We start from the raw sequence: 57,671 nt of genomic DNA on the forward strand, positions 1-57,671 counted from the left end.
CGAGCAGTCCATGACGTTCGTGGACGGGTACCTGCACCCCGGTGACAAGCCGGGTATCGGCGTCGAATTCAACGAGGAAGCCGCCGCGGCCTACCCCTACCAGCAGGCCTACCTGCCCTACAACCGCCTGGTCGACGGCACCGTCCACGACTGGTAAGGAAGCACCCGCATGAACAAGATCCGAATCGTCGTGATGGGCGTCTCCGGCTGCGGCAAGACCACCATCGGCGACCTCGTCGCCCGCAAACTCGGCGTCCCGTTCCTGGACGGCGACTCCCTCCACCCTGTAGAGAACGTCGCCAAAATGGCCGCCGGGACGCCCTTAACGGACGAGGACCGCTGGCCCTGGCTGGCAACGGTGGGATCTGAACTGGCTGCTGCCGGGGACGGCGGACTGGTCCTGGCCTGCTCCGCGTTGCGCCGCAGCTACCGCGACGCCATCCGCGCCCAGGCGCCGGACACCATCTTCCTGCACCTGAACGGCAGCCGGGAGGTCCTCAAGGCACGAACCGAAGGCCGCACCGGCCACTTCATGCCACCAGCCCTGCTCGACTCCCAGCTCGCCACCCTCGAACCACTCCAGGAAGACGAGCGCGGCGTGGTGGTGGACATCGCCGCGCCCGTCGCCGACGTGGTGGCCCAGGCACTCAAGGGGATCGCCGGCGTCGTACCTCCAGCCAAGGATGCGTCCGGCACCCGGCCGCGGCAGTTCGACGTCGACCTCACGGCAGCGCCGTTCAACCTCGACGCCGGGGCGATCGCCTGGGTGGAAGGCACCCTCGGTGCCATGACGCTCGAGGAAAAGATCGGGCAGCTCTTCATCAACCACAACAACGACTACTCGCCCGGGTACCTCGACGGGGTGTTGGAGAACTACCACGTGGGCGGCATGCGGTACCGCCCGGGTCCATCCGCTGCCGTCCAGGAACACATCCGCTACGCACAGTCCAAAACGCGGATCCCGTTGCTGATTGCGTCCAACCCGGAAATGGGCGGAGCCGGCAGCTGCGATGACGGCACGTTCGTGTCCACGCACCTGCAGGCAGGCTCCCACCCGGACAAGACCATCGCCCGGCAGATGGGGCAGGTGGCCGGAGTGGAGACCGCGGCCCTGGGGTGCAACTGGGCGTTCGCGCCAATCGTGGACATCCACTACAACTGGCGGAACACCGTCATCTCCACGCGTTCCTTCGGGAACACCCCGGAAATCGTGGTGGAGCGTGCCAAGGAATACTTCGACGGCATCAGCGAATCGCCTACGGCCTGCGCCATGAAGCACTTCCCGGGCGACGGCATCGACGAGCGCGACTAGCACGTCGTCACGTCTTACAACACCCTCTCTTATGAGGAGTGGAACCGGACGTACGGGCATGTGTACCGGGAGATGATTGCGCACGGCGTGCAGTCCATTATGGTGGGGCACATCGGGGCGCCCGAGGTCTCCCGGCACTTCCGGCCCGGGATTGCCGACGCGGAGATCCTGCCGGCCACCCTGTCTCCGGAACTGCTGCAGGACCTGCTGCGCGGTGAGCTTGGCTTCAATGGGCTGGTGCTGACGGATGCCTCACAGATGGTGGGCCTGACCCAGGCGAAGAAGCGCAAGGACCTGGTGCCGGCTACGATCGCTGCTGGCTGCGACATGTTCCTGTTCTTCCGGAACCCCGCTGAGGACTTCCAGTACATGCTGGACGGCTACAAGTCCGGAGTCATCACCGAGCAACGGCTGCACGACGCCCTGCGGCGGATCCTCGGTTTGAAGGCGTCGCTGGGCCTGCACCTCAAGCCTGCTGACCAGCTGGTGCCTCCTCCCGGAGCACTTGCGGTCATTGGATCCGCCGAGCACCGGGCCATTGCCGCTGGGATTGCGGACAAGACCGTCACGCTGGTCAAGGACACCGCGGGAAACCTGCCCATCACTCCGGCCACGCATCCGCGGATCCGTTTGTACGGGATTTCCGGTGGCGCCGACTTCACCCGCGCCGACCCGCTGGCCTACCTGGACGTAGTCAAGGAGGAGCTGGAAGCCGCCGGTTTCGAGGTGCACCTGTTCCGGACTGCTGAGCAGCGTGAGGCAGCAGGGGAGGCCGGGATGAACTTCATGCGGGTCCTGGCCGAGGAAGCCACCGGGGACTACGCGGAGAAGTACGACGCCGCCTTCGTGTTCGCCAACGTCAAGGGCTTTGCGCAGGAGGCAGCCATCCGGATCAAGTGGTCATCACCCATGGCGGCCGAGGTTCCCTGGTACGCCACGGAGGTGCCCACGGTGTTTGTATCCCTTAACCAGCCGAACCATTTGATCGATGTGCCCATGGTCAGGACTGCCATCCACGCCCATGCCGGGACGCGCGAAGCCATCCGGGCTGCGGTGGAGAAGATCCAGGGTAAATCGGCATTCCAGGGCACGTTCAACGAGAACGTGTTTTGCGGGTCGTTCGACACCCGGCTCTAGGGACAGACCGAAGGAGGCGCCACCGCAACCGCGGTGGCGCCTCCCTCGTTGTGCCCGGATTCCTGAGGCTCTGCAGAGCCTTCGGGAAGGCTCAGGCGTCCTCGCGGTCCGGGTTTTCAAGCCGGAAGAAGTTGGACTGGGATCCGTCGGTCCGCTGTTCCTGGTAGATGAAATTCAGGCGGCGTTCATCAAAGGTCTTGAACCATTCCTCCCAGCTGACTTCGCGCAGGTTGGTGTCCTTGTCCCTGAAGTCGATGCGGAGGACGCCCAGATGGTCGCCATGTTCAGTGCCGTCAACTGTGGCCGGAACGCCACCGCGTTCTTCCGCCCACTGCCGGATGACTTCATGGTGGGTGGTTGCCAGGCTGCGGCCTTCGCGTTCGGGCTCCTCCTCGGTGGAGGTGATTTCCTGCGAGTACTTCAAAGATTTGGACGAGTCATCGCCGTACCGAATCTTGCCGCCGTCGGGGCCTGCGCCGAGGTCTTCGCCGTCTTCCCCATCGGAGCCTGCATCGTCACGGCCGCGGTCGCCGCCGTCCTGGCGGGCCTTGGCCACTTCTTTGACCAGCTCCTCCTTACGGAGGCCAGATGCGCCGCTGATGTGCTCCTCCCTGGCCTCCTGGCGGAGCTCGTCCACCTTCATGTTGCGCAGCTCAGTCTCACTGACGTCGGGCGTATTCGGTGTCTGGTTACCCGGCTTTTCACTCATGGCTTGTCCTCCTTTTGCAGAACGGTTCGGCCGAACCAACAAATAATAAGGCTACTTACTTTCTAGTCCGGGGACCGGCCTTGAGTCAAGGGCGGGCGGGTGGTGCGGTGCGCAGGTTTGCCGTGCTCCATGGGGCTTTGGACTCTGGGGCAGATGGCAGTCCGGTTTGTAGGCTCCCAGGAGACCGGACTTCAAGGAGGTGTGCCGTGGGCAGAATGATGCCGGAGGTGCCGGGGCTTGGTGCGCCTGGGCTGCGTTCCCCGGGCGCCGCCCGCCCTGGCCGACGGTTCGCGGGATTTCTGGGTCTTGCTGCCGCAGCCGGAATCCTTACCCATGCTGTGTTGCCGCGCATGCTGGGGGAGTGGGGTGCAACGGACGCCGAAAAGGTTATGCCCCTGCCCGGGGACGAACTGGTTCCCGACGCCGATGAAATCCAGACAATGGCCGTCACCGTCCCTGGCCGGCCGGAGGACGTGTGGCCATGGCTCGTGCAAATGGGCGTGGACCGCGCAGGCCTGTACTCCTACACGTGGGTGGAAAACGGGTTGCTCCATCTGGGAGTCACCAACGCGGACCGCATCCATCCCGAGTGGCAGGACCTGACGGTGGGCGACATTATTGCCTTTACCCCGGAGGGATATCCCGGTGGGCGGCAGGGACCGCGCGTAGTGGACCTGGAACCGGGCCGGCACCTGGTCCTGGACTCCAGCCCGGGCGCGCCGCCGGGGACGGTGACCGGGACCTGGCAGTTCGTCCTCCGTCCCGTCGACGGCTCAGCCACACGGCTGCTCCTGAGGACCCGCTATGGTTCCCGGCGCCCCACCAGTCTCCGCGTCACCGATTTCATTCTTCGGCCCGCTTACCTGGTCATGGACCGGGCCATGCTGCTGGGCATCAGGAAGCGAGCCGGTATGCAGGGGCCGGGCACGCCGTCGCCGGCCCCTTAGCGGGCCACGCTGCTACCCGCGTAGTCTGGCCCAGTGGACTTCTCCTGTGAACTTTCAGAGGGTATTTTCCTTCGTCCTGTCCAGAAGTCCGATGCAGCGCCACTGGCAGCGGCTTTCCAGGCCAACCGGTCCTACCTTGCTCCTTGGGAGCCCGTCCGTCCGGAGAGTTTTTATACGGTGCAGGGCCAGCGGGACGTGATCGGCAGGCGGCTGGCCGAGCTTCACGCCGGCACGGCACTGCCCCTGGTGCTGGCAGGAGATGCAGGCATTGTGGGGCTGCTGAACCTCAGCTCAATCGTGCGCGGCGCGTTCCAGAATGCCCATCTGGGCTACTGGATCGCCCACTCCTACCAAGGGAGAGGGCTGATGACGGCGGCCGTAGCTGCCGTCACGCAACTCGCGAAAGTCAATGTGGGGCTTCACCGGCTCGAGGCCGCAACCCTGGTGCACAACACCGCGTCCCAGCGGGTGCTGGAGAAGAACGGTTTCGAGGCGTACGGCACCGCCCGCGCCTACCTGAGGATAGCCGGCCAATGGCAGGACCACCGGATATACCAGCGGATCCTCTAGGGCCGGGGGGCCTGTGTCGGAAAAAGGCAGCCCTGGTGTTCTGATTCCCCAGCGGAGATGGCAAATAAAAGGCCCCCGTTCCTTTGAATTCAAAAGAACCGGGGCCTTTCTGCGTGGCGGTGACGGTGGGATTTGAACCCACGTTGGCTTTTACACCAAACAACATTTCGAGTGTTGCACCTTCGGCCGCTCGGACACGTCACCAACCTCAATAGGGTACCGGAGCATGGCCTGCATCCCCAAAACGGCCTGCGGCGAATGCTCGCGCCGCGTCCGATCCTCATTGTCGGACCCCCTTGTCATGATGGGTTTATGGGGACAGCGGCGGTGGTGAAGGCGTTTGGGGAGATCCGGGCGGCCCTTGCTGTGTTGAATGCTGAGCTGGATGGGGCGGGGTTGGTGCCGTTTTCTGCGGCCGATCCGCTGGCTGGGTTGGCGGATGGGTGCCTGGACATTTTGGCCGGGACCCGGGAGGTTGAAGCCGGGTTCGCGGCGTTGAAGGCGAAGGCTGCGGTGAAGTACACGGAGGCTGCTTGTGCTGTTGCGGGCCCGGATGTGCCGCTGGTGGCGCAGGAGATGGCGGTCGCGGCCGAGATCGGGTGCGTGCTGGCGCTGGGGCCGCGGGCGGCGTCCTCGTTCCTGGCGACCTCGCACGCCGTTGTTTCCTCATTGCCGCGGACCTTTGCGGGGCTGCAGGCCGGCTCCCTGTCGTGGCAGCACGCGGTGGTGATGGCGGACGAGACAGCGTGTCTTGATGCCGCGGGGGCGGCGGCGTTGGAAGCGCATTTCCTGGACCCCGATGTACCGGATGGTGCGCGGGGGTGCCCGGCGGGGGAGTTGCCGGCGCACCGGTTCCGGGTCAAGGCGCGGACGTGGCGGGAACGCCACCATGCGGAGTCGATTGAGAAGCGGCACGCCAAAGGGGTGGTGGAGCGGCGGGTGGAGTTCCGGCCGGACCGGGACGGAATGGCCTGGCTGTCTGCGTGCCTGCCCGCGGACCAGGCGCTTGCCGGGTGGAACCGGCTCACCGCCGTCGCCCGGTCCCTGCAGGGCCCGGACGAGCACCGGACCCTGACCCAGCTCCGCGCGGACCTGTTCGCGTCCGCTGTACTGGGCGGCTGCACACCAGACCGCACGGACGCCCACGGGACGGCAGGCGGCGCGAACGCCCACATGACGGCAGCCAGCACGGGCGTCAGCGGGGCTCCCGCCGGCAGGGATGCCAGGACGACTTCCACCGGCACGGATGCTTCCCCCGCCACGGCCTGTGGCGCCCGGGCCCGCCACAGCGACAGCAGCGGCGAGGGAGACTGCCTTACAGCTGCCGGAAGCGTTGAAGAAACAGATGTCCCGCCGACATCAATAAGGGCGCAGGTGCTGGTCACCGTTCCCGTGTTCTCGTTGCTGGGCCTGACCGATGAACCGGCGATGCTGGACGGGTACGGGCCCATCCCGCCGTCAATGGCCCGGGAACTGGTGGCTTCCGGTGCCGAGTCGTTCCACCGGGTGTTGGTGGACCCCCGGGACGGGGCGCCGCTGGAGATCGGCAGGACCAGCTACCGCCTCACGAAAGCCATGCGGGCCTGGCTAAGGATGCGGGACGCCAAATGCCCGTTCCCCGGCTGCAGCAACCACTCCCTCGACAACGAGGCCGACCACCTCCTCGCCTGGGCCAACGGCGGCACCACCGGGATCAGCAACCTGGGACAACCCTGCCCCAAACACCACAAACTACGCCACACCACCGGCTGGAAACCCACCCCCGCGACTAAGAACGAACCACCCGGCTGGACCTCACCCACAGGCCGGCACTACGCCAGCGAACACCAGGACTGGGAACCACCAAGCTGGCCTCCCGGACTGGCGCTTGAACCACGGCTGCCGGAATGGAGCGTGGCCGGCTGCGTCGACGTGGTCAGGCTGGGTTTCTCCCCGGGCGAGCAATGGCTTGGGAGGATCCTTCACCCGCCCTCTGCATGAAGGCCCCGGAAGGCCCCGGGCCAATCCGCCTCCGGGTTTCGCGCCCTGTGCCAAACGGGATTCAATCCCCAAGGCCCTTACAGCCCGTGCCCAGCCCCCAACCCGGATGCCCTCACGGATGCCCACCCACACCGAAGGGCCACCGCCACGCAAAAGTTCGCCACGCGCCGTCGGACTTTCGCCGTCCCCGCACGTCCGGCTAGATTCATCAGCAAGATGACAAATTCACAGAATCCGATCCACGCCACCGCATACTGGACCACTGCCAAGGAACACGGCGAGCTCAGGGCCGAGGAGGTCCCCGCACCAGGGCCGGGCGAGGCCCTGGTCCGTGCGTTGTACTCGGGGATCAGCAAGGGCACGGAGATGGTGGTCCACGCAGGGGCCGTGCCTCCCCGGGTAGCGGAGGCGATGCGGGCTCCGCATCAGGAAGGGCAGTTTCCCGGGCCCGTAAAGTTCGGTTACCTCTCGGTGGGAGTCGTGGAGGACGGACCCGCGGAATGGAAAGGCCAGCGCGTCTTTTGCCTGAACCCGCACCAGGACGTCTACGTGGTTCCCGTGGACTCCCTGACCAGGATCCCCGACGACGTCCCGTCGCGCCGTGCCGTCCTCACCGGCACCGTGGAAACCGCCGTCAACGCGCTCTGGGAAGCCGGGCCGCGGCTGGGGGACCGGGTCGCCGTCGTGGGCGCCGGCCTGGTGGGCGGCATGGTGGCTACCCTGCTGGCCAAATTCCCGCTGCAGCGGCTGCAGCTGGTGGACCTCGATCCTGGCAGGAAACAGCTCGCAGACACGCTGGGAGTGGACTTTGCGCACCCGGACAGCGCGCTGGCCGACTGCGACATCGTGTTCCACTGCTCTGCATCCCAGGAAGGCCTGGAACGCAGCCTGCAGCTCGTGGGCGATGAAGGCGACGTCATCGAGATGTCCTGGTACGCCAACCGCGAGGTCACCGTCCCGCTGGGAGAGGACTTCCACGCCAGGCGCCTCTCCATCCGGGCAAGCCAGGTGGGCACAGTGGCCCGGGCCCGCCGCCACCGCCGGACCACCGCGGACCGCCTCGACCTCGCCGTATCGCTGCTCAAGGACCCCGTCTTCGACGCGTTCCTGACCGGATCGTCCCGGTTCGAGGACCTGCCGGACGTGGTCCAACGCCTGGCGGACGGCAGCCTGGCCGCCCTTTGCCACGTGGTGGAGTACCCCGCCACCCGTCCCGCAGCCAGCCCAGCCACCCCTAACCCGGAAAACTTGAGGTAACCCATGTTCAGCCTGACCGTCCGCCGCCACTTCATGATCGCCCACAGCCTTCCCCGGGAAGCCTTTGGTCCAGCCCAGGGACTGCACGGGGCAACCTTTGTGGCCGAAGTGGCCTTCCGCCGTCGCGCACTGAACGACGACGCGATCGTCCTGGACATCGGCGCCGCCGGCACCATCATCGAGGAAGTGCTCGCCGGCCTGAACTACCGCAACCTGGACGAACACCCCGATTTCAAGGACAAGCTCAGCACCACCGAAGCCCTTGCCGAGTACGTCGCCCAGCAGGTGGCGGCCCGGATCAAGGACACCAACGACGGCCCCGAGCTCGCAGGAATCGAGGTCACCCTGCGCGAGAATCCGGACGCCTGGGCCACCTATTCCCTGGACCTCACCGCCTAGCCATGCGCTCCATCCGGCTGCTGGTCCCCGGCAACATCCACCACAGCTCCGGCGGGAATGTCTACAACGCGCGCCTGGTGGCCGGCCTCCAGGCGCATGGCGCCGAGGTTGAGGTCGTCGCCGTTGAGGGACGCTGGCCACAAGCCAGTGCCGGGGAACGACGACGGCTGGGCAGCCTTCTTGGCGCGTGGGAACCGGAGGCGGTTCCCGGGCAGGCAGTGGTCATCGTGGACGGGCTGGTGGCGGTGGGTGCCCCTGATGAACTGGAACTCGCGGCAAAAGCGGGCCAGGACATATGGGTCCTGGTGCATATGCCAGTGCCGGAAAGCTCCGGAACCGCAGCTCTGACCGGCGAAGCCCGCGCACTCCGGGCAGCAACCGGGGTGGTCTGCACCAGTACCTGGGCCGCTTCGAAGCTCACGGGCCGCGGACTTCCCCAGGCCGAAGTCGCCCTTCCCGGCGTTACTTCCGCGGCACAGGCGAAAGGTTCCGTTCCCCCGCACTTCATTGTTGTGGCGGCGCTGCTGCCGAACAAAGACCAGCTGCTCGCCGTCGGGGCCCTGGCCCAGGTGCAGGAGATCCCGTGGACTGCGTCCTTCGTGGGCTCGGACCAGGCGGACCCGGACTACGCGCAGGAGGTCCGTGCCGCCATCGCGGCCCACGGGCTGGAAGAGAGGGTCCAACTCACCGGGGAACTCACCGGCGACCCCCTGGAAGCCGAATGGGCGCGCGCAAACCTCAGCTTCCTCGTTTCCCGGCAGGAGGCCTTCGGCATGGCTGTTACCGAATCCCTGGCCCACGGTGTCCCGGTCCTGGTCCGCGAAGGGACAGGTGCGGTGGAGGCTCTTTCCTTGGCCAGCCTGGTGCCGGCCGACGGCGGACCGCGGCTTCCCGGCGCGGCACTGCCCCTTCCCGAAGGAGGGCCGGAGAGCCCGGGACGGCTGGCCGCCGTCCTCCGCCGCTGGCTTGAGGATCCAGGAATAAGGGAGGCGTGGCATGCAGCTGCCCTGAAGGCCCGGCCACGGCTGCCGGACTGGAACAGCACCGCGCAGCAGGTCCTGGCCATGCTGGGGGAGCGCGACTGACGGGAGCGCGGGAAACGCCGCCTGTCGGAGCCCCACAGGCGTCACCGCAACTTAGATCGCGCCGCGGTGCCCCGCGAAGAACTCGCGCAGCAACGCACCGCACTCCTCCCCGCGGACGCCCGGGTACACCTCAACCCAGTGATTGAGCCGCCGTTCGCGGAGGATATCGAACACGGAGCCGGCAGCGCCCGCCTTCTCGTCCCAGGCCCCGAAGACCACCCGCGGGATGCGGGCCAGCACAATCGCGCCGGCACACATGGCGCAGGGTTCCAGGGTGACCACCAACGTGCAGTCGGACAACCGCCAGCCGTCACCGGCGCCGCCCTCCCTCCGGGCCAATGCCTGCAACTGCCGCGCCGCCTCCCGGATGGCCACCACCTCGGCGTGGGCAGTGGGGTCGCCCAGCTCCTCGCGCTGGTTGCGGCCGGAACCCAGCACGCCGCCGTCGGGCCCGATTACCACAGCACCGATCGGCACGTCCTCCGTGGTCAGCGCCCGCCGGGCCTCCGCAAGGGCAAGGCCCATCCAGGCGTCGTGTTTCTTTTCCGGCAAGGGCATGGCTCAATGATAGTTTCGGGGGATATTCAGGTTACTTACCGACGCCGGGAGGCACCATGGACACTCTTCGGGACCGCATAAGTATTTGGTTCAAACCGTACGCGGCACTGGTCCTCACGATCCTGGTGGGCGGCGTCATCATTGTGTCGCTGGCGCTGCTCGGTGCGGAGGTCTACGACAATGTGGTGGACTCAGCCGGCCTCGCTAACCTGGACAAGCCCGCGCTGGCCTTCGCCGAAAGCCTGCGGAGCCCAGGCCTCGATGCCTTCGTCACCGGCTTCACCAATATCGGCGGCGGCGTCGGCATGCCCATCCTGGCCAGCATCCTCACCGCCTGGCTGACCTTCCTTAGCCGGAACTGGCGGCCGTTGGTCCTTATCGGCGGGGCAGCAGCGGCCTCGGTCACGGCCACCACGTTCGGCAAGAAGCTGGTGGGCCGCACCCGCCCGGACCACGCCGACGCCGTTCCCCCGTACGAGGACTCGCCGTCCTTCCCCAGCGGCCACACCCTGAACACCACCGTGGTCATCAGCCTGGTGGTGTACCTCATCTGCCTTCAGTTCCACACCATGCGGGTCCGCGTCGCTGCCATCACGGGCGGCACCATCTTCATCATTGCCATGGGATTGAGCCGCGTTTTCCTGGGGCACCACTGGCTGACCGATGTCATGGCAGGGTGGCTGCTGGGCCTTACCTGGGTTGGTGTGGTGATTATGGCCCACCGGCTGTTCCACCTGGTCCGCAGGCGGGAGCATGCCGGCGCCGCGCCGTCGTTCGACCGTCCGATCGTGCGCGATGTGGTCGCCGAGGAAGTGCACGAGCACGGAGGCTCCGGGCCCGGGAAGGGCAGCGCCGGATGATAGTTTTGGGGGATGCGTACTCTCGTTGTTGACCACCCCCTGGTCGCCCACAAGCTCACCGTCCTGCGGGACAAGAACACACCGTCCCCTGTCTTCCGGCAGCTGACGGAAGAGCTGGTGACCCTGCTGGCCTATGAGGCCACCCGGGAAGTCCGCACCGAGCCCGTCACCATCGAAACGCCCGTCAGCACAACCATCGGCACCGCGTTCACCAAACCCACCCCGCTGGTTGTCCCGATCCTCCGTGCCGGCCTGGGAATGCTGGAAGGCATGACCAAGCTGGTCCCCACCGCTGAGGTGGGCTTCCTGGGCATGGCCCGGGACGAGGAAACGCTGGACATCATAACCTATGCGGAGCGCCTCCCGGAGGACCTCACCGGCCGCCAGGTCTTCGTCCTGGACCCCATGCTGGCTACCGGCGGCACGCTGCGCGAGGCCATCAAGTTCCTGTTCAAGCGCGGCGCGTCGGACGTCACCTGCATCTGCCTGCTCGCGGCGCCGGAGGGCCTGGCCAGGCTGGAGGAGGAGCTGTCCGGGGCCAACGTGCACATTGTCCTGGCCTCCATCGACGAGAAGCTCAACGAGAAGTCCTACATCGTTCCGGGCCTGGGCGACGCCGGCGACCGCCTCTACGGCATCGCAGGGTAAGGTCCACCCTTTTTCAGCCGGCCTCCTGCCGCTAGCCTGAGCGGATGGACTGGAAACTCGAACTCGTTTTTGTCCCCGTATCCGACGTCGACCGGGCCAAGGACTTCTACGTCAATAAGGTCGGTTTCAACGCCGATTATGACGAGCGTCCCTCGGATTCAATCCGCTTCGTGCAGTTGACGCCGCCCGGTTCGGCCTGCTCCATCTGCATCGGCGAAGGACTCACGGACGCCCCGCCCGGCACCGGATCCAACCTCCAGATGGTGGTCAGCGACATCAAGGCCGCCCACGACTTCCTGAAGAACAACGGCGTGGACGTCAGCGACATCGACGTGCAGGACTGGGGCCACTTCGTCCATTTCGCCGATCCCGACGGCAACAGGTGGTCTGTCCAGTACATCCCATGGCGCAATGAGGGCCAGGCCAGCCCTTAAAGCAAACCGCGGGCCGCATCACGTGATGCGGCCCGCGTCTTGCGCCGGTTCCCCTCTGCGGGGTGCCGTGCCTAGTACCAGTTGTGAGCCAAGTGGAAGTTCAGGGCACCGCAGGGCGACTGGTAGCTCTTCTTGATGTAGTCCAGGCCCCAGTTGATCTGCGTGCGGTAATTGGTGAGGTAGTCCGCACCGGCGCTCGCCATCTTCTCCGCGGGAAGGGACTGGACGATCCCGTAGGCGCCGCTGCTGGCGTTGGTGGCGGTGGTGGTCCAGTCCGATTCCTTGGTCCAGAGCGTCTGCAGGCACTGCATCTGGTCCGGGCCCCAGCCAAAGGAGGCCAGCTGGCCGGCGGCGTACGCCTGGGCGCCGGCCGGGTCGTTAATTGCGACGGCGGGAGCCGGCTCGGGTGCCTTGGCGGGTTCGGGTGCCGGGGCGGGTGCGGGGGCTGCCGGCGCCGGTGCGGGCGCTGCCGGGGCGGGTTCCGCTGCCTGGGGCGCGACCGTGATTGCTGCCGGGGCGGGGCCGGCCGCCGGGTTGGAACGGATCTCGCTCTTCTCGATGCTCATTTGGGAGTCGGCCGCTGCCGTGGAAGAGTTGGAGCCGGTGGATGACACTGGGGTCAGGCCGCTGGTGGCCTGGCCTGCAGCGCCTACGCCCACCAGCACCGCGCACGATGCTGCGAGGATTCCCGCGCGCTGGCCCAGGGTGGTTTTCTTGGCCTGCTTGGCGGCCCGGTGTTTAGCCTTGGCCTGCAGGCGTGCTTCTGCCGTGTTTTTGGACATGATTGATCGCCTCTCACACCTGCGGAGTTAGCTGTCGGGTTCGGATGAGGGCATCCGGCCATACGGAAAGAACACGTACTGGCTTAACCCCAAGGGCATTCATTGCCCGGGACGGTGGGTCCCCCGCCTCTGCCGTAGCTCAATCGGGATCCGGGGAAGCGGCAGAGCTTGGCGTCAACCCGGGATATGCGGCCCGAACGGGGACCGCACCCAATCGACGGTACAGGAAGGATACGAAAAAGTCACATTTAGGTAACGGAAGTCACGGTGGCAGCGAGTCGAATTGCGCACCGGTTCAGGTTTGGCTCAGCCGCCAAGCAGGTAGACGGTGGTGCCGCCGATGCTCCGTGCGGTGAAGTTTTCCGCTACCCACTGGGCAATCCGGGCGGCGGCGTCTGAGCCTGTGCTGGACCGGGTGGTTCCGCCCGCAATGAAGTAGTGGATCTTCCCCTGCGACACCAGCTCCTGGAACTGCTCAAGGGTGGGGGAGGGGTCGGTCCCGTTGAAGCCGCCGACTGCCATCACAGGCAGTTCCGTTGCCAATTGGTAACCGGCAGCATTGTTGGAGCCCACCACCGCCGCCGCCCAGGTGTACCCCGCTGCACCGTCTTTCAATGCTGCCACCAGGTCTGATGACGGGGTGGGGGCGCCAAGAAGGCCACCCATGGCGCCGCCTGCACCGCCGCCACGGCCGCCGGCCACACCAGCTCCGCCGGGGCCTTGTCCGGCCTGGCCGGGTCCTGCCTGGCCCGCCCCGGACTGGCCGGGTCCTGCCTGCCCGGAGCCGACCTGGTTTTGTCCGGTTCGGCCGCCGAACTGCCGGGTATTGCCGCCCGTGCCGGGCCCACCGGTCCTGTTGGCACCGGAGCCGCCGGGGCCGGCAAATGCTGTCGCCGGCCCGGCGCTGACAATGGCCCCGCTGTGTGCCGTTGCCGCCGTGGAGATGGAGAACGCCAGAGGTCCGGCGAGCGACGCCGCAATGGCGAGCGCCGCCGTCGCACGCTGCACCGCCGTCGTCCACCGCCCCGCTGCGGTCCGCTGCACCGCTGTCGTCCAGTGCACCGCTGTCGTCCACTGCACCGCCGTCGTCCACTGCATGGAGCGCAGGCGAAGGAACCTGCTCAGTCCAACTCCTGCCGCGGCCGCCAGGCCTGCTGCCAGGACCAGCCAGCGGAACCAGGGACCATAGGCGGTGGTGGTACCGAGCAGCTGGAACGCCATAACTACTGCCGCGGCCGTAGCTGAAGCCACTGCCACGGCCGCGGCCGGCTGGTGCCGGTGCTGCCACAGGAGAACCCCGCCCAACCCGGCAAGCCCGGCTATCCCGGGCGCCAGTGCCACCGCGTAGTAAGGGTGGATGATGCCGGACATGAAGCTGAACACCAGGCCGGTCACCAGCACCCACGAGCCCCAGACGATGACGCTGCCGCGCACCATGTCCGTCCGCGGGGCCCGCCGGCCCACCCAGAGAAGGCCCGCGGCCAGGATCAGGGCGGATGGCAGAAGCCATGCGATCTGGCCGCCGAACTCGCTGTTGAACATCCGCAGCAGCCCGGGAACACCCCAGCCGTTGCCGCCACCCACGCTGCCCGTCTCGTCGCCGGTCAGCCGGCCAAGGCCGTTGTAGCCCAGCGTCAGCTCCAGGATGGAGTTGTCCTGCGAGCCGCCGATGTAGGGGCGCATGCCGGCAGGTGTCAGCTCCACCGCAAGGAGCCACCATCCGGCCGAAGCCGCCATCGCGGCGCCGGCGGCAGCCAGCCACAGCAGCCGCCGCCCCATCCTGCCGCGGCCCGCCGCCAGGACCGCCAGGGCAAAGCCGGGAACCACCAGCAGCACCTGCAACTGCTTGGCCAGGAAACCCAAGCCCAGGAACACCCCCGCCAGCAGGAGCCACCGCAGCCGGTCCTCCTGGATGGCCCGGAGGACCGCGTAGCCTGCCGCTGTCATGAGCAGCACCAGCAGGGCGTCCGGGTTGTTGAACCGGAACATCAGGGTGGCCACCGGGGTGAGGGCAAGGACGGCGGCGGCCAGCAGCCCGGCCCGGTGCGCGAGCCTTGCGTCACCGGTGGCCGGGGCTGCCGCCCGCCGGACGGCGAGGTAGAGCAGCCACGCCGCGCCGACCCCCATCAACGCTTCGGGCACCAGGATGCTCCAGGAATTCAGCCCGAAGAGCCGGACGGACAATCCCGTGATCCACAGCGACGCCGGCGGCTTGTCCACCGTGATGGAGTTGGCCGCATCGGATGAACCGAAGAACCAGGCCGTCCAGTCCTGCGATCCGGCCTGGGCCGCCGCCGAGTAGAACGCATTCGCCCAGCCGGACGCCCCCAGGTTCCAGAGGTACAGCGCTGCGGTGCCCGCGAGGACGGCAGCCAGTTCCAGCCGCTGCAGCCCGGCTGGCCAGGCCCGCCGCGCTGCAGGGACGTCCTGTGCCGTGCCCGGAGCGGGGGAAGCTGTTCCGGCTGCCCGGTCGGGACGGGACGGCGCAAAGCCGGTAGCGATGCGTCGGTACGTGGTGCTGGTGAATCGGCCGGCCATGGCGTCCTACTTGGTCAGTTGGTACACGGTGGAGCTGCCCACCGTCTGGGCCTGGAAGTTGGCCTGGACCCAGGCAGCCACCTCAGAGTTGCCGCCCCGGCCGCCCATCGTGCCTCCGCCCATTCCGCCGCCTGCAATGAAGTAGCTGATTTCGCCCTTGGAGACCATGTCCTGGAATTCGGCGAGTGTGGGGTAGGGATCGCCGCCGTTCCAGCCGCCCAGGGCGATAACGCTGGTGTTCGAGGCAAGTTCCAGGCTGGCCGCCTGGCTCGCGCCGGAGACGATCGCCGACCATTTGGTGGTGGTGGACGCCAGCAATGCGGTGACGGACGCATCGGCCGCCCCTTCGCCGGGACCGCCTGCGCCCCCAACACCGGGACCCCCAACACCGGAATCCCCGGCATCAGGACCACCAGCACCGGGAAGGCCGTTGGCGGGGTCGAAGCCTTCTGCGCCGGCGATGGCGTCTGTACCGGCCTCCCTGCCGTCAGCCCGGTCACCGCGGAGTCCCGCTGCCCGGTTGCCGAAGCCGGCGGCCGACGAACCCGCCGGCCCCGACGTCGGAATGGAACCCGCATGTGCCGTAGCGGCGGTGGCGAGGGTCCACGCGGCGGGTCCCAGCCCACCGGCCAGGAGGGATACGACGACGACGGCGGCCGCGCCTGCGCGCCGGAAGCGTCCCTTCGGGGCCACGGCGTCCAGGCGGAACAGGATTCCGGCGGCGGCAACGGCGCCGAGGACGATGATCGCGGGACGCAGCCAGGGGAGCCACGAGGCGTCGCGGCCCAGCAGGACCGCAGACCAGATAGCCGTGCCGAGGATGGCCACGGCCAGGACCGTGCGGGCAGGCCAGTACCCACGGCCGCGCCAGAGTTCCACGGCGCCGATGCCCACCAGTGCCGCGATGGCCGGGGCCAGCGCCACCGAGTAGTAGGGGTGGACGATGCCGCTCATGAAGCTGAAGACCCCGGCCGTGACCAGGAGCCAGCCGCCCCAGAGGATCAGTGCGGCCCGGTTCGCTGAGGTGCGGACTTCGCGGCGGGTGAACCAGAGGCCGGCCAGCAGCAGGACGAGGGCTGCGGGCAGCAGCCACGATACTTCGCCGCCGAAACTCGTGCCGAACATCCGGAGCAGGCCTGCCGCACCGCCGAAGCCGGCGTTCCCGCCGCCGAAGCCGGGTGCGCCGCCCAAACCGCCTGCGGGTGCGCCGCCCGCGCCCGCCGCCCCGCCGCCGGGCATGCCCTCACCCGAGCCGGTGATGCGCGCCAGCCCGTTGTAGCCGAACGTCAGTTCCAGGAAGCTGTTGGTCGTGGACCCGGCCATGTACGGCCGCTCCGAAGCCGGAGTCAACTGGAAGAGGGCGATGTAGCTGCCGGCCACAACGATGATGCCGCCCAGCGCGCCCAGCAGGTGCAGCAAGCGGCGCCCCAGCGTGGTGGGAGCGGCCCACAGGTAGGCAAGTCCCAGTGCCGGAACCACCAGGAAGCCCTGCAGCATCTTGGTGAGGAATGCCAGGCCGATCACGGCGCCGGCCGCCACGAGCCACTTCCATCCCGCGCGCTCGATGGCCCGGGTGGTGAAGTACGCCGCCAGCACCAGGCAGAGGGTGAGCATCGCATCGGGGTTGTTGAACTTGAACATCAGGGCAGCCACCGGGGTCAGCGCCAGTGCGCCGCCGGCCAGGAGGCCCGCAGCGGGACCGGAGACCCGCTTGACCGCCAGATAGAGGAAGCCGACGGCGGCAACGCCCATGAGCGCTTCCGGCACCAGCATGCTCAGTGATGAGAATCCGAAGATGCGGCCCGCGAGCGCCGAGATCCAGAGTGCGGCGGGGGGCTTGTCCACGGTGATGGCGTTGCCGGCGTCCAGCGATCCGAAGAGGAACGCGGTCCAGTCCTTGGTGCCGGCCTGGATGGCCGCCGCGTAGAAGGAGTTTCCGTAGCCGGTGGCTGCCAGGTTCCAGAGGTAGAGCACAGCCGTGGCCACCAGGAGCCCGGCCGCGGACGGCCGGACCCAGCGCGGCTGGCTGCCGAAGGCGTACCGGGTCCAGCGTGCCGGTGCTGCCGGACCGGATGCTTCGGACGCGGCGGCCGTGCCGGTGGCTGGAGCGGACGTTTCGCCCGCGGGGGTTGATGCCGGTGAGATGGTGGAGGTCATGATGCTGCCGTTTCTGTGGACGTCGTGGCGGGAGCGTGGTCAGGGGTGGTGGCGCTGGCTTCGCCGGTGCGGGTGCCGTTGCCCGGGGTTGGGGGCCGCGGTGTCCGCTCGCGGAAGACCCACAGCCGGAACAGCAGGAACCGGACGGCCGTGGCTGCCAGGTTCGCCGCCACGACGGTGAGGACTTCCACCCACCGGTCCGGCGTCGTCGCGCGGTGGACCAGGGCGAGCGCCCCGGAGGTGAGCAGCAGGCCGATGCCGAACACGATCAGCCCCTCGAAATGGTGCCGGACCGGATTGCCGCCCTGGATGCCGAACGTGAAGCGCCGGTTGGCGCCGGTGTTGGCCACCGCCGTGATGAGCAGCGCCAGGAAGTTGGCCAGCTGCGGGTCCATGAAGCCGCGGCAGAACACGAAGATGGCCAGGTAGGCCAGGGTGGAGGCGGCGCCGATGGCCGCGAACCGGACCAGCTGGCCGAAGAGGCTGCTGCCGCGGGTCTGCTCACCGGCCCTCGATGATGCGGGAAGCGGCCCACGGGCGAGGGCGGCACGCAGTTCCGGGACCGGGATCCGGCCATAGACCAGGTCGCGGGTCAGCCGCGCCATGCCGCGGACATCTGCCAGGGCAGTGCGGACCACGTCCACGCTGGAATCCGGATCGTCGATCCAGTCCACCGGAACCTCGTGGACGCGCAGGCCGCAGCGTTCGGCGAGGACCAGCAGTTCGGTATCGAAGAACCAGGAGTTGTCCACGGTGTAGGGGAGGATTTGCTGGGCGACGTCGGCCCGGATCGCCTTGAATCCGCACTGGGCGTCGCTGAAGCGTGCGCCCATGAAGGAATGGAGCATGAGGTTGTAGCCGCGCGAAATGAACTCCCGTTTGGGACCGCGGACAACGCGCGAGTCCCGGGTGAGCCGGGTACCGATGGCCAGGTCCGAGTGCCCGGAGATCAGGGGCGCCAGCAGGGGAGCCAGGGCGGCGAGGTCAGTGGAGAGGTCCACGTCCATGTACGCCAGCACCGGTGAGGGGGACGCCAGCCATACGTGGCGCAGGGCATTCCCCCGGCCCTTCTCGTCGAGGTGGACCACGGCCAGTTCAGGGAACTCGCGGGCCAGCCGTTCGGCGATCTTCAGCGTGCCATCCGTGCTGGCGTTGTCCGCCACGGTGATCCGGAAGCTGTGCGGAAAGGTTTCATGAAGGTGGCCGTGGAGCCTGCGCAGGCATTCCTCCAGGTCGCGTTCCTCATTGAAGACCGGAATGGTCACGTCCAGGACGGGGACGGCGGTGCGGGTGTCCACGGGTGCCCGCCGTACGGCATGCCCCCTGGAAGGAAGGCCCGGCGGCGCCACTGCGGCGTCCTGGCGGGGTCCTGAAGTGGAGTCGGTGAGCGTCATGCATCAACAGTGGCGCTGCCGGATTTGAGGGCTTTAGGCACAACCTGTGACGTGCCTGTGTAAGTGAAGGTCACTTTGTCGGCGGCCTGCCTGTGGGCGCGGATCACCGGGGCTACGGCGTCGTGGTCCAGGCCGTCGCGGGAAGCCGGATGGCGAACTCCGTCCTGCCCGGCCGGGAAACCAGCTCAACGGTGCCCCCATGGGCCATGACGATGGATTCCACGATGGACAGCCCCAGCCCGGACGATCCCTCGGAACCGGACCGGGCGGCGTCGGCCCGGGTGAAGCGGGAAAAGATGCTGCCTTGGAATTCGGCGGGGATGCCGGGCCCGTCATCGGTGACCGTGACCACCACGCTCCCGTCAGCGGAGCGCATCAGCCCGGTAGTCACCGTGGTGCCGGCCGGGGTGTGCTTCCGGGCGTTGGAGAGCAGGTTGGCCAGTACTTGGTGGAGCTGGGTGCTGTCGCCGCGGACGGTCACGGGTTCGTCCGGAAGCTGCAGCTGCCAGGTATGGCCCGGAGCCATGACCTTTTCATCGCTGACGGTTTCGACCACCAACTGGGTGAGGTCCACGTCCGTGGTTTCGGTTGCCTTGCCTTCATCCAGCCTGGCCAGGAGCAACAGGTCCTCCACCAGGGCTGTCATGCGTTCCGACTGGCTTTGGACGCGCCCCAGGGACTTTTGGCCGTCCTCGGTCAGCGTTTCGGTCATCCGCATCAGTTCGGTGTAGCCGCGGATGGCGGTCAGCGGTGTCCTCAGCTCGTGGGAGGCATCGGCTACGAACTGGCGCACCTTCATCTCGCTGCGCTGCCGTGCCTCGAGTGCGTTGGCAACGTTGTCCAGCATGAGGTTCAGGGCATGGCCCACGCTTCCCACCTCGGTGGTGGGGTGCGCCGCGGAGGGTGGCACGCGCACGGCGAGCGCCACCTCACCGGCGTCGAGGGGCAGCTTTGAGACCCTGGTGGCCACGTCGGAGAGCTGTTCAAGGGGCCGCATGGTCCGGCGGATCAAGGCAGTGCCGGCCAGCCCAATCAGGACCAGGCCGCCCAGCGACACGAGCACCATGGTCAGCACCAGGGAGGCTTCGGTGGCATTCTTCATGGCCAGGGGGAGCCCGGTGATCACCACATCGCCGTACGGCGTCGTGGTGGCGAGGACCCGGTAGTCGCCGTTGGACAGCTGCCGGTCCACCGGCACACCGTTGCGTGGCAGTGCCTGCAGGGTAACCACATCGGCGGAAGTCAACGCTGTGCGCGTGAAGTCGGAGGACAGGAATCCGGCGGCGCTGCTGATCTGGCCGTTGCTCACGCGGGCGTTGAGTGTTCCCACGCTCTGGCCCCGGGCGTCGAGCGGGTCAGGGCGTCCGGAAGGGTTGCCTTCCGGCGGGCGGCCGCGGGAGGCCTGCATTAACTGGCTGTCCAGCTGGTTGGTGAGGACCACGTCCATCGAGGCGTAGCTGGCCACGCCGATCGCGCTGGAGATGGCCACCAGAAGGGCCATGGAGAGCAGGATCAGGCGGGTCCGCAAATGCCAGGTGGAGGGGTTGAACCAGGACCGGCCGGTGGGCCGGGGGACACCGGAAAGCGATGACATGCGCTTGCCCGGCTAGTCTGCGGGCTTGATGACGTAGCCCGCGCCGCGCACCGTATGGATCATCGGCGGGTGCCTGGCCTCGATCTTCTTGCGCAGGTAGGAGATGTAGAGTTCCACGATGTTGGCCTGGCCGCCGAAATCGTAGTCCCACACATGGTCCAGGATCTGCGCCTTGCTGACCACGCGCCTCGGGTTTTCCATCAGGTAGCGCAGGAGTTCAAACTGCGTCGCCGTCAGCTGGATGTCCTCGCCGGCACGGGTGACTTCGCGGGTGTCCACGTTGAGCACCAGATCGCCCACCACCAGCTCGGCGGTGTCCATGGCAGCGACTCCGGAACGCTGCACCAGGCGGTGCAGGCGCAGCAGGACCTCTTCCATGCTGAAGGGCTTGGTGACGTAGTCGTCCCCGCCTGCCGCCAGGCCCACGATCCGGTCCTGAACAGCGTCCTTCGCCGTGAGGAACAGCGCGGGCACCTCCGGCGCAAAGGCGCGGATCCTGCCCAGCAGTTCCACGCCGTCGAACCCCGGCAGCATGACATCCAGCACCAGGACGTCCGGGTGGAAGTCCTTGGCCAGTTTCACGGCCGTGGGTCCGTCACCGGCAACGGCTACGGACCAGCCGGCCATGCGCAGGCCCATGCTCATCAGCTCCGACAGGCTGGGCTCGTCGTCCACCACCAGGGCACGGATCGGGGAACCGTCGGGATGGGTGAGCTGGGGAAGGTTGTTGGTCATGGGGTGCGGGGATGCCATGGGACAACTCTCCGATCTGTCGGTTAGCCAGTGCTTTGCCGTTGCTGTGTTCCAGCTGTGAGCTCCAGCCTAGCCACCTGGGGCTTCCCTGGCTCCCGTTGAGTCTCGAGGGTCACAGGAGGGCTTGGCCTGCCGCACAGCCAGCGCACAGCAAAGCGGCAGACCCTGATGACACCAAACAACAGCACCATCACCTGACAGTTTCAACTTCTTGGAGAACGCCATGGACCAGCACGACAACCGCACCGTCCCCGGGGCTTCCGGGCATGACGGCCAGCCGGATTCCGCCACGGACAGCGGGCAGCAAGGCCGGCCCGCACCGGTCTGGGGCGGCGTCCCGGAAGGCCACACCGGGGCCTACGAACCAGCAGGCCGGGATCAATCCCCGGGGCAACAGCCCGCCCAGGGGTGGGGCGCACCCGCCCCAGGAACGCCATCCCCAGGGTGGGGCACGACGACGGCGGGCGGCCAGGCGGACAACGCCGGCACGGGCTGGGGCGCACCGCAGCACTACGCGCCTGATGCTTCGTCCCGTCCAGGGAAGGGAAACTGGACCGGCAGGAAAAGCCTGCTGGTGGGAGGCGTTGCGGTGGTGGTCGGCGCCGCGGCCGGCGCGGGAGCCTACGCAGCCGGCAACGGGGCTACAACTGCCTCAAGCGTCAACGGCACGGGGGCGGGACAACTTGGGCCCGGTGGGCAAAGCGGCATGACCGGGCAGGGCGGCATGATGGGCCCGGGCGGCCAAAGCGGGGTGGACGGCAGCGGTGCGGCCGGCGGCATGAACGGCGGGATGGGCATGGATGGCGGCCCGGGCGGACTGGGCCTGGGGGCAGCGGGCCTGAACGCGGCTGTCCACTCCGAATACGTGGTCCTCCAGGACTCCGGCTACGTCACCATGGCCGGACAGGCCGGCACTGTCACAGCGATTTCGGAAACCTCCATGACCGTTAACAGCGAGGACGGCTTTTCCCGGACCTATTCCGTGGGCTCCGACGTCCAGGTGACCAAAGGCATGCGGCAACGTGGCAGCGCGTCCACCGGCAGTACGCCCAGCCTGGCCAGCGTGACCACGGGGGCAACTGTGCGCGTGACAGCCCTGAAGGACGGCAATACCTACACGGCACAGACCATCCTGCTCGCAACGTCCAGCGCCCCGACCACGCCCGGTGCCGGAACCAGCAGCAACTGACGCCTGGAAGGGGCCAAAGCGGCAAAAAAGATCGGAATTTGCCAGCAAGCGGTTGGACACGGCCTGCACCGGTACCGCGATTCTATGTCAAACGGTTGAATTTCAGGCCAATTCGAGGAGAAGTGACTTTGCCGAATAATATTCAGAAAATGTGCCAATGAGGGGGGCCTGACCGGACAAGCGTCGCCGTAAATTCCCTCTGCCAAAATCGTGATCTACCGCACAATTCTCCGTTTCGTCTCACAATGCGGACGATTTGGTCCATTGTTACTTGCAAGTTGGCATTGTTACGCTGCACACTTCCAATGTGAACAAGAACTCAACAGCACCTGCAGCCGCAGAATATTGGCCCAGCACATCCGCTGCTGCCGACATGCGCTGTTGTCGAATGCACGCCTGACCTTCCCACCCATCGAAGTTCTTAGGCATTCGCCCCCAGCCCAGCGTCGGGCGCCCCTCCCCGGTCTTCGCCGCGGGGAAGCCAGCATTCGAGCCGCGAAGGCGGCCATTTCACATTGAGGTAAGCATTCCATGTCAGTTGCATCCGGATACGTCCACATCTCTGTCCGTAACGCCGCCAAGGCAGGCCAGCCCTCCGGCATCCGTCCCGGCTTCGGCCCGCGGCCGGCACTTGCCCCCTCCACCTCCGGAAGCAGCTACCCTGCCCAGGGTTTTGCCCCGCAGGGATACAACCCGAACTCCTACGGCCAGCTCCGCGCCGTCCATCCGGCCGAATCCGCTCCGGTAACTGCACCCACCCCGGTCGTGTCAGGGCCGAACGCCGTCCGTCCGGTCGCCAATGACAACGTGGCCCGCGGATTCGTCCTTTACATGGGCATCGACGAGGAGACGGCCGCAGCGGCGGGTACCTCCATTGCCAAACTGGCCCAGGAGATCCGCGCCTACGCGCAATCGCTGGTCTCCGGCGCCGAGAGCTACGCCGCCGTCGCGGTGGCCCCGGCCGGCACCCCCGGCTCCGCGCTCGACGTCGTCCGTTCCACCTTCGGCGACCCCACCGTCAACAACCGCCAGCGCACGGAAACCCCGCGTGCTGCCCAGCCGCAGGAACCGCGGCCCTCCGGTGTGCTGATCGACCTCGCCCGCCGCGAAGTCCACCTTGACGGCGAGTCCCTGAACCTCACGTTCAAGGAGTTTGAGCTCCTGAACTACCTCGTCGAAAACGGCACCCGCACCGTGGGCCGCGACGAGCTCCTCGAAGGCCTGTGGCGCAACGCCGAAGAAGTGCCCAACGAGCGCACCATCGACGTCCACATTCGCCGCCTCCGCTCCAAGCTGGGGCGCCTTGCCAACACCGTCCGCACGGTCCGCGGCCAGGGCTACCGGTTCTACGAGCACCCCGAGGTTGTTGTCTGGGCTGCGCCGGAGTACTCGATCTAACTCCCGGTTCCACCTGGCCGCCTCCCCGGCGGGGGGATTGGCTAGGCTTGGGGCATGAGTGAGCACCACCTTCGCCGCCTTGTGATCATGCGCCATGCCAAGGCCGACTGGCCCGGCGGGGTGGCTGACCACGAGCGGCCGCTGGAGGAGCGTGGGCACCGGGAAGCGCCGCTGGCCGGACGGTGGCTGCTCAAGCACAACATCGTCCCGGACTTCATCCTGTGCTCCAGTGCGTTGCGGACCCGCCAGACGTGTACCTGGGTCTGCTCGGAGCTCGGTGACAAGGCCCCCACGCCCAAGCTCGAGGACGGCCTGTATGCCGCATCGGCGCTCCGGATGCTCACCGTGGTCAACCATGTACCGGACACGGTGACCACCCTGATGCTGATCGCGCACCTGCCCGGCGTCCAGGACCTGGCCATGCACCTCGCCTCACGCGATTCGGACCACGAGGCCTACATGGACGCCGCCACCCGTTTCCCCACCAACGCGCTCACCGTGCTGGAAACGGAAAAGCCATGGGCGGAACTCGATGGGCAGGATGCCCGGATTACGCGCTTCGCGGTTCCCCGCTCGCACTGACGGCGATGCCGCGCAGCATCGCCGCTACATGCCTGATGCCTGGACTGGCGGTCATGGTCCTCCGGTGGACCAGCCCCACCTGCCGTGCCTGGACCGGGTTGACCACCGGCACGGCCACCACGTCCGGAGGCAATGCCGGGCGGCCGAGGCGCGGGACCAGGGCAACACCCACCCCCTGCTCCACCAGGGCGATGTGCGTTGCAAAGTCGGGGTCATACACCCTGATGTCCGGGACCCGGCCGAGGTCCGCGAAGATGCGGAGGAGGGCTTCATTGCAGATGGCGCCATCCGGTGTGCTGATCCAGCGCTCCTCCACGAGCTGCGCGGGCTCGATGTCCGCGCACGCTGCCAGCGGATGCTGCCGGTGGACCAGGACGTCCGCCACGTCCTCGCACAGCCACTCCAGCGTCAGGTGCTCCGGGATCACCAGGGGCACCGAATTCCAGTTATGCACCAGGCCAAGGTCCGCTTCACCGTTGGCCACCCGGGCCACAGCCTCGCGCGGATCCTCCGCCAGCACGGAAATCTCCAGCGCCGCCTCCGACTGCCCGATCCGCGCCAGCAACGGACCCACCAATCCCCGGCAGGCAGTGGAAAAGGACACCAGGCGCAGGCTCCCGCTCGGCTTGGCCGGGTCCGCGAGGAGGGTTGACTCCAGTTCCTCCAGCTCGGCCAGGATGCGCCGGCCGTAGGCTGCCAGCGCCAGGCCGCGCTCGGTCAGCAGGACCCCGCGGCCGCGGCGCTCCAAAACCGCGAACCCGGCTTCCTTCTCCAGCTTCTTCACCTGCTGAGACACCGCAGAGGGGCTGAACCCCATCACCTCCGCGGCGGCAACCACTGTCCCGTGCTGCTCGATGGCCGCCAGGGCCCGCAGCGAGCCGATATCGATCATGAAGCAAAGCTACATGATCTGATGTTCAAATGGGCGCTGGTGCTTCAACCGTTCCTCTGCCACAGTGGGGACGTGAGCCTGCGCGATTCCCTCCTTGCCGTCCTGGTGGCCCTGCTGTGGGGCCTGAACTTCGTGGCCATCGACATCGGCCTCCACGCCGGTGGCCGGGACTTCCCCCCGCTGTTGTTCGTGGCGATCCGCTTCGTCCTGGTGGTTGTCCCCTGGATCTTCTTCGTCAGGAAGCCGGACGTGCCGTGGAAGGCCATCATCGGCGTCGGACTTTTCATGAGCGCCGGCCAGTTCGGGCTCCTCTACCTGGCCATGGCGCTCGGCATGCCGGCAGGCCTGGCCTCGCTGGTCCTGCAGGCCCAGGTCCTGCTGACCGTCCTGCTGGCCGCCGGGTTCCTCGGTGAGCGGCCCAGCCGGCGCCAGCTCGCAGGAGTGGTGCTGGGCGTGGCAGGCCTGGCCGTCGTGGCCGTGGGCCGCAGCGCCGTGGCTCCACTGCTGCCGCTGCTCATCGTCCTGGCGGCGGCACTGTCCTGGGCGGCTGGCAACGTCATTGCGCGCAAAGCGAGGGCTGCCTCCGGACTCGGCCTGGTGGTGTGGTCCGGGGCCGTGGTCCCGGTCCCGCTGGCCGCGTTGTCGCTGCTGGTTGACGGGCCGGCCACGGTTTGGGATTCCCTGTCCGGCCTCCAGGCACCCACCATCGCCAGTGCCCTGTATACGGCTGTCTTCGCCTCACTGGTGGGCTACGGCATCTGGAACCGGCTCCTGGCCAGCCACCCGTCGTCGGCCGTTGTTCCGTTCACCCTGTTGGTCCCGGTGGTGGGCATGAGCGCCGCCTGGCTGGTACTCGCAGAGGTGCCATCGCCAACGGAGCTGGCAGGCGGCCTGCTCCTCCTGGCCGGCGTGGCGACGGCGGTGCTAACCGGAGGGGGCGGGCGTCAGCGGCGGGGTTGGCCGCGGGCAGGCCGGGGTGCCGGTTTGGGCGGCGGTGAAGCGGACGACGCCGGGCGCCTGGCTGCCGCTGCCGGGTCCCGGGCGGGAGCGCGCGGGACGGAGGTCCGCTGAACGGGGGAGGCCTGGGTGCCTCCGCGCGGGGCGGCCGTCCGCTGGGCTGCCTGGGGGCGCGGCTGCTGCCCCGTGGTCCTGCCTTGCCCCGCTGGCCTGGCCTGGGCTGCCGGCTTTCCCTGCCCGGTTGCCCGCGCCGCGGGCCGGGCTGCCGGCGTGCCGCTGCGCCGTGCCGGGGAGGGTCGGCGGACCGCCGTGATCCGCCTCCTCCCCGGCCACAGGGCTCCGAGGAACAGGATCCCGAACGTTGCCGCCAGCGCGGAGGCGGCGGCAATGAAGTAGTTGTCCGGGTCGTCAGTGGGAAGAGGTGTGCCCAGGAAGGACGACTGACCGTCGAAGGCAAGCTCCCAGGTGCTGAGGAAGGCCAGCGAAAAGCCGAGGGCCAGGGCGGTCCCCGCACCGGCGGCCAGCAGGGCGAACCGGCGCCGCCGCACCAGGATTTCGGCCACCGCGGCGAGGTAGGCCAGCGCCAGGACGCCCAGGAACGCGAGGAACACCGGCTCGGCAAGGGTCATCGCCGTGAGCACCAGCAGCCCGGCAGCAACAATCCCGCAGATGACCGCGAATTTTCCGCTCTTCCCCGTATGGCGCATGTCCACCATCATCCCCGAGGAGCGGCATCCTTCAGGACGTAGCCGCGCATGATCGCCATGATTGCGACAACACTTTGGTCACGGGTGCGCTCGGGGTTGTACGTCTGGCGGTCAAGGCCCACCACGAAGCAGGCGCCGAAGATGGCCGTTTCCAGGCTCCCCCGGGACACCGAATCATCCACGGGGTACGCCGTGGCGACGCGTTCCACTGCCTGCCCGATCACGTCGAGCAGTTCCGCCCGCAGGACCGAAAAGGTGCCCTGCCACTCACTGGGGATCCGCCAGTTTTCGCTGACCCACAGGCGCGCAAAGGAGGGGTATTCGGCCATGAAGTCCATGGCCTGCCCGATCATGGCCTCCATAGCCAGCAAGGGGTCCCGTCCGGGGCCGCCGCCGTCGGCCGCAGCGAGCAGCCGTGCCTTGAGGATGTCCACGCCGTGCCGGAGCAACTGTGCGATCAGCTCGGATTTGCTGCCGAAGTTGTAGTAGACCGTACCCTTGGAAACCCCCGCCGCTGCCGCGATTTCGTCCACCGTGACGCTGGCAGCGCCGCGCTCGCCGATCAGCTCCATCGAGGCGTCGAAGAGTTTCTGCCGCGTGGCGTTGGTCCTGGCGGGCCGGAGTGCCTTGGCCGCACCTGCTGGTTCGGTGGTCATACCGCGATCTCCGGCTTCAGGGTCTTCAGTGTCCAGTACTTGTTCTTGCGCACCGCCAGGGTGGACATCGCCGCGCCCAGCAGGGTGTAGCCCACCAGGCCGGCAAGGGTGGGGAGGATCATGGACAGGTCCCCGCCGTAGATCAGGTGCCGCATGCCCGTGACTACGTAGCCCATGGGCAGGACCTGGTGCACCACATGCAGCGGCTGGGGGGTGGTCTGCCAGGGGAACGTTCCTCCGGATGACACCAGCTGCAGGACCAGCAGGATCAGCACCACCAGCTTGCCCGGCGAGCCCAGCAGGGCCACCACGCCCTGGATGAGGGCGCTGAACGCCATGGCGGCGGCCAGCATGAACAGCCACATAAGGACCGGATGGGCAGGGTTCAGGCCCAGCGCCACGTCCACCACCAGGGTCAGCAGGGACGCCTGCACTACCGAGACCAGCAGGAAGGGGAGCCAGCCGCCCAGCGCGATCTTCCACGACGGCGCATTGGAGGCCAGGGCCCGCTGGGTGATGGGACGCATGGCCTGGACCAGCATGAAGATCCCGATCCACATGGCAAGCGTGAGGAAGAAGGGTGCCAGCCCGGCGCCGTAGGACCCGGCCTTGGCCTGGGACACGTTGCTGACGGCGACAGGATCAGCCATGACCTGGGACAGGTTGCTCTTCTGGGCGTCGTCCGGGTTGGGGACCTGCCCGGCGCCCTTGCCGATCTCGTCGGCCAGGGTGCGTGAACCGGAAGCGGCCTGGCCGGCGCCGTCCGCAACCTGCGCGGCCCCGGCGTCCACCTTCCGTGCTCCGTCGGCAAGGCTGGAGGATCCGTCGACGGCGGACTGCTCGCCGGCTGCCAGGGCGGCAGCCCCCGTGTGGAGCTGGTCCGCCCCTGCCGAGGCCTGCCCGATGGCGTCCTTCAGTGCGGGCATTCCTGCCGCGAGCTGGGCGGCGCCGACGCTGACCGCTTCGGAGCCGTCGGCCAGCTGCTGGACCTGGGCCGCATCGGTCTGGAGCCTGGTCTTTGCAGCCGCCACGGGGCTTGAAGCCGCGGCGGCATCGAAGTCAGCCAGGACCTTGTCCGCCTGCTCCTGGGTCAGGACGCCCGCGGTGACGAGCCTGCTGTTGGACTCCACCACCCGGTTGCGCAGGCCCTGGTCAGCGGCCTCCAGCTGTGCGGCAGCATCCTGGACTTTGGCATTCAGCTGGGCGTTTCCGGCAGCCACCTGCGCGGCGCCGTTGGCAAGCGTCTGGGCATCCGTGGGGAGGGTGGCCGTCTTGTCCTTCAGGGTGGACAGCCCGCTGCTCAGCTGCCCCGCGCCGTCGGTCAGCTGGTTGGCCCCGTCCCGCAGCTTCAGCTGGCCGGCGTACAACTGGTCCGCGCCGCTGGTCAGGGCAGAGGTGCCCTCGTGGAGGGTGACGGTTCCGTCCCGGAGCGTGGCCACGCCGTCGGCCAGCTGGGAGGCGCCGTCCGCGGCCTGGACCATCCTGGAGTGGATGGTGCCGAACCCTGTCAGCAGTTGGTTGGCAGTTTCCTCACCCACCTCCTTGGCCACCGTGGAGTGCACAGCCGTAGTCAGTTTGTCCACGATGGTGCTGAGGAGGTAGTTGTTGGCGTCATTGGTGGTGACGCTCAGCATGGCCTGGCTGGCGGAGTCGAAGCTGCCGGGGGAGACGAGGTTCGCGGAGAAGTCCTTGGGGATCTTCAGGGCAAAGGCGTACTGCCCGCTGCTGACCCCGGCGTCGGCTTCCGTGGAGCTGGCCACCGGGATCCAGTGGAACACGTTGCCTTCCACCAGGCTGTCCGCAACCTTGTGCCCCGCCTCCAGCCGCGTGCCGTCGGTGGCGGTTGCACCGGAGTCCTCCACCACCAAGGCGGCGTCGAGGTTGTTGAGGTGGCCGTAGGGGTCCCAGTTGGCGTACAGGTACACAGCGCCGTAGAGCAGCGGGACCATGGTCAGCGCCAGGATGGTCAGCTTGGGCAGCAGGCCGCCCGTCATGCGCTTGAGTTCGGAGCGGGCCAACCGCAGGACAGTCACTTGGCAACCTCAGTTTCGATGGTGGTTTCGTGGTTCTCCGGTTCGGGCATGGCCTCTCCGGCGTGTTTCCCGTGCGTGGACTCCAGGTCCGGGACCGGGTCGGCCTCGGCTTCAGGCGCCGCCGCAACAGGTGCGGCGTTGCCGATGGTGGCCACTGGACCGTCCCACGAGGCGGGGACGGCACTGACTGCCGCCACGACGGCGAGCGGCCGCCCGGCGTCGTATGCGAGCGCGCGGAGGCGCGGCAGCCACGTGGACGCATCCGCGGAGTGCCGGTCCGGGGAATCCACCACCAGCAGGTCCGTGCGGGGGTTCGCCAGGGCCAGCGCTGTAAGCAGTTCCAGCCGCCGCTGCGGTTCCAGCTGCTCCGTCCACAAGTCCGCGATGTCCTCGAAGCGGTTGACCTTCAGCCATGGACCGCTCAGCAGTGCACCGCGGAAACGGCGGGGGATGAGGGCAAGGTCCTCGGTCACCAGGTCGCGGACCGAGAGGTGCTCCTCGGGTTCGTTGACGCCGGGGGAGTCCACCAGGGCCGCAGCATGGCGGAGCTGCTTGGTGCGGGAATTGTTATCCCAGCCGAGCTGTCCGCCCGTTGCCTTCATCCTGCCGCTGAGCAGCAGTGACAACGCGGTGCGCTGGTCCTGCCGGTCGCCGGCCACGAGCAGCAGTTCACCGCGGGCCACGGTCAGAGAGGTGGGAGGAAGCAGCGGATCCCGGCGTCCTTTGGCGTGGAGCTGGTGTGCTGAGAGCAAGGATTGCCTTTCGCAGAAATCGTCTGCTACAAGGCTAACCGAACTGACCGGTCAGTTCAAATAGACTTAAAGGCCGTACTTCTCCAGCAGTCGCAGCCACACCTCGCTGATCGTGGGGTAGGAAGGGACGGCGTGCCAGAGCCGGTCCAGCGGCACCTCTCCCACCACGGCGATGGTGGCGGCGTGCAGCAGTTCGGCCACGTCCGGGCCGGCGAAGGTGGCCCCCAGCAGGACCTTGCGGTCCTCGTCGACCACCAGCTGGGCCCAGCCCTCATAGTTCTCCGAGTGCAGGGAGGAGCCGGCCACCTCGATGGGCAGCTCAACGGAGGACGCGTTGTAGCCGTCCTTCCGCGCGGCCTTCAAGGTGCGTCCCACGCTGGCCAGTTCGGGGTCTGTGAAGACGACGCTGGGCACGGCGTGCTGGTTGGCGGTCTGCGCGTATCGGGTCCAGTCGCCGGGGGTCCCTTTCAGTTCGCCCTTGGCGCGGGCTGCGATGGCGTCGCCGGTGGCCCGGGCCTCGTACTTGCCCTGGTGCGTGAAAAGATTCTTGCCCGCGGCGTCCCCCACGGCGTAGAGCCACGGTTCGTCGCCGGGAGTGCCCTGCACCAGGCCTGACGAATCCGTTGACAGGGACAGGTGGCCGGAGTCGTCCGGCCCGAAGCCGACGCTTTCCAGGCCCAGGCCTTCGAGGGCCGGGTGGCGGCCGGTGGAGACCAGGACTTTGTCAGAAGTGACGGTGGTGCCGTCGCCCAGGGTCACGGTGATGGTGCCGTCGTCGTTCTGGCTGATGCGTTCGGTGGCGGTGTGAAGGCGCAGTTCAACGCCGTCCGCGCGCAGCCCGGCGGCAACCAGCGCAGCCGCCTCGTCCGGGAAGTTGCCCAGCAGCCCGCTGCGCGCCACCAGGGTGACACTCGAGCCCAGGCGGGCGAAGGCCTGGGCCAGTTCGGTCCCGGCCACTCCGCCGCCCAGCACCGTGAGGCGCTCCGGGACCTCGCGGGCCGAGGTGGCTTCCCTGGTGCCCCAGACCGGTACGTCCTGCAGTCCCTCGATGGGGGGAGTGGTGGGGGTTGAACCGGTGGCCAGCACGACGGCATGCCGCGCCCGCAGGAGGTGCTGCGTCCCGTCCAGGCCTGCCACCTCCACAGCCTTGGGGCCGGTCAGCCAGGCGTGGCCGCGCACCAGCTCGATCCCGGTGTCCGCCACCCATGACACCTGGCTGTCGTCCTGCCAGTTGGAGGTGAAGTAGTTCCGGCGCTCCAGGACGGCGGCGGCATCAAGGGTGCGGGTAACGGCTTCCTTGGCTCCCGGCGTGGTCTGGGCCGCGTGCAGCGCCGTGCCCGGCCGGAGGAGAGCCTTCGATGGCATGCAGGCCCAATAGGAGCATTCGCCGCCGACGAGTTCGGCTTCAACCAGCACCGCGGTCAAGCCGCCCTCCACCACCCGGCCGGCCACGTTTTCCCCTACGGCGCCTGCGCCGATAACAACAACATCAAATTCGCGCTCAGCGGCCTCGGGCATCATGAGCAAAGCCTAGCCGGGTTGACGGTCCGGGCAGCACAAAAAAGGTCCGTACCGGAGAACCGGTACGGACCTTGCTGGTGCGCCCAAAGGGATTCGAACCCCTGACCTTCTGTTCCGTAGACAGACGCTCTATCCAGCTGAGCTATGGGCGCATTCCGTGTCCCGGGAGAAGAACCGCTCTCCCTGAACCTCGAATTACTTTACGCGAGCTGCGGGCTGATGCCAAATCGAGAGGCATGTAATCTCCACAACTAGACCGGTATAGGTGACCTTCATCACTTAATTGGCGTTTTCGCGGGAATAATTCCTTGATTTCTCGCGGAATTCAGTTTCCGTGACTGGATATGTCAGTCAAGCTCCCCAAAAACTCCACTGGTCCGGACCATAGCATTTAGCTCACACCGATGAACCCGAGGAAGGGAACTGCAATGGGCGATCTGGCGCAGAAGCCGCTGCTTGAGAAAGCACCCACCACACATGCCGGTCTGCTGGCATGGGTCGAAGAGGTTGCTGAGCTTACGCAGCCGGACCGCATCTACTGGGTTGACGGGTCCGAAGAGGAAAACACCCGCCTGACTGACGAGCTTGTTGCTGCCGGCACGCTGACCCGGCTCAACCAGGACCTGTTCCCGAACTCCTTCGCCGCGTTCTCGGATCCCGCCGACGTTGCCCGCGTCGAGGAGCAGACCTTCATCTGCTCCGAAAACAAGCGTGACGCAGGGTTCACCAACAACTGGATGGACCCGCGCGAAATGAAGGACAAGCTGCGCGGGCTGTTCGCCGGTTCAATGCGCGGCCGCACCATGTACGTCATCCCGTTCGTCATGGGCCACCTGGACGCCGAAGACCCCAAGTTCGGTGTCGAGATCACCGACAGCGCCTACGTAGTCGCCTCCATGCGCATCATGGCCCGGATCGGTACCGACGTCCTGAACCGCATCACCGAAACCAACGCCTTCTTCGTGCCCGCCCTGCACTCCGTGGGTGCGCCGCTGGAACCGGGCCAGGATGACGTGACGTGGCCCTGCAACCCGGACAAGTGGATTGTCCACTTCCCCGAGGAACGCTCCATCTGGTCCTTCGGCTCCGGCTACGGCGGTAACGCCCTGCTGGGCAAGAAGTGCTACGCCCTGCGGATCGCCTCCGTCATGGCGCGGGACGAAGGCTGGCTGGCCGAGCACATGCTGATCCTCAAGCTGACCTCCCCCGAACAGAAGACCTACTACGTCGCCGCCGCCTTCCCCTCCGCCTGCGGCAAGACCAACCTCGCACTGCTGGACCCCACCATCAAGGGCTGGAAGGTTGAGACCCTCGGTGACGACATCACCTGGATGCGGTTCGGCAAGGAAGGCGAGCTGCGGGCGGTCAACCCGGAGGCTGGCCTCTTCGGCGTTGCCCCGGGTACCGGATGGGGCACCAACCCCAACGCCATGCGTGCCATCGCCAAGGGCAACAGCATCTTCACCAACGTGGCCCTGACCGATGACGGCGGCGTCTGGTGGGAGGGCATGACCGACGAGGTGCCGGCGCACCTGACCGACTGGCAGGGCAACTCCTGGACTCCGGGCTCGGACCAGCCAGCAGCCCACCCGAACTCCCGGTTCTGCACCCCCATCGACCAGATCGACATGCTGGCAGAGGAATACCACAACCCGGACGGCGTGGAGCTCTCGGCCATCCTCTTCGGCGGCCGCCGTAAGACCACCATCCCCCTGGTTACCGAGGCGCGCAGCTGGTCCAACGGCATCTTCATGGGTTCCACCCTGTCCTCCGAAACCACCGCTGCCGCTGCGGGTGCCGTCGGCGTGGTCCGCCGCGACCCCATGGCCATGCTGCCCTTCATCGGCTACGACGCCGGTGACTACCTGAACCACTGGGTCAACCTTTCCGCCAAGGCAAACCCGGAGCGGCTGCCGAAGATCTTCCTGGTCAACTGGTTCCGCCGCAACTCCGAGGGCGGCTTCGCCTGGCCCGGGTTCGGCGACAACGCCCGTGTCCTGAAGTGGGCCATCGAGCGCCTGGAGGGCAAGGCGGACGCCGTCGAAACCCCCATCGGCTTCGTGCCCACCGGGGAGGCCATCGACCTCGAAGGCCTGGACATGACCCCCGCCCAGGTGGAGGAAGCCGTCAAGGTCGATCCCACCGAATGGGCTGCCGAACTGGCCTCCATCGAGGAATGGTTCGCCAACTTCGGCGACTCCCTGCCCGACGCCCTGCGGTCCGAGCTGGCAGGCCTGAAGGCCCGCCTCTCCTAGGTTCCACTGCCTGAAGCACGACGACGGCCCCGCACCTTTCGCGAAAGGTGCGGGGCCGTCGTCGTTCCCCCCATCGATTGCTCCCCGCCGGCACCCTAACCTCGCAAGCTCGGCCAGGGAACCCTGCCGGCGTGGGCCCACGTACTGGTCGTTTTCAACCTTCAAAACGACCAGTATGGAGCAGTCGATCTAGCTGGCGAGCCAGATGTCCGGGCCGAAGACCTCGTAGTGGATCCGGGTGGCCGGGATGCCGGCGTTGATGGCCTCGTTGCGGATGTTCTTCATGAACGGCAGCGGACCGCACAGGTACAGGGACGCATCGGCCGGCAGGTCCACTTCGCGCAGGGACATGAAGCCTTCCTTCGCACCGTCCACCGGCTGCTCGAGCCAGAGCTGCAGTTCGGCGGTGTCCAGGCGTTCGACGTCGTCCGTCATCTGGCCGCGCAGCGCCCAGCTGTCCAGGGTGCTTTCGGCGTGCAGCACCAGGACCTGGCGGTCGGAACCGGACTCGGCAAGGGAGCGGAGGATGGAAGCCGTGGGGGTGCAGCCGATGCCCGCAGAGGCCAGGACCACGGGTCCGTCACCCTCCTTGAGCGTGATTTCGCCGTAGGGGTTCGAGATTTCGACGACGTCCCCCACCTGGACGGTGTTGTGCAGCACGGGGGAAACTTCGCCGCCGTCGTCCAGTTTTGTGGTGAAGGTGCGGCTGGTGCCGGCGTCGCCGGACAGGGAGTACTGCCGGACCTGGCGCAGGCCATCGGGAAGGGCCACCTTGACGCTGATGTACTGACCCGGCAGGGCTGCGGTGACGGGTGTGTCGTCGGCCGGCTGCAGGGTAAAGGTCATGGACCCGGTTCCTGCCGGGGTCTTGGCCGCCACCCGCCACGGAGTCCACATCCTGTCATTGGCCTGGGCTGCGTAGAGGCCCTTTTCCAGCTTGATCAGCGCATCCGCCATCAGCCAGTACACCTCCGTCCAGGCCTCGGCGATCTCCGGCGTGATGACTTCTGCAAGGTCCTCGGCGATCGCTGCGAACAGGTGCTCATAGACCACCTGGTACTGCGGCTCCGTGATGCCCAGGGAGGCGTGGCGGTGCGCGATGCGCGAAAGGACGGTTTCCGGCAGCGTGCCCGGATTGTTCACCAGGTGGGTGGCGAAGGCGGCGATGCTCCCGGCGAGGGCCTGCTGCTGGTTGCCGGAACGCTGGTTGGAGCGGCTGAACAAGCCATCCATCAGTTCGGGGTGCGCGGCGAAGAGGCGGGCGTAGAACTTGGGGGTGATGGATCCGATCCGGGAACCGACCAGCGGCAGGGTGGCCTCAATAACGGGGCGGGACTTGTCCGAGAGCATCTGAACTCCTGAGGTTATGGCCGGGGCCTTCGTCCGGCCGGAGGAAAACTCACATTTCAAATACGAGTATTTCTGCCTCAGTTCTACACCTTGTAGAAGTTTGAAATCAAACCGATAGCGGGCGCCCGGATAATAGGCGACTAAAGTCCCGGGCGCAGGCCGATCATAGAGAAAACCGGCGCCATTTGCCGGGCCTGGGGAAGGTCCGCGATGACCACCGAGTCAAGCTCGGCGTAGAAGGCTTCGCGGGCGCGGGCCAACGCGCCTCGCAGCCTGCATTCATTGATGAGGGGGCAGTTGCCCGTGGGGGACATGCACTCGGCGGGATCGGTGCGGGTATCGAGCTGCCGCAGGATGTGCCCCACGGTGGCAATGCGTCCGGCGTGGCTGAGCCGCGAACCGCCCGAACGGCCGCGGACCACCTCGATCAGGCCCATGCTCCGCAGCTTGGCCATGGCCTTGCTGACGTGGTTGTACGGCGTCCCCACCGAGTCGGCGATGCTCTGGGTGGTCAGCAGGGTGCCGTCCGGGACCGCTGCGAGCACCATGAGTGCGCGCAGGCTGACGTCAGCGAAGGCGTTGATCTTCATGACTGCGGTACCGGTCTAGTCCACCCAGATGGCGGGCTCGCTGGCGTCCGCACCCAGTTCGCCGAATTCCCAGGTCTGGGTGCCCGCATTGGCCGAGTACGGCAGGACGGCGGCGAAAAGAGAGCCGTCCCGGTGCTCGGAGGCCACATGGATGGCGTCCGAATCGTCCTCCACCAGCAGGATGTCGCACACCACGGCCGCAGCGCGGAAGTCGTCCCGGTTCTGCCGGAGGAGGGCCTGGAGGTCGCGGATCATGGCGTCGGCGTCGAATTCCGCGTCGCTGTCTTCAGCAGCATCGGCCGGGGAGACAGCAACCAGCCGCACTTCGCCGTCGTTCTGCACAGTCAGGGCAAAGGGCAGAAAGCCGCCGTTGCGCTGGAGCTGCTCCTGGGCCGCGCTGACGCCCGTGCCCAGGAGGTTCTCCAAGTCTGTTGCCGTGGCTTCGGAGACGGAGTCGCGCCAGCTTTCCTGGCCGCCGCCACCGTCCGGTGCCTGGCCGCCGCCACCGTCCGGTGCCTGTCCGGGATGCTCCGCCATGCGGTGCTAGGCCCGGACCAGGGACAGGACGCGGTCGCGGATGCGTTCCATGGTGGACCGGTCCGTGGCCTCGGCGTTGAGCCGGAGGAACGGCTCTGTGTTGGAGGGGCGCAGGTTGAACCAGTAGCTGCCGTCGTTGGCCGTGAACGTGCTGCCGTCAAGGGTGTCGATGGTGAGGTCCTCGTCCGCGAAGGCCTGGCGGACCCGCTCCACCGCGGCCGGCTTGTCCTCCACCTCGGAGTTGATCTCACCTGAGCTGACGTAGGGCTCGTATTCGCGGGCCAGCTCGGACAGCGGGCCGTCCTGCTCGCCCAGGGCAGCCAGGACGTGCATGGCCGCCAACATGCCCGTGTCCGCGTTCCAGAAGTCGCGGAAGTAGAAGTGCGCGGAGTGCTCTCCGCCGAACACGGCGCCTTCTTTGGCCATGACTGCCTTGATGAAGGAGTGGCCCACGCGGGTGCGGACGGCGCGGCCGCCGTCATGCTCCACAAGTTCCGCCACCGCGCGGGACGTGAGCAGGTTGTGAATGATCGTGGGGGTTTCCTCGCCCTGGGCCTTGGCGCGCGCAATCTCGCGGCGGGCCACCATTCCGGTGATGGCCGACGGCGATACGGGTTCGCCCTTTTCATCAATGACGAAGCAGCGGTCGGCGTCGCCGTCGAAGGCCAGGCCGATGTCCGCGCCGTGCTCGATCACGGCGGCCTGCAGGTCGCGGAGGTTTTCCGGCTCCAGCGGGTTTGCCGGGTGGTTGGGGAAGGAGCCGTCCAGCTCGAAGTACAGCGGAACGATGTCGAAGGGCAGTTTGGGCAGCAGCGCGTCGCCCAGCACCGCCGGGGTGGTCAGGCCGGCCATGCCGTTGCCGGCGTCCACCACGACCTTCAGCGGGCGGGAGGCGGAGAGGTCGACGAGCTTGCGAAGGTATTCCGAGTAGTCCTTGAGGACGTCGCGGACGCTGATCAGGCCGCGGGTGCCTGCCGCGGGGATGGTCCCGCTGTTCAGGTACTGCTCCGCGAGGGCCTGGATCTCCTTGAGGCCGGATTCGGAGGAGATGGGGACGGCGCCGGCCTTGGCCATCTTGATGCCGTTGTATTCGGCCGGGTTGTGGCTGGCGGTGAAGGTGGCTCCGGCACGGTTGAGGAAACCGCAGGCGAAGTACAGTTCGTCGGTCGAGATCAGGTCCAGCAGTTCGACACTGGCGCCGCGCGTTGCCGCCCCGTTGGCGAAGGCCTTGCTGAACTCGGGGGAGGAGGGGCGCATGTCGCCGCCCACCACGATGGTCTGGCCTTCGAGCTGCAGGACATCCACGAACGCGGCCCCCACGGCTTCGACGATTTCGGCGGTGATCGACTCGCCGACAATCCCACGGACGTCGTAGGCCTTGAAGGATGCCGAGAGATCAAATGTCGTTGTCTGTTCGCTAGTCACGGGCTTTATCTTACGTGGACGGCGATGGCGGCCAAGGCGGTTTTGGCGGTATGTGCGTAACAGCAGCGGACCGGCGGGGTATTTCCACATAGCGGATTGTGCCCGTCCATGTTGTCGGAGGGTGCTGGGATACTGAATCAATGGCCGATAACCAGTACACGTCCACAGTTTCCGCTACCGCAGTTGCAGACCAGTCAGATCCGCGTGTGCAGGGGAGCGCCACCCATGCCGAGGCGCTCGAGGTCCTGCGCGGCCTGGTGGGCCACCCGGACGCCGTCTTCCACGACGGGCAGTTCGAGGCCATCGAGGCATTGGTCGACGGCGGGCGGCGGGCTTTGGTGGTCCAGCGCACTGGCTGGGGCAAGTCGGCCGTCTATTTCGTGGCGTCCCTGCTGCTGCGGCGCAGGGGAGCCGGGCCCACGCTGATCGTCTCGCCGCTGCTTGCCCTGATGCGGGACCAGGTGGCCGCTGCCGCCCGGGCCGGGGTGCGCGCCGTGGCCATCAACTCGGCCAATCAGCTGGAGTGGGACACCGTCCGTGAACAACTGGCCGCCGACGAGGTGGACGTGCTGCTGGTTTCCCCCGAGCGGCTGACCAACCCGGCGTTCCGGGAGACCCAGCTGCCGGAATTGATCCGGCGGACGGGCCTGCTGGTCATTGATGAAGCCCATTGTATTTCCGACTGGGGCCACGATTTCCGTCCCGACTACCGGCGCATCGCGGACCTGATCACCCAGCTCCCGGATTCGGTGCCGGTGCTGGCCACTACCGCCACCGCCAACTCCCGGGTGGTGCACGATATCGAAGAGCAGCTCGGCGCGGGGGTCCTGACCATCCGCGGCTCCCTGGGCCGTGAGTCCCTGCGGCTTGGGGTCTTGTCCCTGCCAGGGTCCAAAGAGCGGCTGGGCTGGCTGCTGACCCACCTGGCCGATCTTCCCGGCAGCGGAATCATCTACACGCTGACGGTGTCCGCGGCCGAGGACACTGCCCGCCTGCTGTCGGAGGCCGGGCACAACGTCCTCGCCTATACCGGCCGGACTGATCCTGCCGACCGGGAGCGTGCAGAGCAACTATTGAAGGACAACCAGGTCAAGGCACTGGTGGCCACCTCCGCCCTGGGAATGGGATTCGACAAGCCGGACCTTGGCTTCGTGGTGCACCTCGGTGCGCCGTCCTCGCCCGTTGCCTACTACCAGCAGGTGGGCCGCGCAGGCCGCGGCGCGGCGAACGCCGATGTCCTGCTGCTGCCCGGTGCCGAGGACCGGGAGATCTGGCAGTACTTCGCCACCGCCTCCATGCCCTCGGAGGAGAAGGCCGGGGCCGTGCTGACGGCGTTGGCCGAAGCAGGCACAGCCCTGTCCACCGTGGCCCTGGAAGCCCGGGTGGACCTGCGCCGTACCCCCCTTGAGCTGCTCCTGAAGGTGCTGTCCGTGGATGGCGCGGTGGAGCGGGTCGGCGGAGGCTGGCGGTCCACCGGCCAGCCCTGGGTCTACGACGCGGAACGATACCGCCGGATTGCCGAGGCCCGCGTGGATGAGCAGGACTCCATGGTGATCTACCAGGACACCGCGGGTTGCCGGATGGAGTACATCACCTCGGTCCTGGACGACGAGACCGCCCGTCCCTGCGGGCGCTGCGACAACTGCGCTGGCCGGTGGTTCCCCGCGGACGTGGCAGCCGACGCCACGGCAGCGGCCGGTCAAACCTTGAGCCGGGCAGGTGGAGTGCTGGAACCGCGGCTTCAGTGGCCCAGCGGCATGGACCGGCTGGGCGTGCCGGTGAAAGGCAAGCTCAAGCCCGGTGAGGGCCTGGCCGAGGGACGTGTCCTTGCCCGCCTGACGGACCTCGGATGGGGCGGCGCCCTGCGGGAACTGTTCGCCGCGGGCGCGCAGGACCGGCCCGTGGATCCGGGCATGCTCCAGGCCTGCGTGCAGGTCCTGCGTGAATGGGGCGCCGGTGATGGCCGTACCCCGGGGTGGAGCGGTGTGGGCAGGCCGGCCGCCATTGTCGGCGTGCCGTCCCGCAGCAAACCGCAGCTGGTGGGGTCACTGGCACGCGGAATCTCCGAGATCGGCCGCATTCCGTACCTCGGCGAGCTGCAGCTGGCGCACGGCGGGCCCACCGGCGGCCGCGGCGGGAACAGCGCCTACCGGTTGGCCGGGGTGTGGGACCGGTTGGTGGTGGGTCCGGAGCTTGAGGCCGCCCTGCAGTCTGCCCAGGGCCAGCCGGTCATGCTGATTGACGACCTTGCAGACAGCCGGTGGACCCTTACCGTCGCGGGGCGCGCCCTTCGGCAGGGCGGGGCGGGAGCTGTGCTTCCCCTGGTTCTGGCGCAGGCGGGCTGACGGCCTCAGCAGCGGCTGAACCCCGGGCTGCACTTCGTCCTGCTGCGCTTGCGCCTTGGGCTGCTGCATCCCGGGCTGCGGCGTCCGGCTCCGATGCCGCCTGTCCGGCTGCCCCCGGGGCCGTGGCTGCCGGGCCTGGCTGATCCTGCGGCGGCCGCCGTTGGCTCACTGCCGCGCCGGCATGACGGGGAAGCAGCAGGCTGTCCACCGTGCTGGCCAGCATCAGTACGGCCATCACCACGAACGCCCCGCGGAAAGGACCGGCGGGGTCCTGGGGCACCAGGGCCTGTCCGTCGAAGATCCGGATCAGCAGGGCGGCGACGGCGATGCCCGAGCCCGTGCCCAGCTGCACCAGGGTTGCGGACACCGTGTTGGCGGACGTCAGCTGTGCCGGCGGGATGTCGGCGTACTGGACCGAAGCGTAGGCCGAAAAACCGATCGAGCGGAAAGCTCCGCTGCAGACCAACAGGAGGAACGTCAGGGCGTCCGGCGTCGCCGGGGTGAGGAACGCGCAGAGCGCGAAGGTGACCGCGGACGCCAGCGAGGCGAACACCAGCATCGCCTTGAAACCGAACTTCCTGATCAGTGGCGTGGTGGCGGGCTTGATGCCGATGTTGCCGATGAACACCGCCGCGACCATGGCACCGGCCTGCAGCGGTGACCAGCCGAACCCGGTTTGGAACATCAGCGGCAGCAGGAATGGGACCGAGCTGATGGTCACCCGGTATACGAATCCGCCGGTGGCCATCGCCCGGAACGTCCGGGTGCGGAAGACCTGGAGGTTGAACAGTGGATGGGGAGTCCGGCGCATCCAGGCCACGGCGCCGGCAAGTGCGGCGAGCCCGGCCGCGGCGCTGATCCCCGCCCAGGGCAGCTCCGGGTGGCTGCTGGCCAGTTCCAGGCCCGCCACCAGCGCGCCTACCCCCACCGTCGTCAGCACCATGCCGGGCCAGTCCAGCCGGCGGCCGGCGTCGCCGGGTGCCGCCGGAACCAGGCGGAGGGCGGCGACGAAAGCGGCTGCGCCGAGGGGGATGTTCACCAGGAAGATCCAGTGCCAGGACAGATAGGTGGTGAGCGCACCGCCCACCAGCGGTGCGAGGACCGGGGCCAGGAGTCCGGGCCACACCAGGAACGCTGTGGCGCGCAGCAGGTCGGACTTCGGGGTGCCGCGCAGCACCACCAGGGTTCCCACCGGGACCATCATGGCCCCGCCGGCGCCCTGGGCGATGCGGCTCAGGGTGAGCGCGAGGAGGTCCTGGCTGAAGGCGCAGAGCAGGGACGCGAGCGTGAAGACGGCGATCGCTGCGCAGAAGACCCGGCGGGCGCCGAAACGTTCGGCCAGCCAGCCACTGATGGGAATGCCCACGGCGACCGTCAGCAGGTACGCGGTCATGGTGATGTTGACGTCGGCAGCGGGGATGGCAAAATCAGCCGAGATGCTGGGGATCGCCGTAGTGAGGACCGTGCCGTCCAGGAACTCCATGAAGAACGTTGCCGCCACCAGGAGGGCCAGGCGCGGGTTCCACCCCGAACGGGTGCTGTCCTGTTGGTGAGGTGTGGTGCGTGCCGCCATGCGCCAATCCTGCCACTGGGGCACCGCCCGCGCGCCCCTCGTCCGGCTGGCGGACAGCGTTTTCCAGAGGACGCGGGAGCCTTGCCATGTTCATCAGAAGCTTCTTCGCGTCTCCGAACGTTCAAGGCACTGATTCGCGAACATGCTTAGACCGGCAGTCCCGGAAACCAGCCTCAAAATTCCCCCGGAAACGCAAAAGGCCCCGGTCACGGGGACCGGGGCCAAACGCGGAGACGGGGGGATTTGAACCCCCGGTCGAGTTTAACCCCGACCCTTCATTAGCAGTGAAGTCCATTCGGCCGCTCTGGCACGTCTCCAGTTGCTATTCCTAGCCCACCAAGGATACGCAGATCCGGGCACGCAGTGCAAAACGCTTCCGTCGAAGCCCCACTCCGGCCGGTGCAGTTCCGCGCTGCCTACGGGCCGGCCCGGGCCGGACGGACCATACGGATTTCGGCGAGGTTCTCCCAGTCGGCCAGGACGTCCTGCTCGCCGTCGGGCTCAAAGCCGAACCGCCGGTAGAAGCCGATCGCCCGGCTGTTGGCCGCGGCCACCCAGAGGCTTGCCGGGTTGTCGCCAATGGCGGCCGTCAAGAGCCGGGCACCCAGGCCAAGGCCCTGGTGGGACGCCAGCAGGTACAGTCCCCACAGTTCCAGGTCCCCGGCCGACGGCGGCGGGTGCCCTTCGGGGGAACCCGGCGCCGGCAGCAGGCGGGCGCCGGCGAACCCAACCACCGTGCCGCCGTCGGACGCCGCCCAGGCTTCGGCGGCGTTTGGCCGGTCGAGCAGGTGCCGCCAGAGGCGGAGCCTGCCGGCGGGGTCCACCGCGGCGAGGAAGGCGTCGGAGAGCATCCCCCGGTAGGTCTCCTGCCAGCAGCGGACATGCACCCGCGCCAGTTGCGCAATGTCGTCGGAACCGGCCCGCCGGACCGTCAGTACGTGCTCTGCGGCGTTCAGCCTGCCAGCGCCTTCCACAGGAAATGCTGGCTGCGGGCCTGCAGGGCGGCGGCCTGCCGGTTGTCGGAGGCACCGGCGTGCCCGCCCTCCAGGGCTTCGTGGAACCAGACATTGGGGATGCCCATGGCCAGCATGCGGGCCGCCATCTTGCGCGCCTGGACGGGGCCCACCCGGTCATCCGAGGTTGCGGTCCAGATGAAGGTCTCCGGGTACTCCACGGCGTCCTTGAGCAGGTGGTACGGCGAGAAGGTCTTGATGTACTCCCACTGTTCGGGAACATCAGGGTCCCCGTACTCGGCAATCCAGGAGTGCCCGGCTGACAGCCTGGTGTAGCGGCGCATGTCCAGCAGCGGAACCCCGCAGGAGACGGCCCTGAACAGTTCCGGGTAGCGGGTGAGCATGTTGCCCACCAGGAGGCCGCCGTTGGAGCCGCCCACGCAGCCCAGCCGCCGGGGCGAGGTGACCCCGCGCGAGATCAGGTCGCGGGCCACGGCGGCGAAGTCCTCGTAGGCCCGGTGCCGGTTTTCCTTCAGCGCGGCCCGGTGCCAGGCGGGCCCGTATTCGCCGCCGCCGCGGATGTTCGCCACCACGTACACGCCGCCGCGGGAGTGGGAGGCGTCGCCGTCGGTTTCCGCCGGCGTGGTGCGGCGCTCAAGCCATGCCCGGCCCACGGTGCCGCTGTAGGCGGGCGTCCGGGACACCTCGAACCCGCCGTAGCCGGACAGCTGGGTGGGGTTCTGCCCGTCCAGCGCCAGGCCGCGCGGGGCCACCTGGAAATACGGGACCCGGGTGCCGTCGTCGGACACGGCGAAGTGCTGCTCCACCTCATACTCGGCGTCGGCAAAGAACGACGGCGAGGCCTTGACGGTGGCATGCCGGCTCACCACGCCGGACGTCCCGGCGGCGTCGTGCTCCAGGTTGTCGTGCTCCAGGTTGTCGTGCTCCAGGGTGCCGCGCATCAGGGTGGTGGGAGTGGTGAATCCGGTGGCGACCAGCCAGAAGTCATCGCCGGCTCCGCCGTCTGCAGGTCCCTCATCCTCGTCGTCCACCGCGTAGGCGTTCACGTCGTGCAGTGGAGGACAGGCGTCGAGCAACGTGGCCGTCCAGCCGCCGTCGGCGTTGCCGCTGGGCCGGGACGGGTCCAGTACCCGGATCTCGGAGGACACGTCCTTGAGCAGGTTCAGGAGCAGGAAGCTCCGGGTCCAGCTCCAGGACTGCAGGGAAGTGTGGGCATCCGGCGTGAACAGGACGATGGGCTCGCGGCGCCCCGCAAGGTAGTCCTCGAAGTTGGCGGCGAGCAGGGCTCCGGCGGGATACGTGGTGCCGTCCAGGGTCCAGTCCTGCTGCGGGCGGAAGAGCAGCCATTCCCGGTGCGCGCTGACGTTGACGTCGGTGGGGACATCGATGGCTTCCCAGCCGCCGTCCCGCAGTACGAAGCTGGTGCGGTTGAAGAAATCGATGTAGTCCACGGCGAAGGTGCGCTCGAAGCCGGGAGTGGAATCGTGCGCGGCCACAGCCATCATGTGGTCTTCCGGTACCTCGAAAAGGCGCGGGGCCGTGGCCAGGGAATCGCCGCGCTTGAGGGTCACTGCGGTACGGGCGTAGGAGGACGCGGTCCGGGGCAGCCCCTCCGCGGTGGAGGCAACCAGCAGCGTATCGGCATCCAGCCAGGACACATTGCCCTTCGCGGTCGGGAGGTCGAAGCCGCCGGCGGCCGGGTCGACGAAAGCGCGTGCTTCGACGTCGAATTCGCGGTAGCGGTTGGCGTCACCGCCGTCGGGGGAGAGGGCCAGCAGCGCCAGCCGGTAGGGCTCCCCGGCGGCCGGACGCAGGAACGTGGCGCCGTGGAACACCCATTCTTCGCCTTCTGCCCGGGACAGCTCATCAACATCCAGCAGGACGTCCCATTCCGGCGAGTCGGTGCAGTAGCTCTCCCAGGTGGTGCGGCGCCACAGGCCCTTCGGGTTCTGCTGGTCGCGCCAGAAGTTGTAGTACCAGTCGCCGCGCTTGCCCACCATGGCGATCCGGTCCGTGGAGTCCAGGACTTCCAGGATGCCGGCTTCCAGTCCCGCGTACCCTGCGTCCTCGAGCAGGTCCTCGGTGCGGGAGTTCTGCTCCCTGACCCAGGCCAGCTGCTCCTCGCCGTAGATGTCCTCCAGCCATACGTTTTCGTCGACGGGTTCCGGTGCCTTGCCGGAAGCGGCGGTGCCGGGGTTGTCCGGGCCTGGACCGGGAACGGACGCGTGATCAGCTGCTGTGGTGGTCATGCGCCCCATCCAAACAACTGGGCCACAGGCTGGCAAGTCAAGCGCCCCGGGGCATAACCGGCTTCCAGCCCGTACGCTGGATGCCGTGGAAAAATCTGAGAGCATCCGGGCTGTCATTATCGGCGGCGGCCCCCGCGGCACCAGCGTGCTGGAGCGGTTGCTCGCCCACCGTGCCGCGGCCGGGGACTCGGCACGGCACCTGCGGATCGACGTGGTGGACCCTTACCCGGCAGGTCCGGGGCATGTTTGGCAGCCGGGCCAGTCACGGCTGTTCCTCATGAATACCCAGTCTTTCTACCCCACGCTGATTCCCCAGGATCCGTCGCTGCCGGCTCCGGTTGCCGGCACCACCTTCGATCAATGGCGGGCGCGGCAGCAGCTGGACCCGCTGCCGGCCCTCTCCGCGGAGGAACTGGCGGAGCTTGCGGTGCTGGGTTCCGACGATTTTCCCAGCCGGGCGCTCTACGGCCGCTACCTGGGCTGCACCCTGGAGGAGTTGCTGGACAAGGCGCCCGACGGCGTGGGCATCGGATTCCATGCGACGTCGGCACTGTCGGTGCGCCGGGCGGGGGACGGAATGTTCGACGTCGGCCTGGCCACCGGGGAAACTATCCGGGCCAACGCCGTGGTGCTGGCGCTGGGGCACATTCCGTCCCGGCTGAATCCGGAACAGCGCGGACTGGAGGCCTCCGCCGGGCAGCTGGGCCTGCAGTATTTCCCGCCGGCGGTGCCCGCCGATGTGGACTGGTCGCGGATCCCTGCCGGCGAGCCGGTCCTGGTGCGCGGCATGGGCCTGAACTTCTTCGACACGATGGGCCAGCTCACCGAAGGCCGCGGCGGAAAGTTCGTCCCGTCCGGCAGCGGTCTTGCCTACGAACCGTCCGGCCAGGAACCGCGGATCATTGCCGCCTCCCGGCGCGGCACCCCCTACCGGGCGAAAGCGGCACTGGGCGGCTACTACGCCCCGTCCATCACGCTCCGCTACCTCACCGAAGCGGCCATCCGGCGGCTGGCCAAGGCAGGCATCCGCCCGTCGTTCGACCATGACCTGTGGCCGCTGCTGCACCGTGACGCCCTGTGGGCCTACTACTCAACGCTGGTGCGCTCGCAGCCGGCAGCGGTCCCTGACGCGCAGGCATTCCTCGCGGCACTGGAGGAAGCCCTGCAGCCGCATGCGCACAGCGCCGCCAACTGGGAAGACGGCGTGGAGAGCGTCCTGGCCGTCCACGTGGGTCCGCGGCACCGCCTGGATCTGCGCGGTCTGGCGGCGCCGCTGGCAGGGCGGACGTTCAGGTCACGCCGTGAGCATGACGCCGCGGTGGTGGAATTCCTGCTCGATGACGCCCGCCGTTCCGCCCTCGGCGAGGACGATCCGGTCAAGATGGCCATTGCCGCCCTGCACCACGGACGCGCCGTCCTCAAGACGGCAGTGGCCGACGGCGGCATCACCGATGAGTCCTGGATCGCGGGACTGCGGGGCTGGTTCGAGTCGTTTGTGGAGGGCCTGGCCAGCGGGCCGCCCGCGCTGCGTTCCGAGCAGTTGGCAGCGCTGGCCCGGGCGGGGGTGGTCAGCTTCGTTGGACCCGACCCGAAATTCGGTGTGGACCGGAAGTCGGAGCTGTTCACCGCGTCCTCGCCTTGGGTGGCAGGGCCGCCGGCGACGGCGCGGACCATGGTGGAGGCGCTGGCGCCGGGCAACCGGGTGTCGGCGAACGATTCACCGGTGCTGGAGCAGCTGCTCGCCGACGGGCTGGTGCGGCCGAAGCTCATGATGACCGCAGAGGGAGCTCCGGTGGAATCAACGGGCCTGGACGTGGAGCCGCACCCATACCGGCCGATCGCCGCCAACGGGTCCGTGACGGAGGGGCTGTTCGTCCTGGGGCTGCAGTTGTCCTCGACGCAATGGGGAACTGCGATCGCAGCCGAGGCCGTCCAGCCGGGCGGCCCGGTGTACGCCAGCGGCCAGCGCACGCTTCGCGATGCGGACGAGATCGCGGCCGCCATCCTCAGCAGGGTTTGATCCATCACGGCTTAAACGCCGATGCGCCATCACTTGTGGTGCCTCAACCCGAAGGATAAGGACCAGAAGTGATGGCGCATCCAGTGGATCAGCCGCGCAGGCAGGCCCGGTAGGCGGCCATGGCCTGTCCGTAGTTCACCTGGCCGCGCACGTCGGCCGGCCGTGAAGGCTTGACCGGCGGGACGCATACGGGCGGCGCCGGGGTGTCCGCCCCGACCAGGACCGCAGCCTTCACCACGGTGCCGGACTCTGCGGCCGTGAGCACCAGCGTGCCCGTACCCGCCGCCGCGCCGGCCGGGACCGGAACGTCCACCGTCGCCGCCCCCGACGCCACGGGAACCGTCCCCAGCTGCGTCACGGTACCAGCGGCGTCAATGAACGAAACCGCCAGGGAGGTGTTTACGGGGCTGCCCAGCGACGTCAGGTCCAGCCTGGATACCGCCAGGGCCATGGCCTCGCCGGGCTTGACGCCGGTCGGGGTGCTGTCAGTGACTGCCACCGAACGCCGGGCGAAGTCCGGGGACACCGGGCTGCTCTTCTGGAGGTAGCCGATCCACGCGTCCCGGTCCACCAGCCCGGAATCCCTGGTGTTGCTGCCTTGGGTGAAGATGCGGAAGTTGTCGCCGCCGGTTGCCAGGAAGCTGAACGTGCCCACCCGGTAGGACCTGGCGGGATCCAGGAGTTCGCCGTTCACGCGCACCGAAGTGATCCGGTCACCAGCTGCCCGGGCCGGGTCGTAGGTGTAGTTAACGTTCTTTGACAGGCCCAGCTGCAGGTAGGCGCGGCTGGGAACCGTGCCATCCGGGTTGGTCTGCCACTGCTGTTCCAGCAGCGTCTTGAACTGGGCCCCGGTCAGGGATGTGGTCCACAGGTTGTTCACGAACGGCAGGACCGCATTGGCCTCTGCGTAGGTGATGGTGCCGTCCGGCGCGTAGTACAGCTCGTTGCGCAGGCCACCGGAATTGACGACGCCGATCTCCGCCCCGCCCAGGTCGGACGGGTTCAGCGAATCAAGCAGGGAATCCGCCACCAGGTTGCCCAGGGTGGATTCGCTGCCGCGGTCATCGCGCTTGGCGGTCCCGGCGGCGTCGGTGGTGAACGCGGTGGTGATGTCCTTGGTGACCGAGCCGACGGGCTGGTTGCCCACTTCGGCGGCATCCGCCAGGGCTTTCTTGACGATGGCGTCCACCGCGGCCACCCGGGGGTAGGCGGCGACCAGGTCCGCCGCCGCGTCTGTGGTCCGCTTGACGTTCCCTGCCTTGTAGCCGGTAACGTCCTTGGTGGCGGTGTCCACGGTGAGCTGGATCTGGCCCACGTTCTCGCCGTAATTTCCGGTCTGCACTATGGGCCGGGTCTTGCCCACGACGCCGGGAACGGGTGCGTCCCAGGCGTATTCCTTGTGCGTGTGTCCGGTGAAGATGGCATCCACGTCAGGGGACGTTTCGGTGACCAGCTTCGCGAAAGGCCCGCCGGCCGCCACTTCCTGTTCCAGGGTGGCGCCTTCCACCACGCCCGAGCCGGCGCCGTCGTGATCCTCGACGATGATCACGTCGGCGAGCTTGTCCGCCGTGATCTTCGCGGCCACCCGGTTGATGGCGTCCACCGGGTCCCCGAAATCGAGGTCGGCGATGCCGGCCGGCGTCACCAGGGACGGAACTTCCTGGGTGACCGTGCCGATCACGGCAACCTTGACGCCGTTCAGGTCCAGCACTGTGTACTCGGGAAGCACGGGTTCCGTGGTGCCTTTCCGGTAGACGTTCGCGCCCAAGTAGGGGAACTTGGCATTGGCACCCCCGGCGATGACGCGGTCGCGCAGGTCGGCCCAGCCGCCGTCGAACTCATGGTTGCCCACGGCGGATGCCTTCAGCTCAAGGGCGTTCAGCACGTCGATGGTGGGCTGGTCCTTGGCAACAGCGGAGGCGAACAGCGACGCACCGATGTTGTCGCCGGCGGACAGGAACGCCGTGGCTCCGGGGGCGGCTGCGGCGCGCAGTTTCTCGATGGTCCCGGCGAACTGGACGGTGTTGGTATCGATCCGGCCGTGGAAATCGTTGATGTTCAGGAAATTGAGGTCAACGCTGGCAGGTGCGGTGGCCAGGTCCAGGCCCACCACCACGGGGTCGTGGTCGCTGGCGCGGAACTGGTCCGGCGAGTAGTAGTTGGTGACGTTGTTGTTGTAGCGGCTGTACTCCAGCGCCACTGATTCGACAGAGTTGATGTTCCAGATGTCCGCCCCGGTGACCACGGCGTTCGCTGCCGGGGAAGCGAGGATGTGGTCCAGCGATCCCACCAGGCCGCCGAAGAGGTAGGAGTGCTTGGCGGAGCCATCGGGGTTCCGTGCCTTGTCGTCCTGGTTGACGTAGCCGGCGCCGGTCAGGAGGTTGATCGGGTCTTCTTTGCCGTAGGAGTTGAAGTCCCCGATCAGGAACACCTTGTCGGTTCCCTTGGACTTCTGCAGTTCGTCGGAGAAGGCCAGCAGGGACTGGGCCTGCGCGGTGCGGGCGAGGTTGGACGCGCCCTGGCCTTTGTCCGTGTCGTCAGGCGTCGCGGCTGAACCCTTGGACTTGAAATGGTTGGCGATGGCGATGAATTCGGTACCGGCGCCGTCCCCGACAGGTTTGAAGACCTGGGCCAGCGGCTTGCGGGCGCTGGCGAAGGCCACGGTGTCGTTGTGGATGATGGATTCACCCACCGGTTCGGCGGCGGCCTTCTTGAAAATGAACGCGGTCCGGATCATGTCCTCATCAGCCAGCGGCGGAGCGTTGGCGGGGGAGCGCACGTAGTCCCACATGCCGGGAGCGGGGAGGTTCAGCGCGTCCACCAGTTTGGCGAGGGCGTCGTCGCGGGTCTTGCCGAACTGCGCGGAGTTCTCGACTTCCATCAGGGTCACCACATCGGCGCCGGACTTGCTGATGGCCGCAACGATCTTGTCCTGCTGGCGCTTGAAGTTCTCGGCGTTGGCTGCGCCGCGGGCGTCGCAGCCGCCACGGACCGTGATGGGGTTGCCGTCCCGGTCCTCGTAGTACGTGCACCCGGAGAGGGTGTCGCCGGTGGTTGGGAAGTAGTTCAGTACGTTGAACGAGGCGATTTTCACGTTGCCGCCCACGGCTGCGGGGGCGTCGGTGCGGGTCGCCCCGAAGCTGGCCGGCTGGACCGTGGCCTTGTTCGCCTCCGTGAGGTGGGTCAGCGGCTGGAGCTTCCAGGAGTTGTTGGCGAAGCCGAGCACCACGTTGGTGGTGAAGGTGGCCGGGGAGCCCACCCGCACGGGATCGGCGGTGGTGAGATATGGCAGGACTTCGGCCTTGGTGGTGGCGTCCTTGAGGAAGTTGGTGCTGGACCCGTCGTCGAGTTTGATGCCGCGGGCGGCGTTGTCCGCGACCACGGCCGCGTACTCCGCGGAGCCATAAGGCGCGACGGCGGTCGGCTGGACCAGGGGTGTGGTCCCGCCGGCCAGGCCGATCTCTCCGTACTGGTTGAGGCTGTAGTTGTCGCTCACCGTCAAAGGACCCTGGGGTGCCAGGAGCATGCCTTCCAGTGATTCGCGGAAGGCCTCGGTGGCGGGCAGGCTGAAGAGCGTCGGCTTGACCTCGGGCGCTGCCTCGGCAAGCTTGGTCAGGCCCGCTGCCGACGCGACATTGAGCTGGGTCATGCCGTAGTACTCGGCCACAGTGCCGCTCACCTGGACGTAGTCACCGGCCTGCACCGACCCGACGGTGGCGGGGGAGTAGACGAAGATGCCGTCGGAGGCGGCATGGTTGGTGGCCGTCAGGTCACCGCCCGTGCCGGGTGTCTGGAGGTAGTAGCCGTTGAGCCCGCCCGTGGGGAAGGCGGCGGTGACTTTACCCTTGGTGGTCACGGCTGCGCCGGCCAGCGGGCTGTCCACGCCGGTGCCCTGGATCTCGGCGATGGCCTTGGTGGCGGGGTCCGGGGCCGGTGTTGGATCCGGAGCGGTGCCGCCAGAGGACGTTGGTGTGATGGCGGCACTGAGCGAGAAGTCTGCGGCGTTGCTGTTGCTGTCCGCACCGCCGGGCCGGTTCAGGCTCTTCACGTCGGTGTTTGAAGCGGGTGCCGCGGCGGCCGCGGTCTCAAAGGTGTTGGAGCTGCCGTAGCCCAGGAGGTCGGCCACGCCGGCAGATTCCACCACGGAGCCGGTGGGAAGTCCGACGGCGGCGGGTTGCCTGGCCAGCACAATGGTTCCCCCGCTGCCCCCGAAGTTAAGGGCGCCGGCCACGAGGTCCGGCGCGGGCAGGTCTGCGCCGTTGGTGCCGTTGGTTCCGCCCTGCACCAGGTAGTAGCCCTTGGCGGGGATGGACCCGGACAGCGCCGCGACACCGGTGGGAGCTGCTGTGCCGGAGGCCGGGCGGTACTGCACCGACCAACCCTCCAGGGACACGGGGGCGTCGGAGCTGTTGTACAGCTCCACGAACTTGTTCTTGTAGGCGGCGCCGCTGCTGCCGCCGCTCAGGTAGGCCTCGTTGATGACAACGGGGGAGGTGCCTGCCGCGGGTGAGACCTCCGCGGCCGCCGGAACAGCGGTCAGCGGGGCTGCGATGAGCCCCGCTGACAACGCTGCGCCGAGCGCTGACTTCCAAAGTTTTTGATGCATCCGCTCTGACTTTCATTGAGGAGTACCGGGTGGGTGGCCCGGCGGGTGCGTCCGTGATGGCTGGCTCGGATTGGGCTGGCTTGTGCGTGGCCGGATGGTTGTCCAGGCACATGACAACAGCACGGAATGAACGCAAGGTTGCTGGAGCGTGCATTCGGCGGGGCGTTCCCCAGCGGAGCGCCCCGCCGTCCGGCGCGGGAGTTTCCCCACACCCGTGCCGGAGATGCTGTTGGCGGGAGTGATGCTTGCCGGCACACCCAGGGTGTGCCGGCAGTCACAAACGATACCCGCCGGTAGCTTCAGGTCCAGGCGTTTGACGGGGCTTAATCCAAAGAATTTACGTTTCCGCAACACGGGCGGGCCCGGGAGGCTTAAAGCAAAAAACCCCTGGCAGCCGGTGCCGGCTGCCAGGGGTTCCCTTGCGGAAGGTAAGAGATTCGAACTCTTGGTACGGGGTTACCGCACACTGGTTTTCAAGACCAGCTCCTTCGGCCGCTCGGACAACCTTCCTCAGCTAGTAGTGTTTCATAGGCACTTGCCTGCAACAAAACAGGCCACGGGCAGGAGCCCGGTGCACACTGGTTGCAGCCAGGATTTGAGTCAGGAACGGGAGAGGTCCATGAAAGCCGTCTACATTTCGGAACCCGGCGGCCCGGAAGTGCTGGAAGTCCGCGATGTGGATGCGCCGGTACCGGGCCAGGGCGAAGTGCTGATCGACGTGGTGGCTGCCGGCCTGAACCGGGCGGACGTCCAGCAGCGCCGGGGGTTCTACCCTCCGCCGCCCGGCGCCCCGGAGATTCCCGGGCTTGAAGTATCTGGCCGGATTGCGGGCTTTGGGCCGGGCGTCAGCAAACCCTTCTCAGTGGGGGACAAGGTAGTTGCCCTGCTGGCCGGCGGCGGTTATGCCCAGCAGGTGGCGGTTCCGGCCGAACAGGTGCTGCGGGTGCCAGAAGGGGTGGACTTGGTCACCGCGGCATCGCTGCCCGAGGTTGCGGCCACCGTCTACTCCAACCTGATCATGACGGCGCAGCTGCAGCCCGGTGAGACCGTCCTGATCCACGGCGCCACCGGCGGAATCGGCACCATGGCCATCCAGCTCGCCAAAGCGTTCGGCGCCAAAGTTGCCACCACTGCAGGCACCGAGGAGAAGGTCAGCACCGCCAAAGCCTTCCTGGGTGCGGACATCGCCATCAACTACAGGGAAGAGGACTTTCCGGACAGCCTGCGGCGCCAAAATGACGGCAGGGGGGCGGACGTCATCCTGGATGTGGTGGGTGCCAAATACCTCCAGCAAAACGTTGACGCGCTCGCCGACTATGGCCGGCTTGTCGTGATCGGCCTGCAGGGCGGCACCAAGGGGGAGCTGGACCTGGGGCTGCTGCTGAAGAAGCGGGCCGCCGTCGTGGCCACCGCGCTGCGGCCCAGGCCCGTGGCTGAGAAGGGTGCCATCATGACCGCCGTCCGCGACGCCGTCTGGCCGCTGGTGGCTGACGGCAGGATCCGGCCGCTGGTGGCCAAGACCTTCCCGCTGGACCAGGTGGCTGCCGCCCACCACTACTTCGACAGCGGTGACCACGTCGGCAAGGTCCTCCTCGTCATGTAAGTCACTGCATACCCGGTATTGCGCCTAAGGAACTTCGGCGTTACGCTGCCCATACGCGGTATGCACGGGTCTTGGGGGCCCGTGCATGCCGGTAAAGACCAGCCCGGGGGAGCACAATGTCAATTCGCCACAGCCTCCTCGCCCTGCTGCAGGACCAGCCGCGCTACGGCTACCAGCTTCGGGTCGAGTTCGAGAACCGCACCGGAGCCACGTGGCCCCTGAACATCGGGCAGGTGTACACAACACTGGACCGGCTGGAACGCGACGCCCTGGTAGCCAAGGAAGGCGATGACGGCGAAGGGCACGTGGTCTACAGCATCACCCCCGCCGGCAAGGCCGAGGTCCGGAACTGGTTCGCCGCCCCCGTGGAGCGGAACAACCCGCCACGCAACGAGCTCGCCATCAAGCTGGCGCTCGCCGTCACCCTGCCCGGAGTGGATGTCCAGGCCATCATCCAGGCCCAGCGCGTCGCATCCATCAGGGCCCTCCAGGACTACACCAAGGCGCGGCGCGACACGGCATCGAACCAGCGGGCCGCGGACACGGCGTGGCTCCTGGTGCTCGACTCGCTGATCTTCCAGACCGAAGCCGAGGTCCGTTGGCTCGACCTGTGCGAGGCCAGGATGGTCCAGCAGGCGCAGGCCGCCGCGGGCCCGGCACGGAAAACGTCCAACGGGGCCACCGAAGACGCCCCGCTCAACGCGGACAGCCGCCGGTGAGCGTGCAGGGGCCGCAGCAGGTCCTTGAACTCGCCGCGGTAGGCAGGACCTTCGGCGAAGGCGCGACGGCGGTCGCCGCACTCCGCGACGTCGACCTCACCGTTTCGGCGGGCGAGTTCGTCGCGGTCATGGGCCCGTCGGGCTCCGGCAAGTCCTCCCTGCTGGCCATCGCCGGCGGCCTGGACCGGCCGTCGTCGGGTGCCGTCTACGTGGAGTCCACGCCACTGGCCGGCCTGGGCCTGAACGAACTGGCCCGGCTGCGCCGCCGCGCCGTCGGATACGTTTTCCAGGACTTCAACCTGGTCCCCACGCTGACCGCCGCGGAAAACGTGGCGCTGCCGCTGGAACTGGATGGAGCATCCAGCAGGAAAGCGCACCGGCAGGCCGCGGACGCGCTGCGGCAGGTGGGCATCCCCGAACTGGCGGACCGCTTCATGGACCAGATGTCCGGCGGCCAGCAGCAGCGCGTCGCCATCGCCCGGGCCATCGTGGGCCAGCGGCGGCTGATTTTGGCCGACGAACCCACCGGTGCGTTGGACTCGACAACAGGCCACGGGGTCATGGAGGTCCTGCGGGCCCGGGCAGACGCCGGAGCCGCGGTCATGCTCGTCACCCACGAAGCCAGGCACGCTGCATGGGCGGACCGCGTGGTCTTCCTTCGGGACGGGCGGATCATCGACCAGGCCGCCGCCATGCACGACCCCACCATGCTCCTCACCCAGGCCGGACTCTGATGCCGATGGACCTTGCTCCGGCCCGCACAAGCCGCCGGAGCAGCTATCGGGTTGCCCTGCGGCTGGCCCGCCGGGACATCGCCCGCCACAAGGCGCGGTCCCTCCTCATCATCCTGCTCATCATGGTGCCCGTAGCGGCGCTGACCGGGGCCGCCACCCTCTACAAGAGCACACAGCCCACGCCGGCTGAGATCGTCAGCCGCGAACTGGGCAACACCCAGGCGAGGTTCAGTGTCCTGCCGGTGCCCAGTGCCGACTCCCTCCAGGACCCGCTCAATGACGGCGTGGTCGCCTCCAGCACCGGACGTTTCGACCCGCAATTCCAGCGGACCGACCCGCTGGACGCCCTTCCAGCAGGCTACGACGTCCTCCCGCAGCGCCTGCTCCAGCTGACCATCGGCGTGGGGGAGGCACTGGTTTCACTGCAGGGCCGCGAGGTGGACGCCCTCAACCCGGCCTTCGCCGGCAAGTTCAGCCTCCTGGCCGGGAGGGCCCCGCGCGACGGCTCGGAGGTGCTCGTTTCGCCCGGGCTGATGACGCGTTTCCACCTCACCTTCGGGCAGGAATTGACGACGTCGGCAGGCACCTTTGTCCCGGTGGGAACCATCCGCGACGCCGGCGTGTCGGACGGCAACAGCTTCCTGTACCTGCAGGCACACCAGGTACCTGCCGGGCTTTCCCAGGGACCGCTGACCCGCCAGTCCGTGACCTATTACCTGGTGGGTTCCGAAGCGGTCACTTGGCCGCAGGTCAGGGAGGCGAACAGTAAGGGTGTGGGCGTGCTGTCCCGGAGCGTGGTACTGGACCCTCCTTCCCGCGCCGAACGCACCGTCCCGGGTTCCCTGCCCAGGGATGAATCGACGGAAGCGCTGGCGGTGTATGCCGGCTTCGGCCTGATCGGTGCCCTGGCGCTGTTGGAGGTGGGCCTGCTGGCCGGTGCTGCCTTCGCCGTCGGCGCCAAGCGGCAGGTGCGTGAGCTGGCCCTGCTGGCATCCTCGGGCGCGGAAGGTCCCACCATCCGCGCCGTTGTCACTGCAGGGGGACTTTGGCTTGGCGGCGTTGCCGTTGCCGCCGGAGCCGTGGTGGGGCTGGGAGCCGCCGCCGTCGTCGTCCACGTGGTCCGGTTGAACGGCTCCGCCCGGCTGGCAGGCCTGCATCCGGATGTCCTCCTGACAACCGCTGCCATGGCCATGGGACTGGCATCCTGCATCATCGCGGCGATGGTGCCTGCCCGCCAAGTGTCCCGGCAGGCGGTGCTGGGTGCCCTCAAGGCAGGACGGTCTCCCGCGGCGAAGACCAGGCGGGCCACCCTGGCCGGGACCGTTGTGCTGGGGCTGGCCGCGGCGCTGTTGGCCGCGGGTTGGCTCGCGGGACGGTCCACCAACGATCCGGACCGGCGGGCGGACCAGCTGCCGTTGGTGGTCACGATGCTCATCCTGGGCGCGGTGCTGGCCGTTGCCGGCCTGGTGCTGCTGACCGGCTGGCTGGTTCTCCGTCTCACGTCCGGCACGCAGTGGATGCCGCTGTCCCTTCGGATGGCCGCCCGGGATTCGGCGAGGAACCGCGGCCGCAGCGTGCCCGCCGTCGCCGCTGTACTCGCCGCCGCCACGCTCGCAAGCGCCGCCCTGGTTCTCTCTGCCAGCCAGCAGGCGGGGCAGCGCACGTCGCATTACTGGGCTGCCCTGGAAAACCAGGCATACCTGCCGCTGGTGGTGGACCCGCCCGCATCAGCGGATGGCAGCAGGAAGCCGGCAGTCCGGGTGGATGCCGGCAGGCTCTCCACCGCGGTGGCAGATGCCTTGGGCACTGTCGACTCGACCCAGGTCATTACGGCACCGGAGAGCCTGCGCAACTGCCCGGAGGGCCCGGCTGATCCAGGGGTGCCGGCACGGACGGACACCTCGAACTGCCTGCAGTTTTCGCTTGCCAGGCCGCACGCCAACGAATGCCCGGTGACCGCACGGGGAAGGCTGCTGGATCCGGGTGACTGGCGGTGCCGGGGTTCCATGGCCAACGACCAACCGTCAGGCCGGGCCATCCTGGTGGGCGGCCGCGAGGACATCCGTGCAGTGCTCGGCCGCGACGCCACTGCCGAAGCGCTGGCGGTGCTGGATGCCGGCGGGATGGTGGTGGCCAACCCGGTGTTCGTCAGTGAGGGGCGCGTCCTGCTTGAGGCGAAGGACGTGCGGAGCCAGGTCCCTGTACCCTCCGGGGCCAGCACCGTGCCCTCGACCGTCAGAAGGGACTCACTGGCCGCCGCCGTGCTGGAACCGGCAGTCCCGGTGCCTTACTACGGTGTCGTCTCACCGGAAACCGCCGAACGCCTGGACCTCCGGGCGGCCCCGGCCGGACTGCTCGTGCAGCTCTCGGCCTACCCCTCTGAGGCCGAGGCGGATGCGGCCTCAGCCGCGGCCGCATCCGTCTACGGGCAGCCCGGCATGCCCTTCCAGGCGGAACCGGGCATTTCGCAGGCAAGCCAGTGGATCACCTGGTCCATCGTGGCGGCAGCTGCGCTGGTCACCTTCAGCGCGGCGGGCATTACGACTGGACTGTCCATGGCGGACGCCCGGAAGGACCACGCAGTCCTGGCCGGCGTCGGCGCCCCGCCACGGCTCCGCAGGGCCCTTGCCGGCTCGCAGGGGCTGTTCACCAGCGGCGTGGGGGCCGTTCTGGGGTCGCTGGCCGGATCTGCGCCGGCGGTCCTGCTGGTCCTTTCCACGGAGATGCGGACAGCCCTTGAGGTTCCCTGGCTGCACTTGTCCGCGCTCATGCTGGCCGTGCCCCTGGCGGCGGCCGCACTTGCCTGGGCTTTCACCCGTTCCCGGCTGCCGTTGTTGGGGCGCAGTTTGGCACAGGGCCATTAGGTCAAAGTATTGGGTCTTTTTGATCA

General features: G+C 67.9%; 41 protein-coding genes, 4 tRNA genes, 2 pseudogenes and 1 riboswitch. Of the genes and pseudogenes, 22 read left to right on the top strand and 25 right to left on the bottom strand.

Annotated features, from left to right (window positions below):
* Together RM50_RS20650 and RM50_RS08985 are read left to right on the top strand one after the other, a co-directional pair.
* Window positions 1-157, top strand: a pseudogene (locus tag RM50_RS20650) (bifunctional D-altronate/D-mannonate dehydratase); the annotation flags it as partial.
* 12 nt (window positions 158-169) lie between these two features.
* Window positions 170-2,449: pseudogene (locus tag RM50_RS08985) on the top strand (gluconokinase, GntK/IdnK-type).
* Window positions 2,450-2,540: 91 nt separating this feature from the next.
* Here RM50_RS08985 and RM50_RS08990 read toward each other — a convergent pair.
* Window positions 2,541-3,158 carry a Rho termination factor N-terminal domain-containing protein gene (locus tag RM50_RS08990; RefSeq protein WP_052260093.1) on the bottom strand — a complete coding sequence of 206 codons (618 nt, stop codon included), beginning with the start codon at window positions 3,156-3,158 and terminating at the stop codon, window positions 2,541-2,543.
* Between the two features lie 215 nt (window positions 3,159-3,373).
* On the opposite strand from RM50_RS08990, the gene RM50_RS08995 reads away from it, so the two are divergent.
* Window positions 3,374-4,105, top strand: a complete 732-nt coding sequence (locus RM50_RS08995) for a hypothetical protein (RefSeq protein ID WP_240471925.1) — start codon at window positions 3,374-3,376, stop codon at window positions 4,103-4,105.
* 33 nt (window positions 4,106-4,138) lie between these two features.
* Window positions 4,139-4,675 carry a GNAT family N-acetyltransferase gene (locus tag RM50_RS09000; RefSeq protein WP_043451987.1) on the top strand — a complete coding sequence of 179 codons (537 nt, stop codon included), beginning with the start codon at window positions 4,139-4,141 and terminating at the stop codon, window positions 4,673-4,675.
* Between the two features lie 114 nt (window positions 4,676-4,789).
* On the opposite strand, the gene RM50_RS09005 is transcribed toward RM50_RS09000, so the two are convergent.
* Window positions 4,790-4,879 (bottom strand) — tRNA-Ser (locus RM50_RS09005).
* Between the two features lie 108 nt (window positions 4,880-4,987).
* Between RM50_RS09005 and RM50_RS09010 the strand changes: the two genes are divergently transcribed.
* From RM50_RS09010 to RM50_RS09025, 4 genes are all read left to right on the top strand, one after another.
* Window positions 4,988-6,655 carry an HNH endonuclease signature motif containing protein gene (locus RM50_RS09010; protein ID WP_043451989.1) on the top strand — a complete coding sequence of 556 codons (1,668 nt, stop codon included), beginning with the start codon at window positions 4,988-4,990 and terminating at the stop codon, window positions 6,653-6,655.
* Window positions 6,656-6,871: 216 nt separating this feature from the next.
* Complete coding sequence (locus RM50_RS09015) at window positions 6,872-7,912, top strand: zinc-dependent alcohol dehydrogenase (protein ID WP_043451992.1); 1,041 nt, start codon at window positions 6,872-6,874, stop codon at window positions 7,910-7,912.
* Between the two features lie 3 nt (window positions 7,913-7,915).
* A complete protein-coding gene (locus RM50_RS09020) occupies window positions 7,916-8,311 on the top strand; it encodes a 6-pyruvoyl trahydropterin synthase family protein (RefSeq protein WP_043451993.1) in 396 nt (131 codons plus the stop codon).
* A 2-nt stretch (window positions 8,312-8,313) separates the two neighbouring features.
* Window positions 8,314-9,396, top strand: a complete 1,083-nt coding sequence (locus RM50_RS09025) for a glycosyltransferase family 4 protein (protein WP_082007025.1) — start codon at window positions 8,314-8,316, stop codon at window positions 9,394-9,396.
* Window positions 9,397-9,447: 51 nt separating this feature from the next.
* Here RM50_RS09025 and RM50_RS09030 read toward each other — a convergent pair whose 3' ends face one another.
* The gene (locus tag RM50_RS09030) at window positions 9,448-9,954 is read right to left on the bottom strand and encodes a nucleoside deaminase (protein WP_043451996.1); all 507 of its coding nucleotides are present in this window, start codon (window positions 9,952-9,954) and stop codon (window positions 9,448-9,450) included.
* A 56-nt stretch (window positions 9,955-10,010) separates the two neighbouring features.
* Between RM50_RS09030 and RM50_RS09035 the strand changes: the two genes are divergently transcribed.
* From RM50_RS09035 to RM50_RS09045, 3 genes are read left to right on the top strand one after another with little or no spacing between them, the layout of a single operon-like run.
* Window positions 10,011-10,814, top strand: coding sequence for a phosphatase PAP2 family protein (locus tag RM50_RS09035; RefSeq protein WP_043451998.1), 804 nt, complete (start codon window positions 10,011-10,013; stop codon window positions 10,812-10,814).
* 12 nt (window positions 10,815-10,826) lie between these two features.
* Complete coding sequence (gene upp / locus RM50_RS09040) at window positions 10,827-11,462, top strand: uracil phosphoribosyltransferase (RefSeq protein WP_043451999.1); 636 nt, start codon at window positions 10,827-10,829, stop codon at window positions 11,460-11,462.
* A gap of 44 nt (window positions 11,463-11,506) precedes the next feature.
* Window positions 11,507-11,896 (top strand): glyoxalase superfamily protein, encoded by a 390-nt coding sequence (locus RM50_RS09045; RefSeq protein WP_043452002.1) that lies wholly within the window; start codon window positions 11,507-11,509, stop codon window positions 11,894-11,896.
* 71 nt (window positions 11,897-11,967) lie between these two features.
* Here the strand turns inward: RM50_RS09045 and RM50_RS20860 are convergent, their stop codons facing one another.
* The 6 genes from RM50_RS20860 to RM50_RS09075 all read right to left on the bottom strand — a co-directional run bounded on the left by RM50_RS20860 (window position 11,968) and on the right by RM50_RS09075 (window position 21,114).
* A complete protein-coding gene (locus RM50_RS20860) occupies window positions 11,968-12,678 on the bottom strand; it encodes a hypothetical protein (protein ID WP_043452004.1) in 711 nt (236 codons plus the stop codon).
* A 5-nt stretch (window positions 12,679-12,683) separates the two neighbouring features.
* Window positions 12,684-12,844, bottom strand: a riboswitch (cyclic di-AMP (ydaO/yuaA leader).
* Window positions 12,845-12,984: 140 nt separating this feature from the next.
* Entirely contained in the window at window positions 12,985-15,216 is a 2,232-nt protein-coding gene (locus tag RM50_RS09055) for an ArnT family glycosyltransferase (RefSeq protein WP_052260095.1), read from the bottom strand.
* A gap of 6 nt (window positions 15,217-15,222) precedes the next feature.
* Window positions 15,223-17,373, bottom strand: coding sequence for an ArnT family glycosyltransferase (locus RM50_RS09060; RefSeq protein WP_043452005.1), 2,151 nt, complete (start codon window positions 17,371-17,373; stop codon window positions 15,223-15,225).
* Entirely contained in the window at window positions 17,370-18,767 is a 1,398-nt protein-coding gene (locus RM50_RS09065) for a bifunctional glycosyltransferase family 2/GtrA family protein (protein ID WP_043452006.1), read from the bottom strand. Before RM50_RS09065 ends, RM50_RS09060 begins: the two co-directional genes overlap by 4 nt.
* A 112-nt stretch (window positions 18,768-18,879) precedes the next feature.
* Window positions 18,880-20,361 carry a sensor histidine kinase gene (locus RM50_RS09070; protein WP_043452009.1) on the bottom strand — a complete coding sequence of 494 codons (1,482 nt, stop codon included), beginning with the start codon at window positions 20,359-20,361 and terminating at the stop codon, window positions 18,880-18,882.
* A gap of 12 nt (window positions 20,362-20,373) precedes the next feature.
* Window positions 20,374-21,114: a response regulator transcription factor gene (locus tag RM50_RS09075; protein ID WP_043452010.1), complete on the bottom strand. Its 741-nt coding sequence runs from the start codon at window positions 21,112-21,114 to the stop codon at window positions 20,374-20,376.
* A gap of 223 nt (window positions 21,115-21,337) precedes the next feature.
* Between RM50_RS09075 and RM50_RS20205 the strand changes: the two genes are divergently transcribed.
* The 3 genes from RM50_RS20205 (at window position 21,338) to RM50_RS09090 (ending at window position 24,283) form a co-directional block, all read left to right on the top strand.
* Window positions 21,338-22,303: a hypothetical protein gene (locus RM50_RS20205; RefSeq protein ID WP_052260097.1), complete on the top strand. Its 966-nt coding sequence runs from the start codon at window positions 21,338-21,340 to the stop codon at window positions 22,301-22,303.
* Between the two features lie 531 nt (window positions 22,304-22,834).
* Window positions 22,835-23,701, top strand: a complete 867-nt coding sequence (locus RM50_RS09085; RefSeq protein WP_043452011.1) for a winged helix-turn-helix domain-containing protein — start codon at window positions 22,835-22,837, stop codon at window positions 23,699-23,701.
* A gap of 54 nt (window positions 23,702-23,755) precedes the next feature.
* Window positions 23,756-24,283, top strand: a complete 528-nt coding sequence (locus tag RM50_RS09090; protein WP_043452012.1) for a SixA phosphatase family protein — start codon at window positions 23,756-23,758, stop codon at window positions 24,281-24,283.
* Here the strand turns inward: RM50_RS09090 and RM50_RS09095 are convergent.
* A complete protein-coding gene (locus tag RM50_RS09095; RefSeq protein WP_043452014.1) occupies window positions 24,252-25,175 on the bottom strand; it encodes a LysR family transcriptional regulator in 924 nt (307 codons plus the stop codon). The genes RM50_RS09090 and RM50_RS09095 overlap by 32 nt on opposite strands.
* Window positions 25,176-25,247: 72 nt before the next feature.
* Between RM50_RS09095 and RM50_RS09100 the strand changes: the two genes are divergently transcribed.
* The gene (locus tag RM50_RS09100) at window positions 25,248-26,246 is read left to right on the top strand and encodes an EamA family transporter (protein ID WP_052260108.1); all 999 of its coding nucleotides are present in this window, start codon (window positions 25,248-25,250) and stop codon (window positions 26,244-26,246) included.
* Between the two features lie 601 nt (window positions 26,247-26,847).
* Here the strand turns inward: RM50_RS09100 and RM50_RS09110 are convergent.
* From RM50_RS09110 to RM50_RS09130, 5 genes are all read right to left on the bottom strand, one after another.
* The gene (locus RM50_RS09110; RefSeq protein ID WP_043452017.1) at window positions 26,848-27,495 is read right to left on the bottom strand and encodes a TetR/AcrR family transcriptional regulator; all 648 of its coding nucleotides are present in this window, start codon (window positions 27,493-27,495) and stop codon (window positions 26,848-26,850) included.
* On the bottom strand, window positions 27,492-29,528 hold the full coding sequence (locus tag RM50_RS09115) for a YhgE/Pip family protein (protein ID WP_043452018.1): 2,037 nt from the start codon (window positions 29,526-29,528) through the stop codon (window positions 27,492-27,494). Before RM50_RS09115 ends, RM50_RS09110 begins: the two co-directional genes overlap by 4 nt.
* Entirely contained in the window at window positions 29,525-30,280 is a 756-nt protein-coding gene (locus tag RM50_RS09120; RefSeq protein ID WP_043452020.1) for an ABC transporter ATP-binding protein, read from the bottom strand. The genes RM50_RS09115 and RM50_RS09120 overlap by 4 nt, the downstream gene beginning before the upstream one ends.
* A gap of 66 nt (window positions 30,281-30,346) precedes the next feature.
* Window positions 30,347-31,801 carry a dihydrolipoyl dehydrogenase family protein gene (locus tag RM50_RS09125; protein ID WP_043452021.1) on the bottom strand — a complete coding sequence of 485 codons (1,455 nt, stop codon included), beginning with the start codon at window positions 31,799-31,801 and terminating at the stop codon, window positions 30,347-30,349.
* Window positions 31,802-31,876: 75 nt separating this feature from the next.
* Window positions 31,877-31,953, bottom strand: a tRNA-Arg gene (locus tag RM50_RS09130).
* Between the two features lie 276 nt (window positions 31,954-32,229).
* Between RM50_RS09130 and RM50_RS09135 the strand changes: the two genes are divergently transcribed.
* On the top strand, window positions 32,230-34,056 hold the full coding sequence (locus tag RM50_RS09135) for a phosphoenolpyruvate carboxykinase (GTP) (RefSeq protein ID WP_043452023.1): 1,827 nt from the start codon (window positions 32,230-32,232) through the stop codon (window positions 34,054-34,056).
* Between the two features lie 189 nt (window positions 34,057-34,245).
* Here RM50_RS09135 and RM50_RS09140 read toward each other — a convergent pair whose 3' ends face one another.
* The 4 genes from RM50_RS09140 to RM50_RS09155 form a co-directional block, all read right to left on the bottom strand.
* Entirely contained in the window at window positions 34,246-35,406 is a 1,161-nt protein-coding gene (locus tag RM50_RS09140; protein WP_043452024.1) for a globin domain-containing protein, read from the bottom strand.
* Window positions 35,407-35,546: 140 nt separating this feature from the next.
* Window positions 35,547-35,996 carry an RrF2 family transcriptional regulator gene (locus RM50_RS09145; protein ID WP_043452026.1) on the bottom strand — a complete coding sequence of 150 codons (450 nt, stop codon included), beginning with the start codon at window positions 35,994-35,996 and terminating at the stop codon, window positions 35,547-35,549.
* A 15-nt stretch (window positions 35,997-36,011) separates the two neighbouring features.
* Complete coding sequence (locus RM50_RS09150; protein ID WP_043452029.1) at window positions 36,012-36,533, bottom strand: hypothetical protein; 522 nt, start codon at window positions 36,531-36,533, stop codon at window positions 36,012-36,014.
* A 6-nt stretch (window positions 36,534-36,539) separates the two neighbouring features.
* Window positions 36,540-37,958 (bottom strand): phosphomannomutase/phosphoglucomutase, encoded by a 1,419-nt coding sequence (locus RM50_RS09155; RefSeq protein WP_043452031.1) that lies wholly within the window; start codon window positions 37,956-37,958, stop codon window positions 36,540-36,542.
* 140 nt (window positions 37,959-38,098) lie between these two features.
* On the opposite strand from RM50_RS09155, the gene RM50_RS09160 reads away from it, so the two are divergent.
* A complete protein-coding gene (locus RM50_RS09160) occupies window positions 38,099-40,303 on the top strand; it encodes a RecQ family ATP-dependent DNA helicase (RefSeq protein ID WP_043452033.1) in 2,205 nt (734 codons plus the stop codon).
* Here the strand turns inward: RM50_RS09160 and RM50_RS09165 are convergent.
* The 4 genes from RM50_RS09165 to RM50_RS09180 all read right to left on the bottom strand — a co-directional run bounded on the left by RM50_RS09165 (window position 40,227) and on the right by RM50_RS09180 (window position 45,099).
* Complete coding sequence (locus RM50_RS09165; RefSeq protein WP_240471921.1) at window positions 40,227-41,876, bottom strand: MFS transporter; 1,650 nt, start codon at window positions 41,874-41,876, stop codon at window positions 40,227-40,229. The two genes, RM50_RS09160 and RM50_RS09165, sit on opposite strands and share 77 nt — an antisense overlap.
* 228 nt (window positions 41,877-42,104) lie before the next feature.
* Window positions 42,105-42,193, bottom strand: a tRNA-Ser gene (locus RM50_RS09170).
* A gap of 99 nt (window positions 42,194-42,292) precedes the next feature.
* Window positions 42,293-42,850: a GNAT family N-acetyltransferase gene (locus tag RM50_RS09175; RefSeq protein WP_240471922.1), complete on the bottom strand. Its 558-nt coding sequence runs from the start codon at window positions 42,848-42,850 to the stop codon at window positions 42,293-42,295.
* Window positions 42,829-45,099: a prolyl oligopeptidase family serine peptidase gene (locus RM50_RS09180; RefSeq protein WP_043452036.1), complete on the bottom strand. Its 2,271-nt coding sequence runs from the start codon at window positions 45,097-45,099 to the stop codon at window positions 42,829-42,831. The genes RM50_RS09175 and RM50_RS09180 overlap by 22 nt, the downstream gene beginning before the upstream one ends.
* Before the next feature lie 85 nt (window positions 45,100-45,184).
* Between RM50_RS09180 and RM50_RS09185 the strand changes: the two genes are divergently transcribed.
* Window positions 45,185-47,119 (top strand): FAD/NAD(P)-binding protein, encoded by a 1,935-nt coding sequence (locus RM50_RS09185; protein ID WP_043452037.1) that lies wholly within the window; start codon window positions 45,185-45,187, stop codon window positions 47,117-47,119.
* An 88-nt stretch (window positions 47,120-47,207) separates the two neighbouring features.
* Here RM50_RS09185 and RM50_RS09190 read toward each other — a convergent pair whose 3' ends face one another.
* Window positions 47,208-51,725, bottom strand: coding sequence for an ExeM/NucH family extracellular endonuclease (locus RM50_RS09190; RefSeq protein WP_043452039.1), 4,518 nt, complete (start codon window positions 51,723-51,725; stop codon window positions 47,208-47,210).
* 422 nt (window positions 51,726-52,147) lie between these two features.
* Window positions 52,148-52,235 (bottom strand) — tRNA-Ser (locus RM50_RS09195).
* A gap of 109 nt (window positions 52,236-52,344) precedes the next feature.
* Between RM50_RS09195 and RM50_RS09200 the strand changes: the two genes are divergently transcribed.
* The 4 genes from RM50_RS09200 (at window position 52,345) to RM50_RS09215 (ending at window position 57,645) form a co-directional block, all read left to right on the top strand.
* Entirely contained in the window at window positions 52,345-53,328 is a 984-nt protein-coding gene (locus RM50_RS09200) for an NAD(P)H-quinone oxidoreductase (RefSeq protein WP_043452040.1), read from the top strand.
* A gap of 116 nt (window positions 53,329-53,444) precedes the next feature.
* Window positions 53,445-54,047: a PadR family transcriptional regulator gene (locus RM50_RS09205; protein ID WP_043452041.1), complete on the top strand. Its 603-nt coding sequence runs from the start codon at window positions 53,445-53,447 to the stop codon at window positions 54,045-54,047.
* Window positions 54,044-54,781: an ABC transporter ATP-binding protein gene (locus tag RM50_RS09210; RefSeq protein ID WP_043452042.1), complete on the top strand. Its 738-nt coding sequence runs from the start codon at window positions 54,044-54,046 to the stop codon at window positions 54,779-54,781. Before RM50_RS09205 ends, RM50_RS09210 begins: the two co-directional genes overlap by 4 nt.
* 5 nt (window positions 54,782-54,786) lie before the next feature.
* Window positions 54,787-57,645 (top strand): hypothetical protein, encoded by a 2,859-nt coding sequence (locus RM50_RS09215; protein ID WP_240471923.1) that lies wholly within the window; start codon window positions 54,787-54,789, stop codon window positions 57,643-57,645.
* Window positions 57,646-57,671 lie beyond the last annotated feature (26 nt).

Source organism: Pseudarthrobacter phenanthrenivorans (genome assembly GCF_000813845.1).
In the GTDB taxonomy this organism is placed as follows: domain Bacteria; phylum Actinomycetota; class Actinomycetes; order Actinomycetales; family Micrococcaceae; genus Arthrobacter; species Arthrobacter phenanthrenivorans_B.

What these genes read in the sequence shown, in the direction of transcription:
- RM50_RS09055 (WP_052260095.1), bottom strand. Translation starts at nt 15,216, where the DNA reads ATGGCCGGCCGATTCACCAGCACCACGTACCGACGCATCGCTACCGGC.
- RM50_RS09200 (WP_043452040.1), top strand. Translation starts at nt 52,345, where the DNA reads ATGAAAGCCGTCTACATTTCGGAACCCGGCGGCCCGGAAGTGCTGGAA.
- RM50_RS08990 (WP_052260093.1), bottom strand. Translation starts at nt 3,158, where the DNA reads ATGAGTGAAAAGCCGGGTAACCAGACACCGAATACGCCCGACGTCAGT.
- RM50_RS09095 (WP_043452014.1), bottom strand. Translation starts at nt 25,175, where the DNA reads ATGATCGATATCGGCTCGCTGCGGGCCCTGGCGGCCATCGAGCAGCAC.
- RM50_RS09060 (WP_043452005.1), bottom strand. Translation starts at nt 17,373, where the DNA reads ATGACCTCCACCATCTCACCGGCATCAACCCCCGCGGGCGAAACGTCC.
- RM50_RS09075 (WP_043452010.1), bottom strand. Translation starts at nt 21,114, where the DNA reads ATGGCATCCCCGCACCCCATGACCAACAACCTTCCCCAGCTCACCCAT.
- RM50_RS09025 (WP_082007025.1), top strand. Translation starts at nt 8,314, where the DNA reads ATGCGCTCCATCCGGCTGCTGGTCCCCGGCAACATCCACCACAGCTCC.
- RM50_RS09140 (WP_043452024.1), bottom strand. Translation starts at nt 35,406, where the DNA reads ATGCTCTCGGACAAGTCCCGCCCCGTTATTGAGGCCACCCTGCCGCTG.
- upp (WP_043451999.1), top strand. Translation starts at nt 10,827, where the DNA reads ATGCGTACTCTCGTTGTTGACCACCCCCTGGTCGCCCACAAGCTCACC.
- RM50_RS09165 (WP_240471921.1), bottom strand. Translation starts at nt 41,876, where the DNA reads ATGGCGGCACGCACCACACCTCACCAACAGGACAGCACCCGTTCGGGG.
- RM50_RS09030 (WP_043451996.1), bottom strand. Translation starts at nt 9,954, where the DNA reads ATGCCCTTGCCGGAAAAGAAACACGACGCCTGGATGGGCCTTGCCCTT.
- RM50_RS09015 (WP_043451992.1), top strand. Translation starts at nt 6,872, where the DNA reads ATGACAAATTCACAGAATCCGATCCACGCCACCGCATACTGGACCACT.
- RM50_RS09065 (WP_043452006.1), bottom strand. Translation starts at nt 18,767, where the DNA reads ATGACGCTCACCGACTCCACTTCAGGACCCCGCCAGGACGCCGCAGTG.
- RM50_RS20205 (WP_052260097.1), top strand. Translation starts at nt 21,338, where the DNA reads ATGGACCAGCACGACAACCGCACCGTCCCCGGGGCTTCCGGGCATGAC.
- RM50_RS09180 (WP_043452036.1), bottom strand. Translation starts at nt 45,099, where the DNA reads ATGACCACCACAGCAGCTGATCACGCGTCCGTTCCCGGTCCAGGCCCG.
- RM50_RS09150 (WP_043452029.1), bottom strand. Translation starts at nt 36,533, where the DNA reads ATGGCGGAGCATCCCGGACAGGCACCGGACGGTGGCGGCGGCCAGGCA.
- RM50_RS09045 (WP_043452002.1), top strand. Translation starts at nt 11,507, where the DNA reads ATGGACTGGAAACTCGAACTCGTTTTTGTCCCCGTATCCGACGTCGAC.
- RM50_RS09085 (WP_043452011.1), top strand. Translation starts at nt 22,835, where the DNA reads ATGTCAGTTGCATCCGGATACGTCCACATCTCTGTCCGTAACGCCGCC.
- RM50_RS09125 (WP_043452021.1), bottom strand. Translation starts at nt 31,801, where the DNA reads ATGATGCCCGAGGCCGCTGAGCGCGAATTTGATGTTGTTGTTATCGGC.
- RM50_RS09010 (WP_043451989.1), top strand. Translation starts at nt 4,988, where the DNA reads ATGGGGACAGCGGCGGTGGTGAAGGCGTTTGGGGAGATCCGGGCGGCC.
- RM50_RS09215 (WP_240471923.1), top strand. Translation starts at nt 54,787, where the DNA reads ATGGACCTTGCTCCGGCCCGCACAAGCCGCCGGAGCAGCTATCGGGTT.
- RM50_RS09205 (WP_043452041.1), top strand. Translation starts at nt 53,445, where the DNA reads ATGTCAATTCGCCACAGCCTCCTCGCCCTGCTGCAGGACCAGCCGCGC.
- RM50_RS09190 (WP_043452039.1), bottom strand. Translation starts at nt 51,725, where the DNA reads ATGCATCAAAAACTTTGGAAGTCAGCGCTCGGCGCAGCGTTGTCAGCG.
- RM50_RS08995 (WP_240471925.1), top strand. Translation starts at nt 3,374, where the DNA reads ATGATGCCGGAGGTGCCGGGGCTTGGTGCGCCTGGGCTGCGTTCCCCG.
- RM50_RS09135 (WP_043452023.1), top strand. Translation starts at nt 32,230, where the DNA reads ATGGGCGATCTGGCGCAGAAGCCGCTGCTTGAGAAAGCACCCACCACA.
- RM50_RS09110 (WP_043452017.1), bottom strand. Translation starts at nt 27,495, where the DNA reads ATGACCACCGAACCAGCAGGTGCGGCCAAGGCACTCCGGCCCGCCAGG.
- RM50_RS09160 (WP_043452033.1), top strand. Translation starts at nt 38,099, where the DNA reads ATGGCCGATAACCAGTACACGTCCACAGTTTCCGCTACCGCAGTTGCA.
- RM50_RS20860 (WP_043452004.1), bottom strand. Translation starts at nt 12,678, where the DNA reads ATGTCCAAAAACACGGCAGAAGCACGCCTGCAGGCCAAGGCTAAACAC.
- RM50_RS09090 (WP_043452012.1), top strand. Translation starts at nt 23,756, where the DNA reads ATGAGTGAGCACCACCTTCGCCGCCTTGTGATCATGCGCCATGCCAAG.
- RM50_RS09035 (WP_043451998.1), top strand. Translation starts at nt 10,011, where the DNA reads ATGGACACTCTTCGGGACCGCATAAGTATTTGGTTCAAACCGTACGCG.
- RM50_RS09070 (WP_043452009.1), bottom strand. Translation starts at nt 20,361, where the DNA reads ATGTCATCGCTTTCCGGTGTCCCCCGGCCCACCGGCCGGTCCTGGTTC.
- RM50_RS09020 (WP_043451993.1), top strand. Translation starts at nt 7,916, where the DNA reads ATGTTCAGCCTGACCGTCCGCCGCCACTTCATGATCGCCCACAGCCTT.
- RM50_RS09145 (WP_043452026.1), bottom strand. Translation starts at nt 35,996, where the DNA reads ATGAAGATCAACGCCTTCGCTGACGTCAGCCTGCGCGCACTCATGGTG.